51 protein-coding genes and 1 pseudogene (1 of these 52 running past the window's edge) are annotated in these 57,149 nt (G+C 59.7%); 22 read left to right on the top strand and 30 right to left on the bottom strand.

Features of this window, described 5'->3' with window-relative positions; translation table 11 throughout:
* Positions 1–136: 136 nt before the first annotated feature.
* The 9 genes and pseudogenes from CKO36_RS06745 to CKO36_RS06785 form a co-directional block, all read left to right on the top strand.
* Positions 137–436: pseudogene (locus CKO36_RS06745) on the top strand (peptidase C39 family protein); the annotation flags it as partial.
* A complete protein-coding gene (locus tag CKO36_RS06750) occupies positions 429–1,907 on the top strand; it encodes a RimK family protein (protein WP_200282347.1) in 1,479 nt (492 codons plus the stop codon). The pseudogene CKO36_RS06745 and the gene CKO36_RS06750, both read left to right, overlap by 8 nt.
* Positions 1,908–2,017: 110 nt before the next feature.
* Entirely contained in the window at positions 2,018–3,913 is a 1,896-nt protein-coding gene (locus tag CKO36_RS06755) for a methyl-accepting chemotaxis protein (RefSeq protein WP_200282350.1), read from the top strand.
* 307 nt (positions 3,914–4,220) lie between these two features.
* A complete protein-coding gene (rsxA, locus tag CKO36_RS06760; protein ID WP_200282353.1) occupies positions 4,221–4,802 on the top strand; it encodes an electron transport complex subunit RsxA in 582 nt (193 codons plus the stop codon).
* Positions 4,803–4,921: 119 nt separating this feature from the next.
* Positions 4,922–5,530, top strand: coding sequence for an electron transport complex subunit RsxB (gene rsxB / locus CKO36_RS06765; protein ID WP_200282356.1), 609 nt, complete (start codon positions 4,922–4,924; stop codon positions 5,528–5,530).
* A 23-nt stretch (positions 5,531–5,553) separates the two neighbouring features.
* Positions 5,554–7,179 carry an electron transport complex subunit RsxC gene (rsxC, locus tag CKO36_RS06770; protein ID WP_200282359.1) on the top strand — a complete coding sequence of 542 codons (1,626 nt, stop codon included), beginning with the start codon at positions 5,554–5,556 and terminating at the stop codon, positions 7,177–7,179.
* Positions 7,176–8,234: an electron transport complex subunit RsxD gene (gene rsxD / locus CKO36_RS06775; RefSeq protein ID WP_207161408.1), complete on the top strand. Its 1,059-nt coding sequence runs from the start codon at positions 7,176–7,178 to the stop codon at positions 8,232–8,234. Before rsxC ends, rsxD begins: the two co-directional genes overlap by 4 nt.
* 39 nt (positions 8,235–8,273) lie before the next feature.
* On the top strand, positions 8,274–9,020 hold the full coding sequence (gene rsxG, locus CKO36_RS06780; protein ID WP_200282362.1) for an electron transport complex subunit RsxG: 747 nt from the start codon (positions 8,274–8,276) through the stop codon (positions 9,018–9,020).
* On the top strand, positions 9,020–9,733 hold the full coding sequence (locus CKO36_RS06785) for an electron transport complex subunit E (protein WP_200282365.1): 714 nt from the start codon (positions 9,020–9,022) through the stop codon (positions 9,731–9,733). The genes rsxG and CKO36_RS06785 overlap by 1 nt, the downstream gene beginning before the upstream one ends.
* A gap of 10 nt (positions 9,734–9,743) precedes the next feature.
* Here the strand turns inward: CKO36_RS06785 and CKO36_RS06790 are convergent, their stop codons facing one another.
* The 3 genes from CKO36_RS06790 to CKO36_RS06800 all read right to left on the bottom strand — a co-directional run bounded on the left by CKO36_RS06790 (position 9,744) and on the right by CKO36_RS06800 (position 14,321).
* On the bottom strand, positions 9,744–12,053 hold the full coding sequence (locus CKO36_RS06790; protein WP_200282368.1) for a putative bifunctional diguanylate cyclase/phosphodiesterase: 2,310 nt from the start codon (positions 12,051–12,053) through the stop codon (positions 9,744–9,746).
* Positions 12,054–12,060: 7 nt separating this feature from the next.
* Positions 12,061–13,302 (bottom strand): FIST signal transduction protein, encoded by a 1,242-nt coding sequence (locus CKO36_RS06795; protein ID WP_200282371.1) that lies wholly within the window; start codon positions 13,300–13,302, stop codon positions 12,061–12,063.
* A gap of 125 nt (positions 13,303–13,427) precedes the next feature.
* Positions 13,428–14,321: a metallophosphoesterase family protein gene (locus CKO36_RS06800; RefSeq protein WP_200282375.1), complete on the bottom strand. Its 894-nt coding sequence runs from the start codon at positions 14,319–14,321 to the stop codon at positions 13,428–13,430.
* Positions 14,322–14,615: 294 nt separating this feature from the next.
* Between CKO36_RS06800 and CKO36_RS06805 the strand changes: the two genes are divergently transcribed.
* Entirely contained in the window at positions 14,616–15,347 is a 732-nt protein-coding gene (locus CKO36_RS06805; protein WP_242469437.1) for a hypothetical protein, read from the top strand.
* Positions 15,348–15,362: 15 nt separating this feature from the next.
* Here the strand turns inward: CKO36_RS06805 and CKO36_RS06810 are convergent, their stop codons facing one another.
* On the bottom strand, positions 15,363–16,124 hold the full coding sequence (locus CKO36_RS06810; protein ID WP_242469438.1) for a L,D-transpeptidase: 762 nt from the start codon (positions 16,122–16,124) through the stop codon (positions 15,363–15,365).
* Positions 16,125–16,891: 767 nt separating this feature from the next.
* Positions 16,892–17,482 (bottom strand): 1,6-anhydro-N-acetylmuramyl-L-alanine amidase AmpD, encoded by a 591-nt coding sequence (ampD, locus tag CKO36_RS06815; protein WP_200282378.1) that lies wholly within the window; start codon positions 17,480–17,482, stop codon positions 16,892–16,894.
* A 127-nt stretch (positions 17,483–17,609) separates the two neighbouring features.
* On the opposite strand from ampD, the gene nadC reads away from it, so the two are divergent.
* A complete protein-coding gene (gene nadC, locus CKO36_RS06820) occupies positions 17,610–18,497 on the top strand; it encodes a carboxylating nicotinate-nucleotide diphosphorylase (protein WP_200282380.1) in 888 nt (295 codons plus the stop codon).
* A gap of 45 nt (positions 18,498–18,542) precedes the next feature.
* Here nadC and CKO36_RS06825 read toward each other — a convergent pair whose 3' ends face one another.
* Genes CKO36_RS06825 through CKO36_RS06835 form a run of 3 tightly spaced genes read right to left on the bottom strand, consistent with a single transcriptional unit; the run spans position 18,543 to position 21,365 of the window.
* Complete coding sequence (locus CKO36_RS06825) at positions 18,543–18,902, bottom strand: chaperone modulator CbpM (RefSeq protein ID WP_200282383.1); 360 nt, start codon at positions 18,900–18,902, stop codon at positions 18,543–18,545.
* A gap of 2 nt (positions 18,903–18,904) precedes the next feature.
* A complete protein-coding gene (locus CKO36_RS06830; protein WP_200282402.1) occupies positions 18,905–19,846 on the bottom strand; it encodes a DnaJ C-terminal domain-containing protein in 942 nt (313 codons plus the stop codon).
* A gap of 46 nt (positions 19,847–19,892) precedes the next feature.
* The gene (locus tag CKO36_RS06835; protein WP_200282405.1) at positions 19,893–21,365 is read right to left on the bottom strand and encodes an AAA family ATPase; all 1,473 of its coding nucleotides are present in this window, start codon (positions 21,363–21,365) and stop codon (positions 19,893–19,895) included.
* Between the two features lie 268 nt (positions 21,366–21,633).
* Between CKO36_RS06835 and CKO36_RS06840 the strand changes: the two genes are divergently transcribed.
* Both CKO36_RS06840 and CKO36_RS06845 read left to right on the top strand, forming a co-directional pair.
* A complete protein-coding gene (locus CKO36_RS06840; RefSeq protein ID WP_200282407.1) occupies positions 21,634–23,250 on the top strand; it encodes an NADH-quinone oxidoreductase subunit L in 1,617 nt (538 codons plus the stop codon).
* Between the two features lie 61 nt (positions 23,251–23,311).
* Positions 23,312–25,993 carry a YbcC family protein gene (locus tag CKO36_RS06845; RefSeq protein ID WP_200282409.1) on the top strand — a complete coding sequence of 894 codons (2,682 nt, stop codon included), beginning with the start codon at positions 23,312–23,314 and terminating at the stop codon, positions 25,991–25,993.
* Positions 25,994–26,599: 606 nt separating this feature from the next.
* On the opposite strand, the gene CKO36_RS06850 is transcribed toward CKO36_RS06845, so the two are convergent.
* The gene (locus CKO36_RS06850) at positions 26,600–26,878 is read right to left on the bottom strand and encodes a hypothetical protein (RefSeq protein ID WP_200282410.1); all 279 of its coding nucleotides are present in this window, start codon (positions 26,876–26,878) and stop codon (positions 26,600–26,602) included.
* A 173-nt stretch (positions 26,879–27,051) separates the two neighbouring features.
* On the opposite strand from CKO36_RS06850, the gene CKO36_RS06855 reads away from it, so the two are divergent.
* Both CKO36_RS06855 and CKO36_RS06860 read left to right on the top strand, forming a co-directional pair.
* Positions 27,052–28,662 (top strand): methyl-accepting chemotaxis protein, encoded by a 1,611-nt coding sequence (locus CKO36_RS06855; protein WP_200282412.1) that lies wholly within the window; start codon positions 27,052–27,054, stop codon positions 28,660–28,662.
* A gap of 33 nt (positions 28,663–28,695) precedes the next feature.
* A complete protein-coding gene (locus tag CKO36_RS06860) occupies positions 28,696–30,315 on the top strand; it encodes a methyl-accepting chemotaxis protein (RefSeq protein WP_242469439.1) in 1,620 nt (539 codons plus the stop codon).
* Between the two features lie 89 nt (positions 30,316–30,404).
* Here the strand turns inward: CKO36_RS06860 and CKO36_RS06865 are convergent, their stop codons facing one another.
* The 6 genes from CKO36_RS06865 to CKO36_RS06890 form a co-directional block, all read right to left on the bottom strand.
* The gene (locus CKO36_RS06865) at positions 30,405–31,334 is read right to left on the bottom strand and encodes an exopolyphosphatase (RefSeq protein ID WP_200282414.1); all 930 of its coding nucleotides are present in this window, start codon (positions 31,332–31,334) and stop codon (positions 30,405–30,407) included.
* A gap of 42 nt (positions 31,335–31,376) precedes the next feature.
* A complete protein-coding gene (locus CKO36_RS06870) occupies positions 31,377–31,742 on the bottom strand; it encodes a cupin domain-containing protein (protein ID WP_200282416.1) in 366 nt (121 codons plus the stop codon).
* 75 nt (positions 31,743–31,817) lie between these two features.
* Positions 31,818–32,351, bottom strand: a complete 534-nt coding sequence (locus tag CKO36_RS06875) for a ferritin (protein ID WP_200282418.1) — start codon at positions 32,349–32,351, stop codon at positions 31,818–31,820.
* A 77-nt stretch (positions 32,352–32,428) separates the two neighbouring features.
* Positions 32,429–33,199, bottom strand: coding sequence for an ABC transporter permease (locus CKO36_RS06880; RefSeq protein WP_200282421.1), 771 nt, complete (start codon positions 33,197–33,199; stop codon positions 32,429–32,431).
* Positions 33,200–33,209: 10 nt separating this feature from the next.
* Positions 33,210–34,097, bottom strand: coding sequence for an ABC transporter ATP-binding protein (locus CKO36_RS06885; RefSeq protein WP_200282424.1), 888 nt, complete (start codon positions 34,095–34,097; stop codon positions 33,210–33,212).
* 89 nt (positions 34,098–34,186) lie between these two features.
* Positions 34,187–34,387, bottom strand: coding sequence for a YgaP family membrane protein (locus CKO36_RS06890; protein ID WP_200282427.1), 201 nt, complete (start codon positions 34,385–34,387; stop codon positions 34,187–34,189).
* 341 nt (positions 34,388–34,728) lie between these two features.
* Here CKO36_RS06890 and CKO36_RS06895 point away from each other — a divergent pair, with 341 nt between their 5' ends.
* Positions 34,729–35,856, top strand: a complete 1,128-nt coding sequence (locus tag CKO36_RS06895) for a S1C family serine protease (RefSeq protein ID WP_200282430.1) — start codon at positions 34,729–34,731, stop codon at positions 35,854–35,856.
* A gap of 69 nt (positions 35,857–35,925) precedes the next feature.
* Here CKO36_RS06895 and CKO36_RS06900 read toward each other — a convergent pair whose 3' ends face one another.
* The 11 genes from CKO36_RS06900 to CKO36_RS06950 all read right to left on the bottom strand — a co-directional run bounded on the left by CKO36_RS06900 (position 35,926) and on the right by CKO36_RS06950 (position 44,766).
* Positions 35,926–36,186, bottom strand: coding sequence for an FmdB family zinc ribbon protein (locus CKO36_RS06900; protein WP_200282433.1), 261 nt, complete (start codon positions 36,184–36,186; stop codon positions 35,926–35,928).
* A gap of 138 nt (positions 36,187–36,324) precedes the next feature.
* Positions 36,325–36,828 carry a hypothetical protein gene (locus CKO36_RS06905; protein ID WP_200282436.1) on the bottom strand — a complete coding sequence of 168 codons (504 nt, stop codon included), beginning with the start codon at positions 36,826–36,828 and terminating at the stop codon, positions 36,325–36,327.
* A 49-nt stretch (positions 36,829–36,877) separates the two neighbouring features.
* Positions 36,878–37,879 carry a tetratricopeptide repeat protein gene (locus CKO36_RS06910; RefSeq protein WP_200282439.1) on the bottom strand — a complete coding sequence of 334 codons (1,002 nt, stop codon included), beginning with the start codon at positions 37,877–37,879 and terminating at the stop codon, positions 36,878–36,880.
* A complete protein-coding gene (locus CKO36_RS06915) occupies positions 37,863–38,513 on the bottom strand; it encodes a hypothetical protein (protein WP_200282442.1) in 651 nt (216 codons plus the stop codon). Before CKO36_RS06915 ends, CKO36_RS06910 begins: the two co-directional genes overlap by 17 nt.
* 21 nt (positions 38,514–38,534) lie before the next feature.
* A complete protein-coding gene (ggt, locus tag CKO36_RS06920; RefSeq protein ID WP_242469440.1) occupies positions 38,535–40,331 on the bottom strand; it encodes a gamma-glutamyltransferase in 1,797 nt (598 codons plus the stop codon).
* The gene (locus tag CKO36_RS06925; protein ID WP_200282445.1) at positions 40,312–40,824 is read right to left on the bottom strand and encodes a hypothetical protein; all 513 of its coding nucleotides are present in this window, start codon (positions 40,822–40,824) and stop codon (positions 40,312–40,314) included. Before CKO36_RS06925 ends, ggt begins: the two co-directional genes overlap by 20 nt.
* A complete protein-coding gene (locus CKO36_RS06930; RefSeq protein ID WP_200282448.1) occupies positions 40,824–41,582 on the bottom strand; it encodes a MotA/TolQ/ExbB proton channel family protein in 759 nt (252 codons plus the stop codon). The genes CKO36_RS06925 and CKO36_RS06930 overlap by 1 nt, the downstream gene beginning before the upstream one ends.
* A 3-nt stretch (positions 41,583–41,585) precedes the next feature.
* Positions 41,586–42,038, bottom strand: coding sequence for a hypothetical protein (locus CKO36_RS06935; protein WP_200282451.1), 453 nt, complete (start codon positions 42,036–42,038; stop codon positions 41,586–41,588).
* On the bottom strand, positions 42,035–42,667 hold the full coding sequence (locus CKO36_RS06940; protein WP_242469441.1) for a hypothetical protein: 633 nt from the start codon (positions 42,665–42,667) through the stop codon (positions 42,035–42,037). The genes CKO36_RS06935 and CKO36_RS06940 overlap by 4 nt, the downstream gene beginning before the upstream one ends.
* 86 nt (positions 42,668–42,753) lie before the next feature.
* Positions 42,754–43,461, bottom strand: coding sequence for a hypothetical protein (locus CKO36_RS06945; RefSeq protein ID WP_200282454.1), 708 nt, complete (start codon positions 43,459–43,461; stop codon positions 42,754–42,756).
* Positions 43,462–43,503: 42 nt separating this feature from the next.
* Positions 43,504–44,766: a TerD family protein gene (locus CKO36_RS06950; protein ID WP_200282456.1), complete on the bottom strand. Its 1,263-nt coding sequence runs from the start codon at positions 44,764–44,766 to the stop codon at positions 43,504–43,506.
* A gap of 192 nt (positions 44,767–44,958) precedes the next feature.
* Between CKO36_RS06950 and CKO36_RS06955 the strand changes: the two genes are divergently transcribed.
* The 3 genes from CKO36_RS06955 (at position 44,959) to CKO36_RS06965 (ending at position 49,611) form a co-directional block, all read left to right on the top strand.
* Positions 44,959–48,543: a PAS domain S-box protein gene (locus tag CKO36_RS06955; protein ID WP_200282458.1), complete on the top strand. Its 3,585-nt coding sequence runs from the start codon at positions 44,959–44,961 to the stop codon at positions 48,541–48,543.
* Between the two features lie 163 nt (positions 48,544–48,706).
* On the top strand, positions 48,707–49,084 hold the full coding sequence (gene rsfS, locus CKO36_RS06960; protein WP_200282468.1) for a ribosome silencing factor: 378 nt from the start codon (positions 48,707–48,709) through the stop codon (positions 49,082–49,084).
* Complete coding sequence (locus CKO36_RS06965; RefSeq protein WP_200282471.1) at positions 49,027–49,611, top strand: dihydrofolate reductase; 585 nt, start codon at positions 49,027–49,029, stop codon at positions 49,609–49,611. Before rsfS ends, CKO36_RS06965 begins: the two co-directional genes overlap by 58 nt.
* Here the strand turns inward: CKO36_RS06965 and CKO36_RS06970 are convergent.
* Entirely contained in the window at positions 49,580–50,413 is an 834-nt protein-coding gene (locus CKO36_RS06970) for a symmetrical bis(5'-nucleosyl)-tetraphosphatase (protein ID WP_200282474.1), read from the bottom strand. The genes CKO36_RS06965 and CKO36_RS06970 overlap by 32 nt on opposite strands.
* A gap of 166 nt (positions 50,414–50,579) precedes the next feature.
* Here CKO36_RS06970 and CKO36_RS06975 point away from each other — a divergent pair, with 166 nt between their 5' ends.
* Complete coding sequence (locus tag CKO36_RS06975; protein WP_200282476.1) at positions 50,580–50,744, top strand: hypothetical protein; 165 nt, start codon at positions 50,580–50,582, stop codon at positions 50,742–50,744.
* Positions 50,745–50,786: 42 nt separating this feature from the next.
* Positions 50,787–51,743, top strand: a complete 957-nt coding sequence (locus CKO36_RS06980; RefSeq protein ID WP_200282480.1) for a Gfo/Idh/MocA family protein — start codon at positions 50,787–50,789, stop codon at positions 51,741–51,743.
* Here CKO36_RS06980 and pdxA read toward each other — a convergent pair.
* Genes pdxA through CKO36_RS06995 form a run of 3 tightly spaced genes read right to left on the bottom strand, consistent with a single transcriptional unit; the run spans position 51,740 to position 56,503 of the window.
* A complete protein-coding gene (gene pdxA, locus CKO36_RS06985; RefSeq protein WP_420826316.1) occupies positions 51,740–52,801 on the bottom strand; it encodes a 4-hydroxythreonine-4-phosphate dehydrogenase PdxA in 1,062 nt (353 codons plus the stop codon). The genes CKO36_RS06980 and pdxA overlap by 4 nt on opposite strands.
* On the bottom strand, positions 52,794–54,134 hold the full coding sequence (locus CKO36_RS06990; RefSeq protein WP_200282483.1) for a peptidylprolyl isomerase: 1,341 nt from the start codon (positions 54,132–54,134) through the stop codon (positions 52,794–52,796). Before CKO36_RS06990 ends, pdxA begins: the two co-directional genes overlap by 8 nt.
* A gap of 2 nt (positions 54,135–54,136) precedes the next feature.
* Positions 54,137–56,503: an LPS-assembly protein LptD gene (locus tag CKO36_RS06995; RefSeq protein ID WP_200282499.1), complete on the bottom strand. Its 2,367-nt coding sequence runs from the start codon at positions 56,501–56,503 to the stop codon at positions 54,137–54,139.
* A 226-nt stretch (positions 56,504–56,729) separates the two neighbouring features.
* Here CKO36_RS06995 and hemB point away from each other — a divergent pair, with 226 nt between their 5' ends.
* Positions 56,730–57,149, top strand: the 5' end (the start) of a protein-coding gene (gene hemB / locus CKO36_RS07000) for a porphobilinogen synthase (RefSeq protein WP_200282502.1). It continues 591 nt past the right edge of the window; the window shows 420 of its 1,011 coding nt (coding positions 1–420); the start codon lies at positions 56,730–56,732; the stop codon falls past the right edge of the window.

Genomic DNA, 57,149 nt, shown 5'->3' on the forward strand with positions numbered 1-57,149 from the left:
CGCCGGGATTGTACTCAGCCTGCGGGCGCTGAGCCAAACGACCGGGCGCTGGCAACAATTTTGGCAGCGAATTGATCAATTCGGTGCCGCCTGTTTCGGGTGATCACATTATTCAAAGGCCGCACCCCTTGATGAGCTGCTCGGACGTTTTGAGGCCGGCGCCATCCCGCTGGTGTTGATTAGCTCCTACCGGATCTACGAGGAGCGATTCCCCCATTGGGTCGTCGTGACCGGCTTCGATGATCATTTTGTCTATGTCAACGACCCCTATATCGACTACAAGAACGGCGAGACACCGTCGGATTCGATCAATATGCCAATTCAGAAGAGCGAGTTTTGTCGCATGGCCCGCTACGGACGGGCTGGACTCCAGGCGGTTGTGCTGATCACTTACGGCGACGACCAGCCGGAGCGCTCGGAGCGCCCACATGGCTGAGCACATTCTGCTGGTTGAGCAACCTTCCGACTGGAAGCCTGAGTTTCCGCACCTGTCGGTTGTTACCGCTCGCGACTATTTGGCGAGCGACGACTATTCGGCCGGTAAGCAGCTGCGTGTCATCAACCTGTGCCGCAGCTATCGCTATCTCAGCATCGGCTACTACTGCTCGCTGTTAGCCGAGGCGCGCGGTCACAAAGTCATCCCGACCGTGCGTACGATGCAGGATCTCTCCAGTCGCGACATCTACAACCTGTCAACCGAGGAGCTCAACGCCCAGGCGCAGAAATCGCTGGCCCGGTGCAAAGGGGGGCTGGTGCCGACGGCCTATGAGCTGACCATGTTCGTCGGTCACTGCGGGGTCAATGAGCTTGAGCCGCTCGCGCGCCGGATCTTCGAGACCTTCCGCTGCCCAATCCTGCGGGTCGAGTTTCGCTTGCAGGGCACCTGGCGCATTGGAGCCATCAAGACGTTGCCGATCAGTGGCCTCAGCGCCGAGCAGGAAGGCGCGTTCTTCGCGGCCCTGGAGCGCTATCTGTCGCAACCCTGGCGTCAGCCGCGCGCGCGGCTAACCTACAAGTACGATCTGGCCATCCTCCACAATCCGGACGAGGAACTGCCGCCATCAAACCCCAAGGCTCTGGAGCGCTTCGTGCGCGTTGGCAAGGCCCTCGGCGTCAATGTCGAGCTGATCCAGCGCCGGGACTATGGCCGCCTGGCCGAATACGATGCCCTCCTGATCCGCGAGACGACACAGATCGGCCACCACACCTTCCGCTTCGCAAAGAAAGCCGACCGCGAGGGGATGGCGGTGATCGACGACCCGGATTCGATCCTGCGCTGTACAAACAAGGTATATCTCGCCGAGCTGCTGGAGGCCAACCGGGTGCCCCGGCCCAAGACTCTGATCCTGCGCCGTGAAATCCTGCTCGACGCAGAGGCCGAAATCGCCTATCCGATTGTGGTCAAAATCCCGGAGGGTTCGTTCTCGCGCGGGGTCTTCAAGGCCGGTGATCACGTCGAGCTGCAACGCATCGCCGCCAAGCTCTTCAAGCAGTCCGACCTGATCCTTGCTCAGGAGTATCTTTACACCGAGTTCGACTGGCGAATCGGTATTCTCGGGCGGCAGCCCCTCTACGCCTGTAAGTATTTCATGAGCGAGTCCCACTGGCAGATCGTGCGCCACGACGGTGATGGCCACCACGAGGAAGGGCTATTCGAGACGGTTGCTATCGATACTGTGCCGGCAGCAGTGGTGCGTGTGGCACTCAAGGCGGCCAATCTGATTGGCAATGGCCTCTACGGTGTCGATGCCAAGGTCACCGGGCAGGGGCCGGTCGTCATTGAAGTCAACGACAACCCCAATCTTGATGCTGGGATCGAGGACAAAATTCTCGGTGACGACCTTTATCGCGCCATCATTGGCGAGCTGGTCGCGCGACTCGACCGGCGCCGCTGCGGCGCCCGGTGACGGCGTTTAAGAATCCTTGGTTCGGGTTTTCCGGCCGTCATACGCTTGTCAAAACACTGTGCTTTAGTGTCCGGTTTCAAAAGCACTGGAGACGCGAGAGGGCGTCACACATGAGTATTCGCAAAAGTGTCACCCTGTTCGCTGTACTGGTGACTCTGCTGGTGGCTTTGGCATTGATTGTGATCGGACACCTGAGCAATCAGCGCATTCTTGAACGGGTCGCCGCCGAGGTGATCGCCGGCAAGCAGCTGGTATGGAAGCAAGTCCTGAAGCGCGAGTTTGACCACATGCAGCTTGGCATCGCTGACTTTGAGCGTGACTTTGCTCTGCGCCAGGCGCTCAAGGCGCAGGATGTCGCAGCGATTGACGCGGCCAGTGCGGCTCTCACCGAACTCATTGCTCATCAGCACTACTTTGACCGGTATCAGATTCTCAATCTGGACGGACAACCGCTGAGTGCGGCCACCGTTGCTCACAAGTTGCCGGATGGAGCGGACACCCTGATTCGCACCAGTGGTGCGGACGGCAAACCCCATTCCGGCCTGGGACGCAACGCCCAGGGTGAACCTGTGGCGCTGGTTGCCTTTCAGTTTGAGGTTGGACGCAAGCCGGTTGGCTATGGACTCTTGGAAAAATCCCTGCAACCGCTGATAGAGGCCTTTCACGCCATTGACGGCTCAGAACTGGCAATTCTCGATGCCAAAGGCCGCGCGGTGGCCGCCACCCAGCCCGAACAATGGTCGGCGCTGGATGTGGATCTGCCGCCGCTGGACCAATCGCACTATGCGCGCTATCCCAGCGCGGACGGGGTCGTTGCCGTTTCGGTGCAGCCCATTCTGGGGCTTGATCAGCGCCCGCTCGGGCAGTTGCTCAGCCTGACTGATGCTTCCGCCAGTGCAGCCGCCCAGCGGCGCTTTGATCTCATCGCCTATACCAGTGTCGCGGTGATTTTGCTGCTCGCCACCCTGGGGCTTTACTGGTACATCAAGCGCAAACTGCACCCACTAAACAACGCGATTGCCACTGTCTCCGCCCTGGCTGAAGGCAATCTGGATGCGCCCTTTCCTGCCTGGCGCAATGATGAAGTGGGCCACTTCATGACCGCCTTGCAACGTATGGTCGAGCGCATCCGCGAGATCATTGCCCATTTGCACCAGGCCAGTCAGGCATTGGATCGTTCAGCTGGTGACATGGCCAACCTCTCTGAGCACAGCATGATTCGCTTTGAACGCCAGAATGCTGAAACCGGCACCGTCTCCAGTGCTACCCACCAGCTTGCAGAAACCGCGCGCGAGGTGGTGTCGCACAGCTCTCAGGCGGTTGCCGCCACCGGCGAGGCGCAGCAGCGCATTGACGAAAGCCGTCGGTTGCTGGAACGCACCACCTCGGTGATTCGCCAGCTGGCCACTGAGATCGATCAGGCGGCCGTCGTGGTATTAAGCCTGGCGGATCGCAGCGACGCCGTCACCCTGGTGCTTGATGTGATGCGTGGCCTGGCCCAGCAGACCAACTTGCTGGCGCTCAATGCGGCCATTGAGGCCGCGCGCGCCGGCGAACATGGACGCGGCTTCAGTGTGGTGGCTCAGGAAGTCCGCCAGCTTGCCAACTGTACCCAGGATTCCATCGGTGAGATCGAAGCCCTCATCGCCGCCCTGAATAACAGCTCCCAGGATGCGGTTCAGGTGATCCACTCCAATCGCGACCGCGCCCATCAGAGTATCGGGCACTATGATGAGGTTGTTGCCCATCTCGACGCTTTCTCCCAGTCCGTCAATCAGGTCATTGCGATGACCCACCAGATTTCAGCCGTTGCCAATCAACAAAACCAGATGGCAGCCGAGATTGCCACTGCGCTTGCTGAGATCAGTACCCTGGCGCAGGAAAACGCCGAAGCTGCCCGCCACGGCCTTGGCCACAGCGGCCAGCTGCGCCATCTGTCGCAGGCACTGAGCGACCGCATCCGCTATTTTCAACTTCAGACTGTTGGTTCAACGCTCTCCGGTTAGGCTCTTAAAGTTATTATGAATGATCTCTCGGGACTTGACACAACCCGAATCTCGATGCCGGAATCGAGGACAAGATCCTCGGTGACGGCGCAACGGATGACTGTAGCGCTGGTCGCAGTTATCATATCCTCTCAGTTTCCAGGGTTTCCGACAGTTGTCTAGCGAGGGAAAGATCGCTAGACTTCCGCGTTTGCGAATGCCACCACCTTGGCGGTCGCAGCGCATCGGGGGCTGATGCCCCGTTGCAGCGCTTTGTTTCAAGCCCACGCCACTTGCTCAGTTCGTCGCCCGAAAGGTCTCAGTTCCAATGACCGAATACGCCCTTATCCTGGTCAGCACCGTGCTGGTCAACAACTTCGTTTTGGTCAAATTTTTAGGCCTCTGCCCCTTTATGGGGGTCTCGAAAAAGCTCGAAACCGCCATTGGCATGGGCCTGGCAACCACCTTCGTGCTGACGCTGTCCTCGGTCACCTCCTGGCTGGTCAATGCCTATTTGCTCGAACCTTTGGGAATCGAGTATCTGCGCACCATCGCCTTTATTCTGGTGATTGCGGTGGTGGTGCAATTTACCGAGACGGTGATGCACAAGACCAGCCCGGTGCTCTATCAGGTGTTGGGTATCTTTCTGCCCCTGATCACCACCAACTGCGCCGTGCTCGGTGTGGCGCTGCTGAACTTGCAGGAAGAGCGCAGCTTTATGGAGGCAACGCTCTATGGCTTCGGCGCGGCGGTTGGTTTTTCGCTGGTGCTGGCGCTCTTTGCCTCAGTGCGCGAGCGAGTGGCGGTAGCGGATGTGCCGGAGCCCTTTCAGGGGGGCGCCATTGCCCTGATTACAGCCGGGTTGATGTCGCTGGCCTTTATGGGGTTTGCTGGTCTGGTGGCCAATTAAACTCAGCTGCACGAAGATTCCCGGTGCCCCAGGGCATCATTCGGAATCAATGCACCATTGAAGTGGCCCGACATCATCGCGGGCCGCTGATCACCCTGTCAGAATGAGGTTCGAGAACCATGTTGGTTGCCATCGGAGCCGTTGCCGTGTTGGCCCTTGTGTTTGGTTTACTGCTCGGCTACTCCGCCATCCGTTTCCACATCGACGGCGATCCCATCGCCGATCAGGCAGAGGCCCTGTTGCCGCAGAGTCAGTGCGGGCAATGTGGCTATCCCGGCTGCCGGCCCTATGCCGAGGCTGTGGCCACTGGTGAGGCGGACATTAATCTGTGCTCCCCAGGCGGGGAGGGCACTATGCTAGCGCTGGCCGATCTGCTCGGACGCGAGCCAGTGGCGCTCGGTGAAGTGGTGCCCAAGCCCAAGGCGTTGGCGGTAATCAAGGAGCAGGACTGCATCGGCTGCACCAAATGCCTGCAATCCTGCCCGGTGGATGCCATTGTCGGTGCGGCCAAGAGCCTGCACGCGGTGATCGCCAGCGAATGCACCAGTTGCGAGCTGTGTATTTCAGTCTGCCCGGTCGAGTGCATTCACATGGTTCCGATCGAGCAGAATTTGTCCAACTGGAAGTGGCCCTATCCCGAGCCCATGCCCGTCGCAGCCTCCACTCAGATCTCCGCCGATTGGCCGGACAGTTCCAACTCCGGTCCCGATCAGCGTCAGGCGGCCTAACGGTCGATGTAACAAGTTCCATCATGACTCAAAGCACCCAAACGTCCTCTCAGACTCCTACATCCTCACCCAAGCTGTGGAAATTCCATGGCGGTATTCACCTGCCCGATGAGAAAGCACTGTCCAATCAGGGGCCGGTGGTGGAGGCCAAGCTGCCCACGCAATTGGTCATTCCGCTGGCACAGCACATTGGCGCGCCGGCGCGGCCCTGCGTGCAGCCGGGCGAGCGCGTTTTCAAAGGGCAGATGATCGGTGAACCCCAGGGCTATGTCAGTGCGCCGGTGCATGCATCCAGCTCAGGTGTGGTCCGTGCCATTGAGCCGCATGCCATGCCGCATCCCTCCGGACTGCCGGCGCCCTGCGTCATCATCGACACCGATGGCGAAGATGCCTGGGCGCCGGACCGGCCCGAGCCAGTGGCGGATTTTCAGTCACTCGATGCCGAGGCCCTGCGCGCGCGGATTCGCATGGCCGGCATCGTGGGACTGGGTGGCGCCTCTTTTCCTTCCAGCGTCAAGCTCAATCCGGGACAGGATCAGCCCATTGATACCCTGGTGCTGAACGGTGCCGAGTGCGAACCCTATATTACCTGCGATGATCTCCTGATGCGTGAGCGCGCGAGCGAGGTTGTCACTGGCGCACGTATTCTGCTGCACCTGCTCGGCACTGGGCGCGTGCTGATCGGTATCGAGGACAACAAGCCCGAAGCCATTGCCGCCATGCGCCAGGCGGTGGCCGAGCAGCAGGCGCAGACCCCGGCCCAGCTGGAGGTGGTGGAGATCCCGACGCTGTATCCCAGCGGTGGGGAGAAGCAGCTGATTCGTATTCTGACCGGGCGTGAGGTGCCGACGCATGGCATCCCGGCGCAGATCGGTGTGGTGTGCCAGAACGTCGCCACGGTGGCAGCGGTGGCCGATGCTGTGCTGCGCGGTCAGCCATTGATCGAGCGCTATGTCACGGTGACTGGACGCGGTATTGCCCAACCGGGTAATTTCCGCGTGCGCGTGGGCACTCTGGCCAGCGAATTGATTGCTGCCAGCGGTGGTTACAGCGGCGAACTGGCCAAGCTGATCGCCGGTGGCCCGATGATGGGAATGACGCTCCAGGGTGACGCAGTGCCGATCACCAAGGCCATGAACTGCCTGTTGGCGCTGACGCCAGCAGAGTCGCCCGACCCCGGACCGGCCATGCCCTGCATTCGGTGCGGCCAGTGCGCCCAAGTCTGCCCCACCAGTCTGCTGCCGCAGCAGATGTACTGGCATGCGCGGGCCAAGGATCTCGATAAGGTGCAGGACTACAATCTGTTTGACTGCATTGAGTGTGGTTGCTGCGCCCATGTGTGCCCGGCGCATATTCCGCTGGTGCAGTATTACCGCTACGCCAAGAACGAAAGCTGGGCGCGCGAACGCGAGAAACAGGCCTCCGAGCATGCCAAGCGGCGCCACGAGGCGCGTGAGGCGCGACTGGAACGGCTGGAGCGCGAGCGCAAGGCGAAATTGCGCAAGAAAAAAGAAGCTATCACCCCGAAAACCAAGGCCGCGCCGGGTCAGTCAGCGGCCGTGGGTGGTGCTGAGCAGAGCAGTGTCAGCAGCGCTGCTGACACGAAGACCGACACGGCGAAGACCGATACGGCCGGGAGCGTCCAATGATCAGCGGTGCATTGACTTCTTCTCCGCACAGCGCGCGCCCCTACCGGGTCGATCAGGTCATGCTGCAAGTGTGCCTGGCGTTGATTCCCGGCACCCTGGCGTTGGTGTGGTTCTTCGGCTGGGGCGTGATCATCAATATGCTGCTGGCCAGCCTGTTCGCGCTGGGCGCCGAGGCGCTGGTGATGAAGCTGCGCGGACGCCCGGTGCTGCCGGTGATTGGTGATCTCAGTGCTCTGGTCACGGCGCTCTTGTTTGCCCTGACTATTCCGCCGACCTTGCCCTGGTGGCTGACACTGTTGGGCATTCTGTTTGCCATTGTCATCGTCAAACAGCTCTATGGCGGCATCGGTTACAACCCCTTCAACCCGGCCATGGCGGGCTATGTGTTTCTGCTGATCTCCTATCCGGTCGCCACCACCAGCTGGCTGCCGCCGGATGTGCCGAGTTTGCTGGAGGCGCGGGATCTGGTGCATCTGTCCTTTCTGGATTCCGCCCGGCTGATCTTCACCGGCGCGCTGCCGCCTGAGACCACCTGGGATGCGGTCAGCGGGGCCACGCCGCTTGATGAATTGCGCACCCGGCTTGATCAAAACATCCTGATGACCGAGATTCGCCAGAGTCCGCTGTGGGGCTTTGTCGGTGGTCAGGGGTGGGAGTGGGCCAGTCTGGGCTTTCTGCTTGGCGGGCTGTATTTGCTCTACATTCGCGTCATCAGTTGGCATATTCCGGTCAGTCTGCTGGGCAGTCTGGCGGTGCTGTCGGGGCTGTTCTGGGTCTTTGATCCCAGCCATTTTCCCGCGCCCTGGTTCCACCTGTTCTCAGGAGCGGCCATGCTCGGTGCCTTCTTTATCGCCACCGATCCGGTCAGTGCTGCCACCACCAAGCGTGGGCAGCTGGTCTTTGGGGCTTTAATCGGCGCAGTGGTCTTTGTGATCCGCACCTGGGGCGGTTATCCGGATGCCGTCGCCTTCGGCGTCTTGCTGCTGAATATTGCCGCCCCCATGATCGATCACTACACCCAGCCGCGCGTTTATGGCCATGGTAAAAAGACCTGACGCTGTCTGCATTGACGCTTGACCGGAGATAATGAGGCGATGAAAAAAAATCCTATTCTGACGGCCGGCTTTATCCTCGGCGCCTTTTCGGTGGCCGGTGTTGGTCTGGTGGCCGTCACCCATGCGATGACTGATCGGCAGATTGCGGACAATCAGCGCAATGCCATGCTGAGCAAGCTGGAGGCCATTGTTCCCGAAGGGCAACTCAAGAACGACCCATTGGCCGATCGCATTGCCGTCAGTGATCCTGAGCGGTTGGGTGGCGAAACCACTGAGGTGTTTCGCGTGCGCGATGGCGAGGAGCCGGTGGCGTTGATTTTGCAGCCTATCGTACCGGATGGCTATGCCGGTCCGATTCGGCTGTTAGTGTCCGTGCTGCCTGATGGCACCCTGGGTGGCGTGCGGGTGCTGGAGCATCACGAAACTCCCGGTTTGGGCGATAAGATCGACGAGAAAAAATCCAACTGGATTATTGAAGAATTTAATGGCAAATCCATCGGCAATCCCCCGGCGGAGCAGTGGCATGTGAAGCGCGACGGCGGTGTCTTTGACCAGTTTACCGGCGCCACCATCACCCCGCGCTCGATTGTTGGGGCGGTCTATGACACCCTGATGTATGTTGATCAGCAGGGACAGCGTCTGTACACCGAGCCAGCCATTGGCAGCGAAGACGCCGCTCCGGCTCCGGCGCAGTCACCGGTTCCGGAGGCCACGACAACCGATCAGGCGCGCATACAGCCGACGACGCACGGCGCGACGGCAGCGGCATCTAAGGAGGCTTCCTGATGGCGGATCAACGCTATGGCTCCATTATCAGAGACGGCCTGTGGAACAACAACCAGGCCCTGGTCGCCATGCTCGGGCTCTGCCCGCTGCTGGCTGTTACCACCACCGCCACCAATGGTCTGGGCATGGGGCTGGCCACTACGGCGGTGCTGGTGCTGTCGAATGCCACCGTGTCGCTGATTCGCAATCTGGTCAAACCCGAGGTGCGTCTGCCAGTCTTCGTGCTGGTCATTGCTTCTTTCGTGACTGCGGTCGAGCTGAGTATGCAGGCTTATCTGTACGACCTGTATCTGGTGCTGGGGCTGTTTATTCCCCTGATTGTTACCAACTGCGCCATCATCGGGCGTGCCGAGGCCTTTGCTTCCAAGGCACGGCTGGATCAGGCCATCGTGGATGGTTTGGCGATGGGGCTTGGTTTTACCCTGGTGCTCATGGTGCTGGGCGGCCTGCGCGAACTGCTGGGTCAGGGCACGCTGTTCTATCAGGCTGAGCTGCTGCTGGGCGAGGGGGCCGCCGGCTTTGGCTTGTCGCTGGGGGATAATTTCCATGGTGCCCTGCTGGTCATGCTGCCCCCGGGAGCCTTCATTGGCCTTGGCATGCTGATCGCGCTAAAAAACATCCTTGATAAGCGCATCGAACGGCGGCGGCAGGCACTGAGCGCGCGCCAGTCAACCGATGAAGGATTTGCCCCCTCAGCGGCCAGTGCTGGATAAAAAGCCCGCGCTACATCGGGGTACTGTGGAGGTCGAACGTCTGCATGAATTCATCCGTTGGCAGGGGCATGCTAAAAAAATACCCCTGATAAAGATCGCAGTGACGTGTGCGCAGAAACTGCAACTGCTCTTCAGTTTCGACGCCCTCGGCAACCACAGCAACCTTCAAATGGCGACAGACGGCCAAGATGGCCTCGACCAAGGCGACATCATTGGAATCGGTGCAAACATCCTGTATGAAGCTGCGGTCGATTTTTAACTCATCAATCGGGAGCTGTTTTAGGTAGGCCAAGGACGAGTAGCCGGTACCAAAGTCGTCGATTGACAGGCGCACACCAAGTGCTTTGAGATCTTGCATTTTTTCCACCGTGCCTTGAATATCCTCAATAACCACCCCCTCGGTGAGTTCCAGCGTTAAACACTCCGACGGGATGCCTGACTGATCCAGCGCCTGCTGTACTTGTGCGACGAAATGAGTCTGGAGAAATTGTCGTGGGCTGACGTTCACCGACAGGCTCAGCGCCCGGTTGTGGCGCTTGATTTGCGCCAGAAACCGGCAGGCCTCGTTGAGCACCCAGTGCCCGATGGGAAGAATCAGGCTGGTATCCTCGGCCACACTAATGAAGATCTTTGGCGGAATCATGCCTTTGCTTGGGTGGCGCCAGCGCAGCAAGGCTTCCATACCGAGCAGATGCCCTTGGGCGTCGACCTGCGGCTGATAGTAGAGCATCAGCTGATGGTCATCGATGGCATGCTTAAGCTCGCCCTCCAGGTTGAAGCGCGCCTCGGCGGCTTGTTGCATGGATTTCTCAAAAAAGCGCGTGCAATTGCGTCCACTTTCCTTGGCGTCGTAGAGCGCCGTGTCGGCCTCGCGCAACAGATCGTGAAAGCAAACCTCGTTGCCGCGCAGCAGGGTGATGCCAATGCTGATTTCCGAGTTGATCTCACCTTCGGGCAGCTCGAAAGGGACGGATAGCAAGCGGTGAATTTTCTCCGCAACCACCCGGGCATAATGTGAGGCTTCAACGGCATCTCTGGACAGTTTTGTGAGCAGAATGACGAACTCGTCTCCGCCAAAGCGGGCGATGGTGTCCTCAGCCCGCAGTGTGGAGTGCAGACGGGCAGCGAGCTTTTGCAGCAGGTGGTCGCCAACGTTATGACCGCGCGCGTCATTGATTTGCTTGAAACGGTCGATATCTAAAAACATCACCGCCCCGATGTGGCCGTGGCGCTGGGCAGCCGCTTGAGCCGTGGTCAGTCGATCAAGAAACAGGCGACGGTTGGGCAGATCGGTCAAGGGATCAAAATACGCCAGCCGATGGATGGCCGCTTCGCTGAGTTTCTGCTCGGTAATGTTCAGGCAACTGCCGGCGGCACGTCGCGGGCGCCCGGATGGGTCGGGATCAAAGCCCTTGGCGCGGTCAAGCAGCCAGATCCATGCGCCGGATTGATGGCGGATTCGATACTGGAGTTCGATTTTGTGGCGCTGACCATCTAGAACCGCGCTGGTGATGTGCTGTACGTTGGGAAGATCCTCGGGATGCAAGCGTTGACACCATTCCTCCATGGATGTGGGGGTGGTGTCTGGATCGCAGCCAAGAATGCGGGCAAAACGCTCGTCGCAGGCCACATGACCGGTCTCGAGGTTCATGTCGTAGAGCCCGACATCGGCACCCTCCAGCGCCAGATCCAGGCGCTCCTGGATGCGGCGCAGGTCCTTTTCCGTCTGTTGACGGGCTGAAAAATCGCGCTGGCGTTCAAGCAAACCGCTATAGACGCTGAGGGCTGCCTCGGCAATCTGGCGGTCGGCTGGGTTTAGCTGTTTGCGCTGGCCGCGGGGCTTGTTGCGCAGGCCCAGCAACAGACTCAGAGGTGAGTTGTGCAGCTCCACCCAGAACCCCTGTTCCAGGTTGGTGGCTTGCAGGATTGGGTGGTTACCCGGGAGCAGCGAGCCATTGGCGGGAAACTCAGTCAATACGGGGATTGAGCTGGCTGTTTTGATACCAATGGCTTGCGTGAGCTTAAAACGACACGGTTCTGGCGTGTCTGTGCGCTGCAACAGGGCCGCCGCATCAATGGCGAGTCGCTCGATAAACAGCATGAGCAACTGTTCGCCAAGCTGATCAGCGAACTCAGGGCTGTCCTGCAACGTCTGCGCAAAGGCGTAGATGCGTTGCACCACCAGTGCGAGCGTGCGGTCGCGCCGTGCATCACGCCGCGCTTGCACCAGGGCCTCCTGCAACTGCATGACCCGCGCGCCCAGTTCATCGCATTGCTGGCGATAGTAAGCGAGTGCCTCGGGGGTGGTATCAGCTGGCATGAGCTACTCAGTTTGCGGCGGTGCAGATCAGGAGCACGCCGGTCCAGTCGAGCGGGCGAGCGCGTCCCATGAAAGGCGCGATTTCAACGCCTGAATAAAAGCCCAGCAAGGGGCAGAGCGCACCAACCTGCTCGCGCACCGCAATGGATTCGTCTTCGTCAAGGCCAACAAAGGGCATCGAGCGACCGGCACAGTCGAAATAGAGGCCGAACAGTAGAGATTGTCCCTCAAGCGCAGCCAGCAGTGCATCAGTTTGGACTTGGGCGGATGTAATCATGCGCGTGGGTTCGTAGCTCATGATCTGGATGTGCGAACCGGCGTGGAAGTCGGCTTCAGTCAGGATGAGTGCGTCATCGGCTGGGTCGATGGCCATGACGAGCCGGTTGACGTATTGGGCGTCATTGAAGGGGATGTAAGGATCGCCGTGCTTTTTGCCAATGGTGATTGATGGCAGTGGTTGGCGGGCAAGCAGCTCTGCGCGCGAGACTCGAAGACGCTCTTCAACCACCCTGAGCGCTGGTTGGCCGTTGATTTCGAGTAATCTGGCACCGTCGATGCGCGTGATTTCAAGAAAATCACTGGCTGGCCGGCAGCCGTGCATGATGGTGTAGTGTCCGGCAATGCTGGCTGGCAGCACGATGGCAACCGCTGTGTGGCGCGCGACGCCTTCACCGTCGAACAGGTAGCTATCGGACATTTCCAGGTCGTTGAGCGTACCGGCGCCGAGGATGAGTGGCGTTTGTGGGCCCAGTGCTTCATGCAGACCATCGAGCAGGCGGCTGCACACATGCAGCTTGGGTGGCTGTTGGCAGTTATTGATGGAATCGTAAAACAGCAGCACGACGCGTTCTGGCTCCAGCGCCAGCGCCTGAAGTTGCTGGCCGAGCTGACAGCCGACGGTGGTTTCGTCTTGATCGAGGCCGTCGACGCGGATGATGGCGGCTGGCGCCAGGGCCTCAGCGAACAGCATCAGCCCGCATTCGTAGCCGCTGCTGTGTGCGCCTTGTGCACTGATGATGCCAGTGCCACTGCCGCCAAGGATCGGAATGTCACCCAGTTCAGTGCGCAAGCCTTCCAGCACCTCAGTGGGTTCGTGCAGTCCTCCCGCAAAGGCAAGCAACCAGGCCGGCGGTTGCTCCTGTCCCAAGCGCTCGCGTGCCTGGCGTGCTGCTGTGCGCGCGGCGGTGACTGCATCGGCGTGACGGGCTTGACCGACAGCGACGGAGTTTGCGGATAGATCCGAATTCATTAACAACGGCCTATGTCGAACTCGAACGCTGACTGAATCTGGTGACTCATAACGACTTATCGTGTTGAATTCTAGTGCGTTCCACCAGGTTCTGCAAGTGCGTTACCCAGTCTGGGATGTCTGCATCAGTGAGCAGGCGGGTCGATGCGCACAATCTGATCGACTGGAGCGACAGGGTCGTCCGGCTTGCTTGGCGGCGTCGCGTCCTCGGGAATGGCGCTGATCATCATTTCCTGGGTGCGATGATGCTCCAGATTGCGCACACAGACAGATAGTTGCTCACCATCCCAGCGCAGCTCGTTGAAGCTGGGCGGGGTAGAGCGCAGGCGCCGCGATAAGGTACCGGCGCCGATCATGCGCACGGGACCCTGTGCCGTTGGCTGCATGAGATCGAAAGCATCGTGAACATGACCGGAGAGCACAGCGAGTACCTGGCGCCTGGCCAGTTCGGTCAGCGCCTTCTGGCCGTTTCCGGTCAGCGCAGTGCCTCGGGTGCCGGCTTCGCGCAGCGGGTGGTGCGAACAGATCAGTGCTCGTGTTCCTTGAGGCAGGGCGTCAAGCTTGGCCAGGCAACGCTCAAGCGCTGCTTCGGTGATCCAGCCTTTGGACCAGTTCAGGCGTGGTTGCCAGCGAGCTACGGTTTTGAGCGGCACAATGGCCAGTCCGGGCAAGTCAATGTCCACCTCCACCTTATCCTCAATGGCCTGGATGCGCTGATAAGGATCGAAAAAGCGCTGGATGGGGTTGAAGTACGGCAAGTCATGATTGCCCACTTCGACGGTGACCGGTGCCTCCAGTGAGCGAATCCAGGTGCAGGCGGCATCGAACTCGCGTCGTCGGGCGCGCATGGTCAGATCGCCGGTGATGAGTACGGCATCCGGCTGCTGGGCGGCGATTTCCTGTTTCGCCCAGGCGAGTGCACGACGGTCCTCAAGGCCGAAATGGATGTCGCTCAGGTGGATCAGCTGGTATGGCTTGCGCAGCGGCACAGGGCTTAGGGTGGGGGCGGTATTGGACATCGTTTAAGAACAATCGCGGGACTTGGCTAAGATGTTGAACTGTTCAGGATAGATGTTGCTGGTGGCTGGATCTTTGCTTGCGTTGTCGATATAACACCAACCACCGGCGATCACGGCAAAAACCAGAGGACGTCAGCGAAAATTTTTTGGATTGAGTTCATGAGGTGACAAGTGTTGGTTTTTTGTGTGACTGCTGAGCGTGTTAAACGTCTGCCAAGCGCTTTGAGTATGCCAACCCAGGATCAGTCTTGCATCATTGGTTGCGTCGGTCGGGTTCGCACCGCTGGGATGCTTATGATGATCCTGCTGCTCGGTACCATCACAGTTGCTGTTTCTGCCGCGCCTTCCTCGTCCTCAATACAGACATTGGATACTGCTCAGACATCTGTTTCCTTTCCTCTGGCGCCAAAGTATGTGATCAATCCGAATGGTTCCGTTACCCTGCGCATCTGTTTTAACTGGTCATGTGCACGTCGTGAATTGATCAGTTTCACGGCTGCTGATTTGGCACAATTGAGGGCACACATGGCGATCTGCCCAGCGACCAGTTTGCACAATCGCTTACAGCAAGTACGTATCGGCATCTGGCAAATGGAATTGCTGGCTCAGAAACAGCAGCCATTTTTGGCCAATGATCGTGCCATCAATGACTTTGAGACTGGCATCAAAGGACGGATGGATTGTGTCGATAATGCCAGCAATACCACGACTTATCTGCATATTCTCCAGGATCTCGGAGCGCTGAACGGATGGATCCTGTCATCGCCCAAGGTGCGCAATCGCTTCGATGTCAACGGGGTGCATTGGACAGCCGTGATTATTGATAAGGAAAGCGGTCATCGCTGGAGCCTTGACTCCTGGTATCGTCCAAACGGCCATCTGCCCATGGTGATGCCTTTGCAGGCCTGGCTCAATGGGAAAAAAGCCTGGGAGCCGCCTTTCGACGACGTCAATGCCACGCCGCATTCAATCGAGGAACTCTGTCATACCCAGCCGTTTGATTCTTTAAAGTCTGGGCAGCCTTAAGCCGCGACTTTGGCTTCAGTCCGCATTAGCCGCTACCGCATGTGGATTATGGTTATCGCCCCCGTACTCCTTGGTTTCCGGCAGGATATACACAATTCCGCCCTTGCCGGAGAACTGATCCTGTATCACCTGCTTAAAAAAATCGACGGGAACATTGATGCAGCCAAATGAGATACGATTGTCACGTGGCGTTGTAGACGCCAGACGTTCCGCGCGACGATCCCGCGCCGTACCCTTGACGACGGCATGCATTGATAGGGATTGCTCATAGTCCAGCCAGAGTATCGCCTTGCCCTTGTGATTGTGGCCCATAGCGGACACAAAACGCCCGGCGGGTGTGGTGCGCTCCGCTGGCGGAATGCGGGACAGCGGCTTGTTGCCGATGCCAGGAGTGGAATAATCGCCGCTAGCCAGTCCCAGCAGTACCGGTGCCGCTTGGTTGAGCTGCCCCTTGGCATTAAACACATAAACCTTGGCGTTGATTTTATCAACAATTGCAAATGGCAGTTGATGATGATCTCCCGAGCTGACAATCCAGTGTGCCAAGTCTCTGGTTCGTTGTGAAGCACTCTCCGAGGCAAAATTCACCTGGTCGCGTCGCGCCTTACTCGTGCTAGGGTCCACGACATAGGCGAGGTTGGCATCTGCGGAATAGCTAGTATCAAGCATGGGATTGGGCTTATCGGCGCTCTGCCCTGATCGGATGCCCTGGCTCGGAACGCAACCGCTACCCAGCAGGCTAAGGCACAGAGCCATGCTCATCACATGTTGATACAACCGGGTTGAGAGCCAGTGTTGTATGATCTGAGGCATACCTTGCAGACGATTGGCGATGCAGTGGTCGGTAGTCATCAGGCGACACTGTGAGTCAATGTGCGGAGACATAGTATTTATCAAACCGATTGCGTCTAAGGGTCGAGTCCCGGAGCCCAAGGCTAACAAATTCAACCGTCTGTATAAAGTCCTTGTAGGTCTGCCAGAAGATCTGGGCGTTCGTGTTGAACCGACGCAAACGCTTTCATCTTGACAGTCAGGCGTGGAGGCTGGATATTGCCAAGCTCGCGACCAGGCCAATCTGTTGCGAGAAGACTGGTTGTTATGCGTTGACGCCCTTTCGCACTCTCAAGTAGCGTGAATTTACATTCCATTAAGATAGGTCACGAAAGATGAACAACACTAAAAGATCCGTTCTCGCCATCATGGCTGTGATCCTGGTTCTGGGGCTCGCGGCTTGCAGTACCACCAAGCATGAGCCGGCGCCCGAGGCTCCAGCACCGATGATGCCAAAAGCAGATCGTGGTTAATGCTTTTGTCCAGGCTGCGCGTCATGACATCATGAGCTTCCAGCGGCAATTGCCTAACGCAGATTAGGCCATGATTCCAACCGGCAACACGGGGACTGGAGTTTTTCCGGGAGATTGGATGCAAGCAGCCAGTTCATTAAGGCATCCGAGGTGTGATTAGCCGCCTCGGGTGCCAAGTCCCCTATCAATGCAGACGTTTGCGACTGAATTCTCCGCTCGCCTCTCCTTTTATCCCACCTTTTACCATCGGCGCGCATACAGGCTTCCCAGATACCGCTCCCAGTTGAAGCCGGAGCCTGGATCTGTTTTGCGTCCCGGCGCGATGTGCTGATGGCCAAGGATGCGCTCGGGGGTGATGGCGGGAAAGAGGCGTCTGATCGCCTGGGTGGTGGGGATCAGGCGTTCGTACTGAGCGTCGGTGAAAGGGCTGTTATCTGTGCCTTCCAGCTCGATGCCGATTGAGAAATCATTGCAATCAGTCCGTCCGTTGAAGGTGGAGACGCCGGCATGCCAGGCGCGTTGGTGCAGATCGACATATTGCACCAGTTCACCATTGCGACGAATTAGCAGGTGGGCGGAGACGCGCAGGTTTGCAATGGCGCGAAAATAGGGATGCTGCGCCGGATCGAGCTGGTTGAGGAATAACTGCTCAATCCAGGTGCCGCCGAACTCACCGGGTGGCAGGCTGATGCAGTGAATAACCAGCAGATCCACCAGGGTTTCCAGCGGACGTGCATCGCAGTTGGGCGAGGGGCAGTGGCGCGCAGTGGCGAGCCAGCCGGTGGCTGTGTCAGGGGCAGGCGCAGGCGTTGATCCGGTGGTAGCGTTCATGGTGGATGCTTGTGAGGTGCAAAAAACAGTTAAAACAGCCAATGCCACAGGAGTATAGTCGTGCGGGTCGTGAGCATAAATTGTTACCAATTCCTACCAACGATCATCAACTGAATTGAGAAGCCGGATGTTAGCCACTGATGCCCCCACGCCTGATCCCGATGTTCTTGCGCAATCCTTGCCCGCTGCGGAATGTATTGCTCAGCATGTGCAGACAGCCTTGGTCGAAGATCTCGGCAGCGGCGATATTACCGCCGCGCTCTTACCGGCTGGTCAGCGTGGGCGCGCGGAGCTGATTACGCGCGAGATGGCGGTGCTGAGCGGTCGGGCCTGGTTCGATGGGGTGTTTCGCGCCCTTGATCCGCACTATCAGGCCGATTGGCAGGTGCGCGATGGCGAGCGTCTGATGGCCGGGCAGCGCCTGTGTGTGATTGAGGGCGGGCTGCGTGAGTTGCTAAGCGGTGAGCGCACAGCGATGAATTTTCTGCAAGTGCTCTCCGGTACCGCAACTCGCGCGCGCCGCTATGCGGATGCGGTCGCGGGGCTGCCGACGCGGATTCTCGATACCCGCAAGACGCTGCCGGGTCTGCGCGCGGCGCAGAAATACGCTGTGCTGTGCGGTGGTTGTGACAATCACCGCATGGGGTTGTTTGATGCCATTCTGATTAAGGAAAACCACATTATGGCAGCAGGCTCCATTGCGGCAGCGGTGGCGGCCGCGCGGGCCACTGCGGCCGGGGTGCGAGTGGAAGTCGAGGTGGAAAATCTCGATGAATTGGAACAGGCGCTGACTGCTGGGGCGGAGCGGGTGTTGCTGGATAACTTTGGTCTGCATCTGTTGCGCGAAGCAGTGACCCTGACCGCCGGACGCGCCCGACTCGAGGCTTCCGGCGGTATTTCTCTGACAGCGTTGCGCGCCATTGCCGAGACGGGCGTGGATGATATTTCCGTCGGTGATCTGACCAAAAGTGTCGAGGCGGTGGATCTGTCGCTGCGCCTGAGTCCGAGCGGCTGACGATAACCATAACCGCAGGAACCGCAAGGTACCGCGCTCAGTCGGTCATGGCTCCACATCCGTCAGGCGTCCCAGATGCTGTTCCAGAAGGCGCACGCGGTTGCGTAAATACTCGACTTCGTCAAGCAGTTCCAGCGCCAGGGCAGCACCGGCGAGATTGAGCTCGAGATCCTGTTGCAGGCGCAGGGCGCGGCGGGCGCGCTGAATCTCCAGGCCGCTAAAGCACCAGTGTTCGGGTTGGGTGCCGTGCGGATGGAGCATGCCTTCGCCAACCATCAGCTTAATTTGAGACACGCTCAGGTTGCAGACCTCGGTCAATTCCGTGACGCTGACCACTGTGCCTTCGTCGAGCAGGATGCCTTCGATTCCGAAGGGTGCGTTCCCGCTGCTTGTTCTCTGTGTCATGATCAGGCTCCCAGCTTGGCTCTAGGATTGAAGGTGCCAAAGTGCTCGGCGAGCTGTCGATAGGCCTCCCGCGTCGGTTCGTCGCTCGCCGGCGGTGTGACGATTTCAAATTGTACAAAGGCATCGCCGGGTGTTTTGCCGGGTAGCCCCCGGCCTTTCAGGCGCAGGCGCTGATTGCTTTGTGAACCGGCCGGAATGCGCAGGCTGACGGTGCCGCCCAGGGTGGGCACTGGCACCGTGGCGCCAAGAGCCGCCTCCCAGGGTGTGATGGGCAGGGTGAGATAAATATCCTTGCCCTCAGCGCGAAACATGGGATGAGGGGCGAAGTCGATTTCCAGAAACAGATCGCCCCGGCCACCGCCGCCGGGGGAGCCCTGGCCGGCAAGGCGAATCTGCTGGCCCTGGGTGACTCCAGCAGGGATGCGCACGTTGAGCGTGCGACTGTTGGGTTCGACGCTGCCATCCAGGCGCCGCCGTGGATCATCAAGGCGAATCTGGCGGGTGGCGCCCTGATAGGCGTCTTCCAGTGAGATCTGAATACGAGTGGTCTGGTCCATGCCGCGCTGCCGTGGTTGAGGGCCTTCGCGGCGAAAACCGCGACCGAAGACGCTGGCGAAGAAGTCGCTGAACTGGTCGATATCCTCGGGCGAAAAATCCTGCTGAAAGCCGCCGAAACCGCCAGCGCCTCCCGGACCACCGGGCGGCGGACGGAAGTCCTGTCCGGCCTGCCAGCCGCTGCCCAGGGCGTCGTAGGCAGCGCGCTTGTCCGGATCCTTTAAGACCTCGTTGGCTTCGTTGACCTCCTTAAAGCGTTGTTCAGCCTGGGGTTCCTTGCTAACATCAGGATGGTATTTGCGCGCCAACTTGCGATAGGCGCTTTTGATTTGATCCTGTTTGGCATCGCGCGGCACCCCGAGGATTTTGTAGTAGTCCTTGTATTCCATTGCGCGTTACTGGGTCTGTGGTTGTCGGATTAAAAGTAGGAACGCATCAGGCCGGAACGGTGCGGTGTTGTGCCCAGGCCCGCAGCCGGGCGATCTGCACGTCCATCACCACCGACAGCGGCTGCGTGCGCTGGAGTTCGGTGGCGATGGCTTGGGTGCCCAGGCCGGCGCTGTCATCGGCACGGGCCGCATAGAGGGCTGAGACCACGGCCTGCTCAATACCGGCCCCCGAAAAGCCATCGGACAGGGCCGCGAGCTGGTCGAGATCGAAATCATCTGGGTCGAGGCCGCGTTTGGTCAGATGGATGCGCAAGATCTCGCGGCGTATGTTGGTGTTGGGCAGATCGACGAAGAAGATTTCATCGAAGCGGCCCTTGCGCACCAGCTCCGGTGGCAACAGCTTAATATCGTTGGAGGTGGCCACCAAAAAAATCGCCGCCTTGCGCTCAGCCATCCAGGTCAGCAGGGTGCCGATGATGCGCCGACCGGTGCCCTCGTCACTGTTGCCAACCGACAGGCCTTTTTCAATTTCATCCAGCCATAGCACGCAAGGTGCCATCACTTCGGCGGTTTTCAGCGATTCGCGCAGATTACGCTCGGTTTCACCAATGTATTTGTTGTACAGCGCGCCAAAATCAAGCCGCAACAGCGGTACGCCAAACAGCCCGGCTACTGCCTTGGCGGCCAGACTCTTGCCGCCCCCCTGCACGCCGAGCAGCATGATTCCACGCGGGCGCTCGGTGTGCGGCTCATCGGACAGGAAGGGCTCACGGCGCAGATCGATCCAGGCTTTCAGGTTTTCAAGCCCGGCCACCTCAGCGAAGCTGGCGGTGTCGTACTCAAACGAAATGCTGCCTTCCGGGCTGAGCAACTGGTGTTTGGCGCGGGTGATTTCCTCAACATCGGACTCGGTAATGGCGCCATCGCGATGAATGGCATTGCGCACCAGGCGGCGTGCGTCGGATTCGGTCACCCCGAGCAGGGTGCGCGACAGGCGATCCACTGCCTTGCGGTTGGCGCGAAAAGCCCGGCGCGGGCCGGCATGTTGCCAGCGCTGGGCTTCTTCACGGATCAGGGTCAGCAGGCGGCTGCGATTGGGCAAGCGCAGGCTGAAGCGGGCGCTCAGATGGCGAAATTCCGGTGGGCTTTCAAGCGCATGGCTGACCAATACCAGACGCCGGGCGACTTCACTGAAGTTGAGGGCAATTTCCTTTATCAGGCGCACATGCAGTGGATTGTCGAGAAAGGGATGAAAGTCAAGCAGCAGATAGATACCAGACTGCGAGCTGACCTTGATATAGCGCAGCATCTCGGCCGGCTCGGCCAGGTCCGCCTGGGGGCGGGCGTCATATTCGGCGCGGCGCAAGCCATCGGTCATGGTCCAGCAAAACAAGGGTAGGGCGAATTGAATCGCCAGCCGGCTGAACAGCTCAATGATGCGCTTTTCCTCCAGCGATTCAATCAGCAGCACCGGGGTTTCGGTGCGCAGAATCAGGTCGAGATCATGCAGATCAGTCATGGCTGTGCGGGTTGAATCGGCTGCTTGGTTAGCCTTTGCTCGGGAAATCAGAGTTTACATCATCGTGGCTGAAATGAGCGCATGGCGAAGGGCGTTGAACGGGCCGGGGTAGCAGGCCCGCCAGCGGCGCCCGTGGCCGCGTGCGCTGCGTATCATAGATAAAAATCTATCCTTTTTTTAGAAAAGACCGGCTTTTATTGAAGTCTAAATCGCGCCATACTCAATTCTGCAATCGGTTGTCAATGGGCGTCATTCCCTGGAGGTGTGTATGTCATTCTCACTGATGACGGCTGCGGCGCTGGCCGCTCCCTTGAGTCTCTGGACTTTGGTGGCGGTGCCGGATCGTCTGGCGCAGTCACTCGGCCATCGTCTGGCGGTGGTGACCAATGCCCTAGCCTGGGTGGCCTTTGGTCTGGCATTGACCACTCTGTTACTGCATGGATTCGGGCCGGCGGAGGCGCTGACGCTGCTATCGATCACTTTGCCGTTTGATGTTGGTGCTCTGGCTATCGGTGTCTATGTTGATGCGGTCACCGTCATCATGCTGACCCTGGTGGCGCTGGTGGGGGCGGTGGTTTCGACCTATTCGCTCAACTACATGGCCGGGGAGTCGCGCGAAGGCTATTTTCATAAGTGGCTCATGCTGACGTTGGCCTCCATTTTAACGGTGCTGGTGGCGAGCAATCTGCTGATGTTCTCCCTGGCCTGGATGGCGACCAGTCTGTGCTTGCATCAGCTGTTGCTGTTTTATCCCGAGCGTCCGGGAGCGATCCTGGCAGCGCATAAAAAGTTCGTGTTTAGCCGCATCGGCGATGCCAGTCTGTTCATTGCCAGCCTGCTGATTGGCGCGACCCTGCACACCATGGATCTGTCTGGTGTGTATGCCGCTTTGGCCTGTCACAGCGGTCCGCTGCCGGGCACTTTACAGACAGCGGCCTGGCTGATTGTGCTGGCAGCGGTGCTGAAGTGTGCGCAGTTTCCCTTTCATGGCTGGATCTTGCAGGTCATGGAAGCGCCAACGCCGGTGTCCGCGCTCTTGCATGCCGGCATTGTCAATGCGGGGGCTTTCCTGGTAATCCGCATGAGCCCGGTGATGTCGTTCTCCGGTGTGGCTCTGGATAGCCTGGCGGTGGTGGGTCTGGTCACGCTGGCAATCAGCTCGCTGGTGATGCTGACCCAGACCAGTATCAAGGTTTCGCTCGCCTGGTCCACCTCGGCGCAGATGGGCTTCATGCTGCTGGAGGCCGGTCTGGGACTCTACAGCTTGGCGCTGCTGCATCTGGTGGCGCACTCTCTGTATAAAGCGCACGCCTTTTTGGCTTCGGGCAGCGGTGTTGATGGTTTCCGTGCGCCGGTGCTGCCCTTCGGGCATGGCGCACCCCAACCCTGGCATTGGCTGGTGGCCTTTCAGGGGGCGATTTTGATGACGCTGATCGCCGGTTTTCTGTTCGGGATCGATCCGCGCGAACAGCCGGCGCTCATTGTGACCGGTGCCGTGGTCACCATTGCCTGCGCGCAACTCTTGTTGCAGGCACTGGTACTGGAAGACAACGCCAAGTTGCTGATCCGTGCGACCGCTATGGGGGCCTTTGTGTGCCTGGCCTATTTTACCCTGCATCGTGCTTTTGAGCAGGCGATTGCTGGAAGTGTACAACCGGCTGAGCCGGCCAGCGTTGCCTTTGAAAGTATGCTGGGGGTGGCCGTGGTGCTGGTTTTTGTTGGGCTGTTGCTGTTGCAGCATCTGTTCGGTCGCTTGCGCGGGCCGGTGCGTCAGGCTATTCAGGTGCATCTCTACAATGGGCTTTATGTGGATATTTTGGTGACGCGTTTGATTACCCGGCTGTGGCCGGCGCCCAAGCGGTCGGCCGCTGTACGCCTGGGGTGAACGCCGGCAGACAGCAAACTGTGAACTTCCAGTGTGAATGTCCAGCGTGAGGAGTGAGATCATGATGCAGACAGCTGTTGAAGCGGATAACGGGACAGCCGTGCCGGCAACGCCGGCGCAGCGTCGCGAGGCTGAGGTGAGCGTGGAACTGGAACAGCGCATCGCGGCAGCCTGTGAGCGCATTGCGCCGGTCTGGCCACTGGATCGCTTTGTGGCGGTGAATCCCTTTCATGGCCTGGTTGATCAGTCCTTTCAGCAGGCGGCCGCGACCCTGTGCCGGATTAGCGGAGCACGGCTCTATATGCCGCGTGCCTATTATCGCGAGCAGATGGACAATGGGCGCATCAGCGACGCCGATCTGCGTGCCGCAGCACAACACTGCGGCCATGCGCTGAGTCCGGCTGCGCTGCGCCAGGCGGTACTGACCGAGCCGGCGTCAGCAGCGGGCGTGCCCTTGCTGACCGCAGTGCTTGATGAGCAGGATGCCGATGACTGGTCGAGCTTTGTTGTGGAACGCATCAGTCACCATTGCGCGGCCTATTACGACATGGGGCAGGCGACCTGGAAACGGCCCTGGACCGGGCTGTCGCTCTATACTGCCTGGCGACGCTTTGCCGCGCTTGATTACAGCGCCACCATGATGGGTCAGCATGGCATGCGCGCGCGGGTCAAGGCATTGCCGGACTCGCCGCAGGTCTGTATCGCCTCGGCACTGCGCCGGCTGGGACTGCCGCCGCAGGCACAGCTTGATTACATGCATGCGGCGTTGCTCGACATCGGGGGCTGGGCTGCCTGGACGCGCCTGCTGCGCTGGGAGGCAGAGTTGGCTGGCGAAACCGATGACAGCCTGGTAGAGTTGCTGGCGATTCGTCTGGCTTGGGATCTGCTGGTGTTCGAGCACAAGGCCAGCCCGGAGTTAATCAACCGTTGGCGCGAGGTCTGTGAGCGGCTCGGGCGCGGTGAGGTCGCTAATCCGACGTTGAATGCTCAGGCGCCGAATGCCCCGACAAAGCGTTCGGACAGTGGGGATCTGGCGGCCAGTAATCAGGCAACCGGCGATCAGGAGAACGGCAATCAGGTGCCCGAGGCGCTGATCGATCATATCTTGCTGACCGCATTTGAGTTGGGCTATCAGCGCCGGCTGCTGGGAATGCTGACCCCCCAGGAACAGGCCACAGAGCGACCGGCGGTGGCGTCACGCCCGGCGGTGCAGGCGGCCTTTTGTATTGATGTGCGCTCGGAGGTCATCCGCCGTGCTTTCGAAACCATCTGCCCGCAGGCACAAACCCTGGGCTTTGCCGGGTTCTTTGGGTTGCCGATTGAGCATGTGCCGCTCGGAGCTGTGGCAGCGCGTGCGCATCTGCCGGTGTTGCTCAAACCGAGTTACCGGGTGTGCTCGACTCTGCAGGGAGCCGATGCCGAGGAGACCGCTCAGGCGCTGGCTACGCAGCGGCGGCGCAATGGGCTGAGCAAAACCTGGAAAGCCTTTAAAATGGGGGCTTCCTCCTGCTTTTCGTTCGTCGAGGCCGCTGGTCTGCTGCTCTACACGCCCAAGATTCTGGCCGACAGTTTTGGCTTCGCGCGGCCAGTGCCGGCGCCCGATGATATGCGGCTTGACCGCGAGCAGGCCGGGCGGGTTAGCCCGAGTCTGGACGCTCCGGTGCACAGTGCCTGTGCACATCAAGAGGCGGCTTTGGGTGAGGCAACGCACCTGAGCGGCATTCCAGCCGCTGACCGCCTTGGGCTGGCTGAATCGATGCTGCGGGGGCTGTCGCTGACCGAAGGCTTCGCGCGCTTGGTGTTACTGGTCGGGCATGGCAGCACAGTGGTGAATAATCCACAGGCTGCCGGGCTGGACTGTGGGGCCTGTGGCGGTCTCAGTGGCGAGGCCAGCGCCCGCATTGGTGCGGCGTTGCTGAATGATCCCGCTGTGCGCGCCGGGTTGGCCGAACGCGGCATTGAAATTCCAGCCGATACCCGCTTCCTAGGGGCTTTGCACGACACCTGTGTCGATCAGATTCGGCTGTTTGAGACCGACTATCTGCCAAGTGATTATGCTGAGGAACTGGCTGAGCTGGAGAGCTGGCTGGCGCAGGCCGGCGAGTTGACACGCTTGCAGCGTGCGGCACGACTGGGCTTGCAGGGGCAGTCGCGGCGGGCGATTAACGCCAGGATTCACAAGCGCAGTCGCGACTGGTCGCAGGTGCGCCCGGAATGGGCGCTGGCAGGCTGCGCGGCCTTTATTGCCGCCCCGCGTACCCGCACCCGCACACTCGATCTCGGTGGGCGGACCTTTTTGCATGATTATGACTGGCAAGCTGATGACAACTTTGCTGTGCTGGAGCTGATCATGACCGCGCCCATGGTGGTGGCCGGCTGGATCAATCTGCAATACTATGGTTCGACCACCGATAATCGCCGCTTTGGCAGTGGTAACAAGGTGCTGCACAATGTTGTGGGTGGTGCCATCGGTGTGCTGGAAGGCAACACGGGCGATCTGCGCGTTGGCCTGCCGCTGCAATCCCTGCACGACGGCCAGCGCTGGGTGCATGAGCCGCTGCGGTTGTCAGTATTTCTGGAAGCGCCCCAAGAGCCGATTGATGCCATCATTGCGCGCCAAGCGTTGGTGCGGCAGATGCTTGACAACGGCTGGCTGCATCTGTTCCGGATTGATGCCGAGGGCATGATCACCCAGCGCCTACACAATCTTGGCTGGCAGGCACCTGTGGCCCATGCAGCCTAATTAAAGCCTGGCACTTCACGTCCGAAGTTTGCCAGGAAGTTTGCATCATCAATAGATCGGTGGTGTTGCAAAATTGTGCATGATCTTCTCAACTCGCTCCAGATGGTGCGCCGCACCCGGGCGAGGCTTTCGCAGAAGGTGGCGTGAGATGTGAAGTACCAAGCGCGCCGGATACAATTGAGGTCGACAGAGGACGCAACGGTGGAATCGTAGGGCGTTTTGGTCGACATCAGACGATACCGCCCGCGACCCTCTGCCTTCAACCCATCCGACTCCGCCTCCATCACCCGGAGCGTCACCTTGCCCTTCCGCAAAGACTCAAAAATGGCCAAAGTCGAGTTCTGTACATTGTGTCTTTTGCTGAGAAGGGGCTATAGTACAGGCTTACTTGCGAGAAAAGGGCGATGTATCCTCGGCTAAGCTTAAATCGCCCGTCTCAGCCGGGGTTGCATTATTTTGTGTTCACTTAAGGTATTGTGACCACTGCATGCCAAGTTGTTGTGGATGGGTGCAACCTGCCGAGCGCGCCTGCGGTGGCCAGCCGTTGGGCTGAGTCCCCACTAGCCCCAGTCCAAGTCAGTCAAGTAGCGCCCATTGGTTTAAACGTCATGGAAAGACCTTGATGCAATCGCACAAACGAGGACGGCAACCATGTTGACGCTCAACGCCCCCCAGCTCACCGGTCAGGCTCCAGAACTGTTTGAAAGCTTCCAGGCACTGATTCGTGGTGTTGAAGGCGCCCTGGTCTCTGGAACAGCCGCCCATAAAGTCAAACAAGGCGTGTTGAACAGCTTGCTGAGCTTGGGTTGCAAAACGATTGAGGCGTTCTTTGCAGCCAGCGGTGACGGAAACCGAAGAGAGAGCTTGAGCATGGATAACAGACACGTGCTCAAGCGCCTAACTCCCCGTTCACGGTTCACGGACGTATTCGGAATATATTGGGTGAACTCAAGTTTCACCGATTCGTATTGCAGGTGTTGTGGACGCGCTCGGCAGGTTGTGCAAGATGTGGATGGTCTCTCAATATCTGCGAAAACACAATAAATTTAGAGTGCTTTATGGAAAAAATTAACAATTTGCCAATATGGCTTCGTATCGTAATTGCGATGTGGCTAATCATGGTGCCGGCCTGGACAGGCATGATTATGTGGGCAGCCAATGAACAGCGCCAAACAGCCATTCGTCAAGCCGATGCTTTTACTGAAACCCTGCATGAAATTACCATGGCGGGGATGACAGCGATGATGATCACTGGGGTTGTCCATAAACGTGCCGAGTTTCTTGATCAAATCATTGAATTACGTAATTTGCACGATTTGCGCGTCTTGCGAGGTAAAAATGTTGCCGGACAGTATGGTCCAGGCGAAGAAGATGAACACCCAAGGGATGCGGTTGAACGTCGGGTGTTGGAAACGGGTGAGCCTTATTACCACATTGAAGGAGATATGCTACGCACGGTGGCTCCAGTCTTTAGTTCAACTGATTATCTTGGTAAAAATTGCATGATGTGCCACAACCTCGCTCCGGAAGGTTCGGTGTTGGGCGCTGTCGCCATGGAAATCGATCTGACGGAAGTCAATAATTCTGTAGAGACTTTCCGTCTGAGTATTTTTCTTGCGGCGGCAATATTAAGTTTGCCAGTATTGCTGTTTTTGTACTTTTTTACTCGTTCCTTTGTCAGTCATCCATTGGCAAATATGACGAAAAGTTTGCAAGGCCTGGCGGATGGCGATGGTGATTTAACCCAACGCGTGCCGATAAAAGGTCAAGACGAAGTGGGGCGTGCAGCGCTGGCTTTTAATCGCATGATGGATAATATTCGCAACATGCTGGCCTTGGTTATTGATGCGGCAAAGCACATGAATCGTTCGGCTACAGAACTGAACGCCATCACCGAACGCACTGATGCCGGCATTATCCGCCAGCGGGCCGAGATTGACCAATTGGCCACTGCTATGAACCAAATGAGTTCTGCAGCGCAGGAAGTCGCCAATAATGCGCAAATCAGTGCTGACGCCACCCATGAGACGCAAGCCAAGACGGAAACCAGCACCCATGTGGTTGCAACCACAACGCAGCAAATCGAAGAACTGGCTCGCAAGGTGCAAAGTGCCGCAGAAGTGATCCGCGAGTTGGACAAAGGCAGTGAAGACATCGGTCAGGTGTTGGATGTGATTCGCAACATTGCCGAGCAAACCAACTTGCTGGCGCTCAATGCGGCCATTGAGGCTGCACGGGCCGGCGAGGCTGGGCGCGGTTTTGCGGTGGTGGCCGATGAAGTGCGCTCGCTGGCCACTCGCACGCAACAGTCAACGGAAGAAATTCAAACGATGATTCAGCGGCTGCAGCAGGCTAGCGCACGTTCGGTTCAGGCGATGATGGAGAGTCAGGAACAGGCGAACATCAGTATCGGTTTGGTATCTGAAACCGAACAAGCCCTCAACGCCATTGCGCAATCGGTGAATACGATTAACGATATCAACACCCAACTTGCAAGTGCAGCTGAGGAGCAAAGTGCGGTCACTGAAGAGATGAATCGCAATGTTACCCGTATTTCCGATGTTGCTGAGGAGAACGTGGACGAAGCGAACAAAACCAGGGAAGCCGCCGAGCAATTAAGCGGTTTGGCCAAAGTGCTGGATGCAATTGTGTTGAAGTTTAAGGTCTAACTGCGCACGAACCGCACGACTCACGGAATTAATATGCTGGGAAAATTTAATGATCTACCGATCTGGGTGCGGCTGATCGCAGCTTTGTGGCTGATTATGCTGCCTACTTGGTCAGGTATGATCTTCTGGGCGTCTCACGAGCAACGTGATACGGCCATTCAGGAAGCTGAGGCTTTCTCCGAAACCCTGCACGAGATCACCATGGCGGGTCTGACCACCCTGATGATCACTGGCATGATCCATAAGCGTGCAGAATTTCTCGACCAGATTGTTGAATTGCGCAATCTCAACGATCTGCGCGTGTTGCGCGGTGAGCCGGTGGCTAGACAATACGGGCCAGGCACCGAGGCTGAGCATCCGCATGACAGCATTGAGCGCAAGGTACTGCAAACGGGACAAGCCTACTCCGAGGTGTCCAAAGATGGCGAACGGTTGCGTAAAGTGATGCCGGTCATCAGCAGTACGGATTACCTCGGTAAGAATTGCACCCAATGTCACACCGCTGAGCCCGCTGGTGCCATCTTGGGGGCCGTGTCGATGGACATCAGTCTCAATGATGTCAATCGCCACGTTGAGCGTTTTCGCTTGGAGATGTTCGGTGCAGGTGTGCTGTTCAGTTTGCCGGTGTTGCTGATGATGTATTTCTTCATCAAGTATTTTGTCACCGACCCGCTGCATAAAATGACCCAGGGGCTTCAAGGCATTGCTCAGGGCAATGGCGATCTGACGCATCGGTTGCACGTGCGTGCACAGGACGAAATTGGGCGGGCGTCCTCAGCCTTCAACGCCATGATGGACAATTTCCGCGAACTCATCGCTCGAGTGCTGGAAGCGAGCCGTGATCTGTCCGGTGCTGCGACAGATTTATCGAGCATTACTGACCGCACCAATGCGGGGGTTAACCATCAGCGCAACGAAGTCGATCAGCTGGCCACGGCGATGAATGAGATGAGCGCCACTGCCCAGGAAGTTGCACGCGGTGCCCAGGAAGGGGCGCAGGCCACGAGTGAAGCCAAGTCAGCGGCCGAGAATGGCACCCAGGTTGTCTCGGGTACCATGGCCAAAATCGAGCAGCTGGCCGCCGAGGTGCAACGTGCGGCTGATGTGATCACCGAGCTTGGTCAGGACAGTCAGCAGATTGGCTCTGTGCTGGATGTGATTCGCGGAATTGCCGAGCAGACCAACCTGCTGGCGCTCAATGCAGCCATTGAGGCCGCCCGTGCCGGCGAGGCGGGACGTGGGTTTGCGGTGGTGGCTGATGAAGTGCGCTCCCTGGCCAACCGCACCCAGAGTTCCACTCAAGAGATTCAGTCCATGATTGAGCGCTTGCAGCAGGTCTCCAACCGAGCGGTTGAAGTGATGCAGCACAGCCAGCAGCATGCACAGTCCAGCCTGGAAAGCTCTGCTGAGGCGAACAAGTCGCTGGGAGCCATCACCGATTCAGCCACGATTATCAATGATGTCAATACTCAGCTGGCGAGTTCCGCTGAGGAACAGAGTACTGTGGCCGAGGAGATGAACCGGAATGTGACCCGCATTTCGGATGCCGCCGAGGGCAATGCCCGCTCGGCGGCTGAAACCAAGGAAGCCTCCGAGCACCTGACGGCACTGGCGGCGGAACTCACGTCCTTGGTTGAGCGGTTTAAGACCTAAGGTGTGAGGGGCCTGCGCCGGGGTGCGCAGGCCATGGCTCCCCATGTCTCACTCAGGCGCTGTTCAGCGCCGCAGGGCAGGGCTCAGGCTCAGCCGTCGGCTGTAATGCGGTGGATGAGGGTTTGTAAAACCTCCTCAGCGCGGTCGTTGGCAACCTGGCAGGTGCCGGCCGCCTGATGGCCGCCGCCGCCAAATTCGAGCATGAGTTCGCCGATGTTGGTCTTGGAACCGCGATCAAAAATCGACTTGCCGGTGGCGAAGACGGTGTTCTGCTTCTTGAGTCCCCACAGCACATGAATCGAGATGTTGCACTGGGGAAAGAGCGCATAAATCATGAAGCGATTGCCAGCCCAGATGTCATCTTCCGCACGCAGATCCAGCACCACCAGATTGTCATGCACTGTGGCGCAGCGCTGGATCTGTTCTTTGAATTTCCCTTCCTGCTCAAAGTAGAGATCCACACGCTCCTTTACATCGGGCAGGGCCAGAATGTCGTCGATGCCGTGGTTCTTGCAGTAGTCGATCAGATCCATCATCAACGCATAGTTGGAAATGCGGAACTCGCGGAAGCGACCCAGGCCGGTGCGCGCATCCATCAGGAAGTTCAGTAATACCCAGTCGGTGGGATGTAGCACCTCATCGCGGTCAAACTGCGCGGCATCGCCTTTGTCCACCGCCGCCATCATCTCATCCCATTCCACCGGAAAGGCATCATGACCGCCATAATGGCGCCACACCACCCGGGCGGCCGAGGGTGCATCCGGATCAATGATGTGGTTGTCATACTGCTTGTTGCGCAGCGTCTCCGAGAGGTGATGGTCGAAGGCGAGATGAACGCCCTCCACATAGGGCAGATTGGTGGTAATGTCCTGCTTGGTGATCTGGATGCTACCGTCCTGCATGTCCTTGGGGTGAACAAACTTAATGTCACCGATCAGGTTGAGATGTTTGAGTAACACCGCGCAGACCAGACCATCGAAATCGCTGCGAGTGACAAGGCGAAACGGCTGTTGGGACATGGAATTCCTCCGGCTAACAAAAAACGGCTGGGATACTTGGCCCTATGATACCGAGTTACGCTCGCGCCGGTGCGTCGCAGTGCCGAAAAAGGCCAGTGCAGTGATGCTTTCCTCAACCTCAAAAAAGGCATGATCGCAGGAGGCACGCACATACATCAGGGTGCCTGGCTTGACTGGTTGCTCGTCTTCCTCGACGCGCAGCCGACCGCGTCCCTTAAGAATCAGATAGACCTCATCCTCCTCATGGGCCGAGGCCATGTCCTTCGAGCCGGCAGGCACATGGTAGAGCGAACAACTCAGCGACGGGGTGCGTAAAAATTCGCGCATTGACAGCACATCATCGGGAATCAGCTGCTCAATGTCGGCGAGGTGGAAAATCTCCCAGTCTCCGGTTTGTACGCGGTGCATGGTCCTGTCCTGGTTCTGGTGGATGATGAAGAGTGAAGGAAAATCGGCGGCATTGAGGCTCGCGGAGCCTCAACCTTAACGCGTATTGCCGATCCAGCCCAGGGTTGGATCATAGGAGGGCAGTGCGCGTGCGCCAAGTTCCTGGTCGATCATCAGCAGTCCCTGACCTTCACCCTTGACGATTTTCAGGCGGTCGAGAATATCCTTGACGTTGGCTTCCTCTTCGACCTGTTCCTTCACAAACCAGTCAAGAAAGGCTCCGGCGGCATGGTCACTGTGCTTGCGACACAGGGTGACCAGCTCATTGATGCCCTTGGAGACTTCCAGCTCGTGACGATAGGTGTCTTCCATCAGCGCGGTTGGGCTATCCCAATCCTGCGGCGGCTCGGCAATGGCGGCCAGGCGGGCGCGCCCGTCACGGTCGGTCAGGAAGTCGAAAAAGCGTGAGACATGGGTGAGTTCTTCCATGGCCTGCACGCGCATCCAGTGGCTGAAACCGCGCAGTCCCTGATGGTCGGCCCAGGCGGCCATGGACAGGTACAGGTAGGAGGAAAAAATTTCCTTGTTGATGTGTTGGTTGAATTTCTGTTCCAGGTCTTGTTCGATCATGGAAGTGGCTTCCTGTGGTGAGAGTCGGTTGTACGGTGCGTTCATCCGGAGTGGGGCCAGCGGTGCGGTAATCCAAGCTATTCCCAGCGGAACAGCCGCGCGGCCAGTGCCATAAGCACGAAACCGATACCGAGCAGCAGGCCGATGTGCGGCAGTACGTCAATCAGGCCGGCTCCGTCGATCATGATCGCACGCGCGCCTTCGACCAGATAGGTGAGCGGAATGATGCGCGAGGCGGCCTGAGCTGCGGCACTGGTGCCGTCCATTGAGAACCAGACGCCGGAGAGCAGCAGCATGGGCCAGGACAGCAGGTTGAGCAGGCCGTCGGCAAGTTCTTCAGTTTTCAGCCGGGCGGCGACTGTGAGCCCGAGACTGATCATGCACAGGGCGCCGGCGCAGTAGAGCATGATGAGTGCCAGATAAGAGCCACGCATAGGCGGATCGAGCAGCAGGTTAGCCCCGGCATAGACCAGAGCGCTGGCGCCCAGCACGACGATGACCCGCGACAGCACCTGGGCGATCAGAAATTCTATCGGGCGCAACGGGGTGGCCTGCAGCCGGCGCAGGACGCCGTTTTTGCGGTAGCGCACCACCACCCAGCCGACGCCCCACAGGCTGGAGAACATCACATTCATCGCCAGCACCCCGGGCAGCGCCCAGTCGGCATAGCTCAGTGCCAGGCCATCGGCCAGATGGCGCTCGGGCACGGGTTGATGGGGTCCGTCGAAAATGAAGGCAAAGGACAGAATCATCATCACCGGCATGATGAGGTTCCAGACCAGTCCGGCGGAGTCGCGATAAAACTCGCGATTGCGTGCGATAAAGATGGCGTAGATGCGTGCCCACATGGCGGCGATTTCAGTTGCGCAGACGATGGCCGGTGAGTTTCAGGAACAGATCCTCAAGATTGGGTGTTTCAACCCGCAGCGCAGTCAGGGTGGCGCCAGCGCGGTCAAGTGCATCGAGCATTGGCGGCACCTCGGCGGTGGGGATTTCAATCTCGCCATTGCGCACCAGGGCTGCCGATGGCAGTGGGGTGGCGCCGGGCCAGGCGGTTTCGGGCAGGCGGATGATGGCGCGCGGAAACTGCTCGCGCACCAGCGTTTGCGGCTGGCCCTCGGCAATCAGTTGGCCTTGATCAATAATGATGATCTGATCGCACAGGCGTTCGGCTTCTTCCATGTAATGCGTGGTGAGCACGATGGTTTTGCCGCGCCGGCGCACGGTTTCAATCAGGCCCCAGAAATTGCGCCGTGACTGTGGGTCGAGGCCGGTGGTGGGCTCATCGAGAAACACCAGATCGGGGTCATTGACCAGAGCAATGGCCAGCAGCAGGCGCTGGCGCTGGCCACCCGAGAGTTTGCGCGTGTCGCGCGTGAGAATGTCGCTCAGGTGGCAGAGTTCGATGAGTTCATCGCGATCCGCGCGACGGTGGTAGAGACTCGCGAACATGGCGAGTGACTCACCGACGGTCTGGAAGTCCTGTAACGCGGTGGCCTGGAACTGAATGCCAGTGCGCTCACGATAGCTCGGATCAAGCGGCTGGCCGTCGAACAGCACCGCGCCGCTGGTTGGGGCAAGAATGCCTTCCAGCATTTCCAGGGTGGTGGTTTTGCCAGCACCATTGGGACCGAGCAGTCCAAAGCACTGGCCGCGCTGCACGCGGAAAGACAGGCCGGCAACGGCTTGCACGCCGGGGTAATGCTTGACCAGATTGCGCGCTTCGAGCAGGGAGTCGTCGGGCATGCCAGGGATGATCAGGAGGTGAGGGAACCCAGAGCGCGTCCTGGCGCTCTGGGTCTGTCCCGGCGTGTGAAGCCGGGCGGGAGGCGATATTAGTTAGTGTCGCCTTTGGTCGTGTCGATTTTCAGGGGTACATAGGCTAGGCAGGTACGCATGTAGCCGGTACCAACGGCGACCAAGCCCAACACTGACAGGAGAATACTGCCCGTGAAGATGCCGGCCAGCACCAGCAGACCACCAACGGCGAAGCGAATATTGCGGTCTTGATTACCAACATTTTTTGGAAGATTCATTCGGTCTCTCCTAAGTGATTTCGTGTGTAGTGGTTGAGCAGGGAGGTGATGATAGCAAAGAATTGCCAGGCATAGGGTGTCGGTTGCGTGGCCTTGGTTGTCATCGTCCGTGACTTAGTGACACGTTCGATCAGGTGCTCAATCAAGCCCATTTCGGTTTAATCGGGCTGGTGCCGTTGTGATTCAAGTCCGTGCCCTGGTGATCGGGCCGCAGGGCGGGTCGCAACCGATCAGCACAGGAGTCAGTATACTGGGTAGCGGTTGCTGCTGTCCTTGCGTTCTGACAATAGGCGTTCCCGTTAGTTTGAAATATTGATCTACCCGCGAACCGGCCTCTGATTATGCATGGATTTTCTCTGTCACGCTGGCTGTTTTGGGCGGCCATTGCGTTTTTGCTGTTTCTCTCCGCTCGGCCCTGGCTGGAGCACTGGCTGATTGGCTTGAATGCCGAGTCGCGCGTGGTGACGGCGCGCGGCAATCTGGCCGCTGATGAATTGGCCACCATCGAAATTTTCGAGCGTGTCAGCCCCTCGGTTGTCTACATCTCGACTGTCTCCGAGGTGGCGCTGCCCTGGACGCGCAATCTCGCGGAGGTGCGTCGTGGTACCGGCTCCGGTTTTGTGTGGGACGATCAGGGGCATGTGGTCACCAATTACCATGTGATCGCCGGTACCGCGCGAGCTCAGGTGCGACTGGCGGATCAGCGCACCTATGCTGCCAATCTGATTGGTGCCAGTCAGGAGCATGATCTGGCCGTGCTGCGCATTGAGGTGCCCATCGCCGCTCCGCAGCCGGTGCTGATCGGAACCAGCGAGGATCTGCGCGTTGGCCAATCTGTCTTTGCCATTGGCAATCCGTTTGGACTCGACTACAGCCTGACCACCGGCGTGGTCTCGGCGCTGGATCGCACCATCCTCTCCGAGGACGGAACCGAAATCCGTCGGCTGATTCAGACCGACGCGGCCATCAATCCCGGCAATTCGGGCGGCCCGCTGATTGACAGTGCCGGGCGCTTGATTGGTGTGAACACGGCTATTTTCAGCCCCACCGGCGGCTTCTCCGGCATTGGTTTTTCAGTGCCGGTGGACACCGTTAATCGGGTGGTCCCGCAGCTGATTGCCTACGGACGTTACATCCGTCCGCGCCTGGGGATTTTTGCCGACGATGATGCCAGCCGGGCGGTACTGAAACAACTGGGCGTGAGTGGAGTGCTGGTGCTGCGTATTGAGTCCGGCTCACCGGCTGATCGCGCTGGATTGCGCGCGACCCGTTTAACCTCCGGGGGTGGGATCATCCCTGGCGACATCATACAGTCCGTCAACGGGCGGGAAGTCACCGATATGGGGGATCTGATCGAAATTCTGGAGGATTATCAGATCGGTGAAGTGGTGCAGCTCAGTGTCTGGCGTAGTGGTCAGTCGCTGCAAATGCCGGTGACTCTGGGCGGACAGTTGCCGCGTCTGGATTGAAGCCTGTCCGACAACGCGCCGCCAAGTGGCGGTGCGTTGATGTCATGTCAATGCTGAGCAAAACGGCGGTTAAATCCCGCACATGCCATTGGGGCAGCAGCCGCCGGTTCCGCAGGCCGGCGCAGGGGCGATGCCACTGCCCAGGCTGTTGCTGGACACGAGATTGCCACCGTTGGCCAGGCGATAGACAGGCTCGTCGGCTGAGGTGTCTCCGCACGGGATCTTGGCCTGGGCGCACAGCTCACCCCAGGTGGAGAGTGTTTCGCTCATGCGGTGGCTGACCTCGACCACCTGGCCGTTGGCGTCGCAGCGATAATCATAGGTTGGCATGCTTGGTACCTCGCAAAATTGGGATCATGGAATATCAGGCGTTCCTAATGTGCCTGATTATAGCGAAACTCAAGCCCATGCAAACCCATACAAACGCATGCCAAGCGGCGTCTTGGCGTACAGGACTGATTCCAGGGTTCATCCAGCAGCTATGGCAAACCAGCCAAAATGCCAGGCGGGATATTCCCAGGGCAGTCGCTGTGGGCGCGCGAACAAACAGAGTGTCAGTCCGGCTGGAAAGCTGAGCCAGGCGGCCAGGAGGAGGCTTGGTTCCGAGCTATCTGCGGGCGGCAGCACCCAACGCAAGGCGTGATGATGATCCAGTGCCAGGCCAATGGCCGCCGCCGCGATCAGTGCCAGCACTAGATTCTGCACCAGGGTGTCGGTGGTGAGGCGACGCTGTGCGATGGGCCACAGTACCAGAAACCAAAGGCTCCACAGGGCTTGGTGGGGGACGCTCAGCGGGCTGGGTTCCGACTGCCAGAAGGCTCGGACGACGGCGTGCCAGAAAGGCGAGAGCAGGAGACTGGCGACCACCAGCGTCAGGCTGATGCGAAGCCACGGAGCTTCCTGGTTTCGGGGGCGGAGTGCGCCCCATCCCAAAACCAGACTCCAGGCGCCAAGCAGCACGGTGTTCAACATGATGTCATTTTGGTGTCAGCCCTGATTTCAGTTTGGTGTCAATTTGGCATCAGTCTGGTGATGGAGGCAGGCGCGCGAGCCAGACGCGCGCCTGCTCGGCAATGCGAGCTTCACAGAGCGCCGGTCCCTGGCCGTGTGCGTGCGCCGCTTGGGTGAGTTGGGCACGGGCCTGCTCTGGATCGCCGGCCCACAGGTAGCCCAGCCCGGTCATGAGTGCCACCGCCGGGCTGTCCGCCTGCGCCTGGCGGGCAAAATGATCAGCAATGTCGCGGAATTGACTGCGATCCTGAGCCAGTGCTGGTAAGGCCCCCAGTTGCTCGATCAGCTCACGGGTGCGCTCCAGGCAGCGTGAGGCAGTGCTGTTCGGCTGCGCGAGTAATGCCCCAAGTACGCGCAGATATAATTGGCGTGCATCCCAAAAGCCCGGATCCTCGCCAATCGCGCGCCCAAGCTGGGCTTCGGCCTCTTGCAGTGCGCCGGCCTGCGCGGCGGCATAGCCCAGGATAAAGGTGGCGTCAGCACGCGCGGGTGCCGGCAGATCCGGCACCTGCAACGCGGCTCGCGCAAACGCGGCGGCGGTCACCTCATCCTCCTGGCGCAAAGCGATGCGCGCTCGTTCCAACCGGGCGCGAAAGCGCAGCAACGGCTCCTCAGATTCCATCAGGGATTGCAACAGACGCACTTTACGTTCAGGGCTATTGGCCAGCGCCGCCAGTTGAAACTGACGCTGCGCGGCGGCGGGTACCTGTTCCCACAGATTGCGATAGCGCATGAAACCGGTGTCACCCGCCGCGCGCAGTGACGGATCCTCAATCCTGGGTGCCAGGGCACCATGACCTTCGTTGGCAAGTTGCGACCACAGGGCTTGCCATTGCGCCAGAGCCGGTTGCAGTCCGGTGTCCTGGCTGAGCTGTGCGGAGGCGGTGCTGGAGCCGCCATTACCACCAGCGCCGGTCGAGAGTTGCAGAATCAGCCACCCCAGCAGCAGCAAGGCGCTACCAGCCGCCAGCGCGCGTCGGGTGCTGTCGAAACGGCTACCAATAGCTGACATAGTGGGTGAATTGTGCCGGATCGCGCCCAATCAGCAGCGGTTGGTCAGGATCTTGCGCAAACCAGCGAAAGCGCAAGCCGTGCTCACGCAACTTCGGGTAGAGCGCAGCAAACAGATTCATGCCGTCCGGCCACACCAGAAAGACCGCTGCGCTGTGCTGCTGTTTGGCCTGCCTCAGTTCATCCAGCAGCAAGGCAAGATCTTGGCGAGCCAAAGCGCGGCCGCGTTGTTCCGGCGTCTGCTCTGTATGGGGGACGGGATCGAGAAAAAACTGTAGCCGGAAACTGTCGATATCACGAGTGACCAGCGGCTCGGGTTGCCATTGGTAGCGTCCCTGCCAGGTATGACCGCTGCGCGCTTGAGGGTGGGCGGCCAGCTCATCCAGCACGGCGTCCTGGTCCCAGGGCAGGACATGATCCGCTCGCACGAAATAAAAGCGTGAGAAGGGCGGAAACAGCTCGCGCCTGGGTTCATCAAAACGCGGCTCGGACGGCACCGGAGCCAGTGGATGGGTGGCTTGGCTGGATTGCGGACGGCCACCGATCAGCGCGAACAGGGTCACGATCAGAATCACCGCCAGCAAATTGGTAGCAATGTCGAGAAAGGCGCTGTCGGTGGCGGCATGGGGTTCCATGACTGCTGGGATTGGTCCAGATCAGTCATCACGGTGTGCGGGTTGGCTGAACACCCGCGCGGTCCCCAGACCGCGCGGATCACTGGCTGCACTGACCTGATGGCGTACCCGATCCCAATACACCACTTGCATGTTGCCGAATTGGTGCGGATCGACCGTCTTGAGCCGATGTCCCATGGCCCGCAGCGCGGCCTGTTCGGCACTGTCGAAGGCCTCCGGCTCGTACTGGATGACATCGGGCAGATACTGATGATGAAAGCGCGGCGCGGCCACCCAGTCTTTAGGGGTGCCGCCGTCAGTGAGCGCCAGAATGGCATTCAGCACCATGGTAATGATGCGACTGCCTCCGGGGGTGCCGAGGATCGCGACCCCCTGATCGGACTCGACCAGGGTCGGGCTCATGCTGGAGAGCATGCGCTTGCCCGGTGCGATGGCATTGGCCTCACCGCCGACCAGACCATACACATTGGCCGTCCCGGGCTGGGTGGCAAAATCGTCCATTTCGTCGTTTAGCAGCACACCGGTGCCGGGCGGGACGAAGCCGGAGCCGAAGGGATAATTGATGCTAAGCGTTGCCGCCACCCGGTTGCCGTCTGCATCGAGAATGGAAAAATGCGTGGTGTCTTGGCCTTCCGGCGCGTGGTCGGCGTCGGTCACCGGCTGGCTTGGTGTGGCCCGCTGCGGGTCGATGTCGCGGGCGAGTCCGGCGGCATAATAGGGATGGGTCAGGCGGGCCAGCGGGATGGTGACATGGTCCGGGTCGCCGAGGAAGGCCGCGCGGTCACGATAGGCACGGCGCATGCTCTCAACGATGCGATGTACGCGCGCCGGGCGCTCCAAGGCCGCGAGATCGACCTCGGCGAGCATTTGCAACATCTGCGCCAGCCCGACGCCGCCCGCAGAGGGGGGTGGCGCGCTACGAATGGTCCAGTCGTGGTATCGGAATACGATGGGCGCACGCTCGACGATGCGGTACTCATGCAGATCCTCCAGTGTCCAGAGGCCGCCAGCCGCACGCACACCTGCAACCAGTTGTTCGGCCAGCGTGCCGCTGTAAAAGCCATCGCGACCGCGTGCGGCGAGACGCTCCAGGGTGTCTGCCAGCTTGGGCTGGGTCAGCCGATGCCCCTCGGGCGGCACCTGATTATCAAGCAAAAACTGCTTGGCCGCTGCGGGTGAGGCGCGCAACACGGCCAAGCGCCACTGGGCCAGACGCCGGTAACGCGCATCAACCGCAAAACCTTCCCGAGCTAGATCAATGGCCGGCGCTAAGCTGGTGCTAAGCGGCAGGCGGCCATAGTGGGCGGCGAGATGATCCAGTGCCGCCGGCACGCCGGGGATACCGGCTGCCAGCGGGCCGTTCAGCGACAGATCAGGCTCAAGCGTGCCGGCGTCATTCAGGTACAGATCACGATCGGCTGCAAGTGGGGCGCGTTCGCGCGCATCGACACAGACCGCGCGCTTTTCCTCAGCTCGCTGCAACAGCCAGAAACCGCCGCCACCGAGTCCTGAACTGTAGGGCTCCACCACTGCCAGAGTGGCCGCAACGGCAATGGCGGCATCGAACGCATTGCCACCAGCTTTGAGGATCTGCTCCCCGGCGGCCGTGGCTGCCGGATGGGCACTGGCGATGGCGGCGGCGGGCGGGGTGGTGTTGGGGGTGATGTTAGTGGTGTTGGCGTTGTTCTGGGCGTAGCCTGGAATCGCCAGCATGAGGGTGCCTAGCAGCAGCAGGCTGATGCGAACAGGTCGCGGCCAAAGACGTCGCTCATGTGCGATGAGTGTTTGATCGGGAATATTATTCGTTGCGGGTGTCATGATGCGGTTGTACTCCAGCGCCGCGCCAGCGTTCGAGCAATGCGCTGGCGCTGGCGGGATCATCAGATAACGGGTGGTAATTGAGTCGCAAGACTCCTGCTGAGGTTGGCTTGTCGCCGCGCAGCAGGCTGTTGTGGCGTGCGAAGGCTTGCTCAAAACGATGCCGAGTTGCGAAGCACTGCCCGCTATGGGCAAACACCAGGCTGCGCACACCGGTTCCTGCTGTGGCCAGTGCGTCAAAGAGCGCGGGTATTTGCTGTGGGCCGTAGGTTTGTGGTGCGCGCTCAGGATCCGGGTCGAGATAGAGTGCCAGTTGCGCGTCCTGTTGGCACAGGATCAGATGATCCATCGCCAGCGGTCGCCCGGCGCGCTGTGTCTGAGTGTCGCGCAAGACAAAGACGACAATCAGGATACCAATTACGGCCAGGACAATGTCCAGAAAGGGCATAAAGGCAAACGCGGGCGGGGATGCCTCCGCTGGCCAGGAGCGCATCAGGGCCTGGCCTGTTGTGGCTGCGCCTGAGTGAGCAGGCTTTGATAATAGTGCATGTCAAGCCATTGGGCACGGGCGCGCAGCGCAATCCAGTACAGCATGGTGGGAATCACCAGCACCAGACCGACAAAGGTGGTGTCGAAGGCGAAGCTCAGGCCGCCCAGAACGCTTCCCAGACCGGCGCCCAGGGCGGCCTCCGGGCTGACGCTTTGCTCAAGCCCGCCAATGGCCTGGGTAATGCCCACCACGGTGCCGATAAAGCCCAGTAGCGGCAGTACCCAGATGGCGAAGCCGATGGGGGCGAAGTTGTGCTGATGCTGCTGCGCTCGCACCAGCAGGAGATAGTCGCTGATGGCGGTGCTGTGCTCCGGTGTGGAGCGTACCGCCTCCGCCTCCTGGTCTTGGAGTATCCAGGCGCTGGCGCCGGCTTCCTGGGAGTCGCGACCGCTGAGGCTATCCAGCCATGGCTGCCAGGGACGGGGCGGGATGCTTTGAGTTGCGAAACGGCGGTGTAGTTGGCTGCGCTCGACTTGCAGCCCCAGGGCTTGCAGGGCGGCGTAAAGGGTGATGGTGGTGAAAATCGCCAGCATCAGCTGACAGAAGCCGTTGTTTAGATAGCGGCTGATGGTGCTGCTCTCCAGCAGCGGGGCCAGCCAGTCGCTCAGGGAGAGGGTGGTTAGCCAGAGCGCGACTGTGACCGAAGCGGCGACGCTGAGTGGAACCAGAATCTGACGCGCAGAAAACAGCGGTGCCGGCATGGCTTATTCGGGCCTGGGCACCGCGTTGAGTTGTTGGCGTAAACGCTCAAGCTGGGTTTTCAGCTCGGTACGGGTGTGGTCAAGCTCGACCAGACGGTCGCTGAGCTGGCGATACAGGGCTTCCTGGCGCTGGCGTTCGTCCAGGGTTGTGGCCCGGTCAGCCTGGTCGAGGGCGCGTTCGGCGTTGCCGAGCAGGCGGTCGCGCATCTCCCCGAGCGATTGCCAGAGGGCTTCTGCCGCATGCAGGGCGCTGACCAGCTGGGCCTGATCGGGGCTGGATACCTGATCGGAGCTGGATAAGGGAGGCGCGGCGGCTGCGGGAGTTGAGCCGGTGCTGGCTGTTGTTGAGTCAGTACCGGCCGTCAAGCCGGGGCGTGGAGCCAGCAGGCCCCAGCCCAGTGTCACGAACAGGACAGCCAGCAACCGGGTCGCGCCGGAGGGCACCGCTGCGCTCATTGTGGAATGGCGGTTTGCTGTTGTGCGGCTTCAGCGGTTTCGACGATCTTTTGCATATTGGCATTCAAATTCGACAGGTTGCTACTGACTTTGCGCAGACCGGCAATGGCTTTATCCGCCTGGCCGAGTTCGTAATAGGCCAGCACGATGTCGCGGTCGGATTCGATGGATTGAATCAGTGCAGTCGAATTGGCGCGCTCGGTGCTGATCTGATTGCGCAGTTCGCGCGCGGTATTGAGCTTTTCCTGCCAGGCCTGGGCAATGGGCAGGAAGGCGGGGTTGGATTCAGATTTTTGCAGGGTTTCCTGACGGCGCTGTTCCCAGAGTTCCATCACCGCGTCGAGTTCCTGCCAGATTTCGCTGTCCTCGGCCATGCTTTCATGCACCTTCTGCACCGAAGCCAGCATGGCATCCAGTACCTCGGCGCCTTTTTCGACCGAATCGCGGCTGGCATCAATACTGGCTTCGAGATCGGTCAGGTTGACTTGTAATTCCTGGGCGACTGTATTGACACGGTTAAAGAGGTTTCCCATATCGGCGGCGGTTTCAGCGCTGGCCGCGTCATTGAAAAACAGGATGGTCAGCAGAATGGCCAGGGCCGTGGAGAGCAGAGAGCCTGGAGATGTCATGGCAGCGATCCTCACAAGTGGTGATGGCGGAGTCGGGACAAGCGGATTAAGCAGATGGCAATGGACTCGGAACAAGCAGGCTGGATTCAATTGGAAATGGGAACCGATGATTCGAGACTGGCGCTGGTTTTTTCTTCCACCACGCTCATGGCGGAGGTGATGTCATGCAAGCCGCTGACCACGGAGCGGGCTGCCTCAATGGCTTCCAGCACCTTGCCGATTTTCATCTCCTGAAGAATGACCCGATGCTGGCGCATGATGGTTGAGAGCTTTTCCTGCGCCAGAGTGCGGCTTTGGTTGAGTTGTTCATCAACGATGTCGTATTCCTGAATGGCACGCTCCAGCTGCGCGATGCTGTGATCACGATTCGGGTATTCCGGTGGTTGGCGCTCGTACCAACTCTTGAGCACAATGGTGCCCTCCTTGGCGCGATTCAGTGCATCGGCAAAGTCGCTGTTGAGATCCAGCTGATCGAGCACGCTGTAGACTTCATCGCGCAGGGTGAAGAACAGGCTGTCAACCTCGGCTTCCTTCTCGTCCTCGGAGGTCAGGCGCGCGACTGTTTCGAGCTTTTCCATGGCGGTTTGGATGCGCGCGCCCAGCTGGGCGTTGGACGAGCGGATATTGCTCATCTCGTTTTCGAGCACCACAGTGGCGCTGGTGCGGTTGGGATTGCGCGAACTGTAGCCGCTGTCCTGGGCTGGCACTGAGGCTGCTGCCAATAACGCACCCATGCCCACGATCAGAGCAGCGATGAGCGCCGGGGTAGATAAGGCTCGCCATCTTTGGATCATGTTGCTGGGCTCCACTTCAGGCTAGTTCAAGCGTAATGGCTGTCAGGGCGCGCAGGCAGCGATATTTTCGCGATAGCCGCTGCGCAGGCGCTCGGCTTTATTACGCAGATAGGCCATGTCGCGGGAAATATTGGTGAGATCGGATTCCAGATTACGAGCATGATCGGCCTCACGCAATAGCCGCTGCAGCACCACGGGACGCGATTCCCCCTCAAGCTGTTGTTCGATGCGGGTGATCATGCGCCCGGCACAGGTGTTGAGCATGACGGCCCGGTCCATCCATTCATCAATGGCAAACTGTTCAAGCAGACTGATTTCCGTCTGGTTGTTGCTCAAAAAATCCGCCGGGCATTCGGTGTCGGCCTGCTTGAGCGCGCGGCGCAGCTGGCCAAGGCGCTGGTTGCTGAGATCAATCTGCTCCAGGATGCGGACGTAATTTTCACCCAGGCGGTGATATTGCTCCATCACCTCGCTGTCTTCAAGCGCGCAGCGCGCCGGAGGTGGCGGCGTCGCGGGTGGACTGGCCTTGGGGGCACTGTTCTTGGGAGCATTGGCGTTGGACGCATCGGCGGGTGCGGCGCTGTGTTGCTGCAGGAAAAACCAGCTGCCGGCTCCCAGTCCACTCAGCAGCAGCACGCCCAGTACCAACCAGAGAGCTCCCCGTGATCGACGCGGCGCCAGCGTGCTGTCTGGCTCAGGCCGTGATCCGGAACCTGATGGTGGCGAAACCGGCGGCACAGGTGTAGGCGCCGGCGCGGGCGGAGAGGCTGGCGCTGGCGCGGATGCTGTGTCATCGGCGACGGCCACACCGAAGTGCTCCGCCAGCGGCTTGAGTCCGCCCTGAAACCCCTGGCCAACGGCACGCAATTTCCACTGGTGACGGTGGCGATAGAGTTCGGCAAACATCAGCGCCTGTTCATCGCCGGCCTCTGTCAGCTCAAAAACCAGCTGTTTTCTTGTTGCGGTAGCCGTCGCGATCAGACGGGTATCGGGGGCATGGCGCAAGTTACCGGAGTCAACCGTTGCGGCGATCACACAGCGCTCGATCTGCGCCGGCAGTCGATCCAGCTCAAAGGTCAACTCAGCCTGTCCCGGTTTGGTCAGATCCAAGCGGATCGCCCCGTCGGAGGACTGCGGCTGGTTGTAAAACAGAAACCAGCGGTCATCCGGAACCTGACCCTGGGCACCCAGGGCAAAGCAGACCGCATCGAGTGCGATCTGCGCCTGATTCCAGAGCAGTTGAACCTGTACCTGACCGGTGTCCGTAAGAACCGCGTTTGCACCTTTGCGCAGTAGGCTTGGCATGATGGGGTGGCAATCCCTTTTAGGAGGCTGTGGTAGATCATTATTGTAGCCAATTGCTGCACCAGCGGCGAGATGCGCAGCACGGCGGGGTCGCGTGAAACAGGTCTGAACTCAGCTGCTATGCTTTCTTGTAACTATAGTGCCCAATTCATCCGCCATGCAGCCTGTGCTGCCTTCAGGAGGCGAAATGCCATGTCTGGCGACCAGCACAAAACCAAACAGGAGCTGATTGATGAGCTGAACCAGGCCCGGCAGCGGATCGCTGAGCTAGAAATGCTCGACTGTCTCAGTGGGCGCAGGGATGAATGTCCTATGGTGGATGGGCTGCGCTGGTGTTCTCCTTTGATTCAGATAACCGAGGATGTCTTGGGGGTGCTGGATACTGCCTACGTCTACCAGCACGTCAATCCGATTTGCGAACGCTTCTGGGGGCGGCCCAAGGAAGCCATTGTGGGTTGCTCGGTGCCCGATCTCTTTGGCGAGACGTTTTTTGTTTCCAGTCAGCTCAAAGCGCGCCTCGATCGCTGCCTGGCCGGGGAAGTGGTCAGGTATTCCGACTGGTTCGAGTCTCCGGCTCTGGGGTGGCGCCACATGGATGTGACCTATCAGCCGTTGCGTGATCAGGAGGGGCGGATTTTTGGTCTGGTAAGTCTGGCTCGCGACATGACCGAGCAGGCGCTGGCTGAGGAACAATTGCAGCAACAAAAGAACCTGCTGCAGCAAACCGGCACTCTGGCCAAGGTCGGCGGCTGGGAGTTTGACATCCGCACCCAGGCGTTGACCTGGACCGAGCAGATCTTCGCCATCCATGAGCTGCCGCTTGGCCAGATGCCCAGTCTTGAGGCGGCGATCGACTTCTATCATCCCGAGGATCGGCCTAAGGTCGCAGCGGTGGTTCAGGCTGCGATGGAGCAAGGCGAACCCTACGATATCGAACTGCGGTTTATCACTGCCAAGGGCAACAAATTATGGGCCCACTCCATTGGTCAGCCGATTGTGCAAGATGGTGAAGTGGTTAAACTCACGGGTGCCTTTCAGGATATTACTGCGCGGAAACAGGCTGAGCTTGCAAGTCAATGCGCCAAGGAACAGCTTGAACAAGCGGTGTTGTCAGCGCAGGTTGGTCTATGGGACTGGGATCTCAGAACCAAGAAGGCCCGCTTTTCCAGCGAGTGGAAACGACAGATTGGCTACACGGATGATGAGATTGGCGATACCTTCGAGGATTGGCAAAGCCGGGTCCATCCGGAGGATCTGGCCAAAACCCTCGCTCACATTCAGCATATCATCAATACGGTGGGTGAGCGCTATGAACTCGTGTTCCGCTTTCGCCACAAAGACGGTCACTATCTCTGGATTTTGGCTCAAGGCGGGGTCCATCGGGATCCTACAGGAGAGCCCGTTCGCATTATTGGTTCACATATCGATATCACCTATCAGAAGCAGCTTGAACAAGAACGGCACCGCCTGGAGGCGATCGTCGAGTCCACGCCGGACTTTGTCGGCATTAACGATCTCAACGGTCAGTCGCTCTATCTCAATCCAGCCGGGCGGCGCTTGGTGGGATTGACGGATCAGGCGGAGATCAGCCAAATCCGTATCCCTGATTATCTGTGGCCTGAAGACCGCAGCAGCGGCGAGGCCAGCATCGCTGAGGTGTTCAAGAACGGTTGCCTGTCACGCGAGATTCGCTTCCGGCATTTTCTTACCGGTCAGTGCATTGAAATGCACTGTGAAATCTTCCGCATCGACGATCCGGTGACGGAACAACCGCTCTTTATCGGCACCGTCAGCCGCGATATCACCGAACGCAATCGCATCAATGCCAGCCTGCGGCAGAGCGAACAGAAGTTCCGCTCCATGGTGGAATTCGCCCCCTTGGGTGTGGCGATTGTTGACACCTGTGGTGTGTTGAAAAGCGTCAATCAGGCACTGGCTAGGATCCTTGGCTACCCGGTGACTGAACTCATCGGCATGAACTTTGAGTCCTTCACCCATCCTGAGGATCTGCAACGGGAATGGGCGTTGATCAAGCAGTTGCAGGAGGACCGCATTCCCTCCTATTCTATCGAGAAGCGCTATCTGTGTAAAGACAAGACGCTGTGCTGGGTCAATGTGACCAATACCCTGATCCGCGATCAAGCGACCGGCGAACGTGTGGGTCTGGGCTTTATCGAAGACATTACCGAGCGCATGCAGGCCCGCGAGCGGTTGGAAAAGAGCCAATTCATTCTCAAGCAAGCCGAAAAGCTCGCCGGTGTGGGCAGTTGGGAATGGGACATACCTCAACGGGTGTTTCATGTGTCCGACAACTGGTGCGCCATTCATGGCTGGGATCATTCAAGCTTGCGTGTGGATGAACTTTTTATGATCGCGCATCCGGAGGATCAGGTCGCCATTGAGCAGGCTTGGAGCCAAGTGCTCAAGCACGGCCAGGACTATAAAATCGACCATCGCATTCTGCGCCAGGACAGCGGCGAGGTGCGACATCTCAGCGCTAGAGGCAAGCCCGTACTGGATGCCTCCGGCCAGGTGGTGCGGATGTATGGCGCGGCCTTGGACGTGACCGAACATAAGCAAGCTGAGGAGGCGCTGTGGCAAGCGAAAGAGCAGGCTGAGGCGGCCAATCAGTCGAAGTCCATATTCCTGGCCAACATGAGCCATGAGCTGCGCACGCCACTCAATGGCGTACTGGGCATGCTGCAAGTGCTCGACGATGTTGAACTGGAGCCGCAGCTGGCCGAAGCCGTAAGCACCGCTATGGCCTCCTCGCGGATTCTGCTCACGGTGATCAACGACATTCTCGACTTTTCGAAAATCGAAGCTGGTAAACTGTCCATTGAGCATGAGCCTTTCGAGCTCGCAGCCCTGCTGCAATCAGTACTCGTGGCCTTCACCTATCAGGCCGCCTCTAAAGGTGTGACCCTGCGATCCGATTTGGCCCCGGATCTGCCCACGCGGGTGCTTGGCGACGCGGCCCGGCTGCGTCAGGTGTTGTTCAATCTGCTTGGCAATGCGATCAAATTCACCGATCAGGGCGAGGTGCGCCTGAAGCTTGGTGCGCATAACGAACAGGGAGACGAGCTGGCGCCGGCCCGCATGCGTTTGGCCTTCATGATTACCGACACCGGCATCGGTATTCCCGCAGACCGGCTTGCCGACATCTTCGAGTCCTTTAGTCAGGTGGATAGTTCAAACACTCGACGTTTTCATGGGGCTGGACTGGGTCTGGCGATTGTCAAACGCCTGGTTGATCTGATGGGCGGTCGGGTGACAATCACCAGCACGCTGGGCCAGGGCACCGAGGTTCGCTTTGACATCGCCGTGGATGCTGCGGTTGGCGATGAGCCGGTGGCTCGCGAGCCGATCCCGAGGCCAGCGCAGGCTGGGCAGGCACCGACCAGGGCCATGCAGATTCTGGTGGTCGATGACGAACCCACCAACACCAAGGTTTTGGGCCTGATGCTCAAGAAGTTGGGCCATCAGGTGCAGACGGCTGCGAACGGCTACCAGGCCCTGGACCAGCTCAGCCGTCAGTCGTTCGATCTGGTGTTCATGGATGCATCCATGCCCGAGATGGATGGCGTCGAGGCCACCCGCCGCATTCGGAGCAATCAGGACGGCAACCTGGATCCCGGAGTTGCCATCGTTGCCCTGACCGCGCATGCCATGAAAGGAGACCGGGAAAAGTATCTCGCCGCTGGCATGGACGATTATCTGCCCAAACCCATTGACGCCAAGGCACTGCGCGCGCTGCTGGATCAGTGGGGCAGGTGATCGCGCCGCGCAGACATCATCAAGCAGGGTTTGTATGATGTATCTTTAAACATTGGACGCAATAGGGCGTCATCAGACCTGCATGGCACGGTGTGGCCGTGTCAAGCAAGTGCGGATTAATTCACCTGGTCAGTGTTGACTGGGTTTTTTTGGAACAGAATGCATGCAGCTCGACAGACAGCTTATTCAATTGAAAGCCTTGGTACTGGACACTCTTGATGATATGAAAGCGCGCGATATTCAGGTGATGGATGTGCGCGATAAAACCTCAGTGACAGATATGATGATTGTCGCATCCGGCACCTCGGATCGGCATGTGAAGGCGATCGCCGAGACCGTCGCCTATCGTGCCAAAGAGGCGGGGGAAGCGCCGCTGGGGATCGAAGGGGCCACCGAGGGTGAATGGGCGCTGGTGGATTTGAACGGCATTGTGCTGCATGTGATGCTGCCGAAGGTGCGGGATTTCTACAATCTGGAGCGGCTATGGTCGGCGCCGACGCTGGTGAGTTCGCAGCCGATGGCGCAGATGGCAGCGGGTTGACCCGCGAGGTGAGTACGCATATCAGTCTGATCGCGGCGCTGGCCCGCAACCGGGTGATCGGGCGTGACAATGCCTTACCCTGGCATTTACCCGCCGATCTGGCGCATTTCAAAGCGCTGACGCTGGGTAAGCCTATGCTGATGGGACGGCGTACCTTTGAGTCATTGCCAGGGCTATTGCCGGGGCGAGAGCATCTGGTGATTTCGGGTGATGCGAACTTTGGTCCGGCAGGCGTGACCCTGGTGCGCAGTTTTCAAGCCGCCTTGGCGGCTGTCGCGGGCGAGGCGGAGCTGATGGTAATCGGTGGCGCTTCGCTGTATCGCGCGTTGCTGCCACAAGCCGACCGCATGTACCTCACCTGGGTGGAGGCCGAGGTGGCGGGGGATGTGTGTTTTCCGGCCTGGAATCCCGCCGATTGGCAGGAAACGGCCTGCACCTTGCGCCAGACCGACGCGCGTCATGCGTTTGATCTCCGCTTTGTCACCCTGGAGCGCCTCAGCCCGGTTCGGCATACCCCGGGCAGCTGAGGGCGATGCGCTCAAAAGACTTCTTGCGGCGCACGCGAACCGCCGTCAGTTCACCGCCCCACAGGCAGCCGCTGTCCAGGCCCCAGAGATTGTCTGCTTCGTGATAACCGAGCATGGACCAGTGGCCGAAGATGATGCGCTCATCACGGCTGCGGCGTCCGGGCACCTGAAACCAGGGCAGGACGCCTTCCGCCTGAGTGCCGGGTGAGTCTTTTTCCTTCAGTAGCAAGGTGCCTTCGCTGTCGCAGTAACGCATTCGGGTCAGGGCGTTGACGATGAAGCGCAGGCGGTCCATGCCGCGCAGGTCGTCGCGCCAGCGGCTTGGCTCGTTGCCATAGAGCCCTTGCAGAAACTCCTGATGTCCCGGATCGCGCAGGGCGCTTTCCACCTCGCCTGCCAGGGCCGCCGCCTGGGTGCAGTCCCATTGGGGCGGCAGGCCAGCGTGAACCAGAGCCACTTGTTTTTTCTTCGAGTAATGCAACAGGGGGCGATGGCGCAGCCAGTCGAGCAGTTCGTTGCGATCCGGGGCTTGCAGGATTGCATTTAGCGTGCTGGTGTGGGCGTGCTGCTGATTCCCAGCAGCCAACGCCAGCAGATGCAGATCGTGGTTGCCCAGCACGACCACCGAGCATTCCCCCAGAGATTTGAAAAAACGCAGCACCTCAAGCGATTTGGGGCCGCGATTGACCAGATCTCCGACGGACCACAGGCGGTCGTTGCTGGGGTCGAACGCGAGCTGCTCCAGCAGGCGCGCGAGTTCATCGTAACAGCCTTGGATGTCGCCAATTGCGTAAGTCGCCATGAGTACAGAGTCTTGTGTCTGGGGGTGTCAGTGAGTCGAGGCGCGCGGTGGCATCATGGCGCCTCATTCATGCGCGCGATCAATCGATGCAGATTTTGCTCTTACATAAATTTCAGGGTGTTGTAAACTAAGAATACAGGATATTTTTGGTTTGGCGTCTAAGCTCATGTTATATAAGAGTCGAAACAAGATTGATCTGTTTTCGTTCCTGATGATTTTCGTCGCGGCGGGGTTGTCGCTGACCCTGGCGTATCAGGTGCATCTATTTTACGGCAAGAGCGAGCAGCCAGTCGTCGGGGAGTTCTTTGCCTGGCCCGAGGTCGCGCGATAATGCAGACGCAGATTTAGTTTCAGATTGAGTGGGTGGGTGGCAATGCTTCATGTTGCGGTGATTGGTGTGGGTTATCTGGGGCGCTTTCATGCGCTGATCTACTCCAGGCTGCCTGGCGTGGAGCTGGTGGGGGTGGTAGATACCAACGCCGGGCGCGCGGCCGAGGTGGCGGCCGAGGCGAGAACCCGGGCCTGGGACAGTGCGGCAGCCTTGCTTGATCCGGATGCGGCAGTCAAGCTCGATGCGGTCAGCATTGTGGTGCCGACCAGCGCCCATTTGGAGGTGACACGGGCTTTTTTGGCTCAGGGCATTCATGTGCTGCTGGAAAAGCCCATCGCCGTCACCGTGGCTGAGGGCGCGGAATTGGTCGCATTGGCCGAGCAGCACGGGGCCGTGCTGCAAATCGGACATCTGGAGCGCTTTAATGCCGGGGTGATGGCCTTGGCCGAGCGGATCCGGGCGCCACGCTATATCGAGACGCAACGGCTGGGGGCCTTTGTAGAACGCGCGACTGATGTCGATGTGGTAACGGATCTGATGATTCATGACATCGATATTGTTCTGGCACTGATTGACAGCGAGCTGAGCGAGGTCCGTGCGCTGGGCACACCGGTGCTGACCGAGCATGTCGATATCGCCAGTGCGCGGCTGGAGTTTGCCAATGGTGCCGTGGCCAATGTGGTGGCCAGTCGCGTCTCGGACAAGAAGGTGCGGCGCATTCGGGTGTTTCAGCCGTGCAATTATTTGTCGCTCGATTTTGTCGATCAGCGCCTGGATGTTGCCACTCGCGAGTTGGTTGAGGGCCAGGCGCGCCCGAGCATTGTGCGCGAGCGGGTGGCGCTGGAGGCTGTGCAGCCGCTGGATGCCGAGATTGCTGCTTTTGTGGAAGCGGTTGTGCAGCAACGCCCCCCGCTGGTTGATGGGCGGGTGGGGCTGAGAGCGTTGGAGGTAGCCTTGCAGGTGCGCGAGCGCATGGCGGCGCTGGAGATGGCGAGTTAGCCGCGCGGCAGACTGTTCATCTGGCGGCGTTGCTCAGCCATGGCGATGGCGGTGGTGATGGCCGCCTCCAGGCTGCCTGAATCGGCGCGACCCGTGCCGGCGAGGTCCAGCGCGGTGCCATGATCGACCGAGGTGCGAATAATTGGCAGCCCGAGGGTGATGTTCACCGCGCAGCCAAATCCCACATGCTTGAGCACTGGCAGGCCCTGGTCGTGATAGAGCGCCAGCACGGCATCGGCCTGGGCAAGCCGCTCGGGGATAAAGACGGTATCCGCTGGCAGCGGCCCGCAGAGATCGAGCCCCTCGTGCCGCAGGGCGTGAAGCAGCGGCAGCATCAGCCGTTGTTCTTCATCGCCGAGATGTCCGCCTTCGCCAGCGTGCGGGTTCAAACCGCAGACCAGAATGTGCGGCGCGGTGATGCCAAAATCCTGCCGCAGGGCGCGGTCCAGTGTTGTGATCACGCGCCTGAGCAGAGCTTCGCTCAGCGCCTCAGGAACCGCCCGCAGCGGCAGATGGGTGGTCGCTAGGGCGACACGCAAGCCTGGCGCAGCAAGCAGCATCACCGGATCTCCACCACAGCGCGCGGCGAGGAATTCCGTATGCCCGGAGAAGGCGATACCGGCATCGTTGATGACCCCCTTATGCACCGGCGCAGTGACCATGGCCGCAAAGCGTCCCTCCCGACAGCCATCGCAGGCACGCGCCAGGGTATCGAGCACATAAGCGGCATTAGCGGTCTCCAGCTGACCGGCCTGGACTGTGGCGCTGAGTGGGGTGCTTTGCAGGAGTTGGAGCTGACCCGCCGCCTGCGGCTGTGCCGGACGACTGGCATCGAAGGGAATCAGGTGCAGTGGTTGCCCGAGCGCAGCGGCGCGTGCGCGCAGCAGATCACCATCAGCGATTACTACCAGCTCAGCCGGATGCGCACGCTGGGCGATACTGATGCAGAGATCAGGACCGATGCCAGCCGGCTCGCCAGCCGTCAGCGCCAGGCGCGGAATGCGATCAGTGGTTTGGGTGGTCATGCCGTTGGTGTTGTGCGGAGGCCGCTCAATCATCCAGATTCTCAAGACGGATTTCGACAAAGGCCTCATCGCGCAGGCGGCGCAGCCACAGATCAGTGGCGTCTTCGGCTTTGCTGGCGCGAATGGCTTCTGCGGCCTTCATGCGCAGCAGATCGTCCTTGGTGTCCTGCTTGCGCCGCTCCTGCACTTGCACGATGTGCCAGCCGAAGGGGCTTTGAAAAGGTGGGCTGATGTCATTCGGCGCCAGGCTATCCATAACTTTCTCGAATTCAGGCACGGTGTCACCGGGGCTGATCCAGCCCAGATCGCCACCTTTAAGGGCCGAGGCGGTATCGTCGGAGCTGGCGCGTGCCAGGGTCGCGAAAGAGTCGCCGCCGAGAATGCGGGTGCGCAGGCGCGACAGCTTGCGCTCGGCATCAGCATCTGAGACCAGTTCATTGGTGCGGATCAGGATATGCCGGGCGTGGGTTTGCGTGATGGGGGCGGGAGCATCGCCTTTGATGTCGCTGACCTTAATCAGATGGAAGCCGCTGGGACTGCGAATGGGATCGGAGACCTCGCCCTTGTTGAGCTGGCGCGCGGGTCCAGCGGCCAGGCTGGGCACCTCGGTCATGGAGAACCACCCCAGGTCACCGCCGTTGGCCGCGTTGCGCCCGTCGGAGTGCGCGGCGGCGAGCTTGGCAAAGCTGGCGCCACCGCGTAGTTGCTTGAGCAGGGATTGGGCTTCCTGCTCGGCGCTGCGGACATCCTCTGGCGTCGGCTCGTCGGGTAGGGCGATGAGAATATGCTGCAAGCGCACCTCGCGCCGCTCCAGCAGGGAGTCGGATTCAGTGGCCAGGAAGCGGTCGATTTCCGGCTCGCTGACGCGGATGTTTTTGTTGACCTCCTGCGCTTGCAGACGCGAGGTGAGGATCTGCATCCGGGTGTCCTCGCGAAAGTCGTCAAAGTCGATGCCGCTGGATTCGAGCGTGAGTTGCAACTCATCAAGGGCGATGCCATTGCGCGCAGCGATGTTCTCCAGCGCTTGGTTCAGGGTGGCTTCATCCACCTCAATGCCAAGCATTTTCGCACGCTGAATTTGCAGGCGTTTCAGGATCAGGCGTTCGAGCACCTGTTGCTCCAACTCCGGGCGGGGCGGGATCGGCGCGCCGCTTTGTTCGAGTTGTGGGCGCAGCAGCTCGATTTCGGCATTGAGTTCGCTTTGCACGATAACATCGTCATTGACCACCGCCACAATGGCGTCCAGTGGCTGAACTGTGGCGGCCAAGGTTAGGGAATGGCTGCCCAAGAGGGTGAGCAGGCCGCACAGGAGTGCCAGCAGAGCGTTGACGCGGCGTTGCGGGAGCGAAAAGCGTGGGTGAAGCATGTTCAGTTGACCTGATAGCCGTTGATTTCACGAGCCAGGAAGCTGTCAATCGAGCTGCCAATACTGCCGAGTCCGGCCAGTTCGAGCTGCACCATCACGGAGTTACTGCCACTGGTATCCGGACTGTTTTTGAAGTGGCGTCCCACCAGGCGCAGGCGCCAGCAGCATTGGCCGAATTCAACACCGGCGACGGCTTCCATGGTGCGCTCGTGCTGCATGGAATAGAGCCAGCGTCCCACCAGTTCGGCACGTCCCTGGATGAGGGGCCAGCGGAAGGACAGATCGGTATCTTCGTAGCTGTTCTCGTCATTGGTACCCTGATCAAAGCGATAGGCCAGATTGAGCAGACGATGATCCTGGGCGGGGCGGTAGTCAAGCTGCAGGGTGCGTTTTTGCCAGTTGGAGTCGCCAGGTTCGGTGTCCGCATCCCATTGCACGCTGGCGCGTCCGTGCCAGTTTTTGAACAGGCGTGCGGCCAGTTCGGCGGCGAACGGCGAGCTGGGGGTGGTTTCTGCTGAGCCGTCGATCTGCACCCGACGGTCGGCGAAATAAACAATATGACCAAGGCTGGCGCGGAACAGTTCGGCGCCGCTGGCAGTGGCGAGGGTGCGCGAGGTCAGGCCCAGGGTGAGCTGATTGGCATCGCCGATGCGGTCGCGACCCGTGAAGCGGTTGGTGCGAAACAGATTGGTGAAGCTGAAACTCAGCTCCGAGCTGTCGAACACCGGCGTCTCGCTCTGATCCTCGTAGGGCGTGTAGAGATAAAACAGACGTGGTTCGAGTGTTTGCAGGGTCTGGGTGCCGAACCACTGGGTGGGGCGCTCGAAGACCAGCCCGCCATCGAGATCAAAGCTGGGGATGAGGTGCGAGGGGTCTTCCGGCAGCTCCGGCTCCTGATTGTTGAGCTGATAGCGGCTGAAATGCACACCGAGGCTGGGCGTGAGATGGCCGAAGCTGCGCCGCCAAGGCCAGCTGATGCGCGGCGACAGGGTCAGGCGCTGCCCATCGACCAGATGATTGTGGTCGAAATAGTCATATTCCGCTTGCAACTCGGCCTCCAGACCGGGGCCGAAGCGAAATTGCCGCGTGCTGAGTAACAGCTGCGGCAGGCGACCATAGGGGCGCGCCTCGGGTTCCACCTCCGGGTCGATGGTCTGGAAGGCTTCCATGCGCCCGAGCAGAGTCCAGCCGTCGCCAAAGTAACTGAGGTCACCGCGCTGGACCAGCCGCCGGGTACTGGTGACTTCCAGACGGGTGCCCAGGTCTTCGAGATAGTCGTCATCCGAGACCAGGCTGTAGTCAATGTGGGTGCCCCAGCGGTCCCAAAAGCGCCCGTTTTGCTCGATATGCAGGGCGCCGCGAGTGCGATTGCCCTGGTCGTAGGCGCTGTCGTTGGGGATGACCTCGCCGCTGATGATGCCCTGATCCTGGCGGGTCAGATAGCGCAACTCGCCCCCCAACATGAAGCCGCGCTTGCTCATGATGCGCGGATACAGAGTGGCGTCGAGGTTGGGGGCCAGGTTCAGATAGTAGGGCTGGGTGATGTCGAGGCCGTTTTCATCCGAGTTACCGATGCTGGGCATCAAAAAGCCGCTTTTGCGCCGATCATCAATCGGGAAGCTTAGATAGGGACTGTAGAGCACCGGCACGCCTTTGATGCGCAGCTGCGCATGACGGGCCGTGCCCCGACCGCTCGCTTGGTCAAGATCCAATGTGCGGGCGTGCAGGGACCAGGCATCGCGACCGGGCGGGCAGGCGCTGTAGCGCACTTCGGTCAGTTGCATCTGCTGCGGCGAGCGGATCTCGACCTGCTCGGCCTGGCCGCGCAGATTGGCTTGGCCGCTGAAACGGTAGGCGGCGTGGGCGATGCGGCCCTGATCGGTGTCGAGGTTGATCTGGGCTTCATCGCCAATGACGCGCAGACCGGGGTAAGCGAGGTAAGTCTCGCCGATGGCGGTCACCTGACCGGTTTGGCGCTCCAGATGCAGGCGGTCGGTGTCGATTTCCTGCGTGCCACGCACGAGTTGCACGCCACCGATGAGTTCGATGACATCGCGGTCCTGATGAAAGATCACACCGCCGGCCTCGACATCAATGGGCGTACGTGGCCCGGGCGCGGGGGCTTCCTGCCAGGGGCCGAGTTGGGGCGGGCGCGGTCCACAGTAGTTCCAATCGAGTCCTTGATTGATACGCTCGGCCCGGGCGGCGCTGCTGCTCTGGACCGGGTCAGCCGCAACGCCCGCTATGGATTCCAGCGCCAACAGGACGGCGGTGGCGACCAGACCAAGGCGCGGAGCGGACCAGGCGAGAATGCGCAACCCAAGCCGGGTATTAGCAAACGGCGTGTGCAAGAGTCTTGTTCTGGTCATGAGTCATCATTTAACATTCGCGCCTGTTGCGCTGCGACAAAAATCGCATAAACGGGGGGTTGCAGCAAATCGGCGTACGCTCTCGCGGTTGGAAGCCGACTCCCGGTTCCGGTATCTTAACCGAGGAAGCCGAGATTTCCGCCCCCTAAAGCGCTGTGCCGAGCTATACCGATAGCCGTTACGAGTGTCCATTGCTGTTTAACCCGACCGAGCCTTGTTTGCTGCCATGTCTGATATGTCCCCGATCCGCGCCCCTTATCCTGTGACCCGCATGCGTCGTATGCGCCGCGATGACTTCTCCCGGCGCATGATGCGCGAAACCGTCCTGACACCGGATGACTTTATTTATCCAGTCTTTGTGATCGAAGGTCAGGGCGCACGCGAAGCTGTACCCTCCATGCCGGGGGTTGAACGACTCAGTATTGATCTGCTGGTGGAGGAGGCACGCGCGATCAGCGCGCTGGGCATTCCCGCCATGGCGCTGTTTCCGGTCACGCCCACGGAGGCCAAGTCGCTCGACGCCTGCGAGGCCTACAATCCGGACGGGATCGCACAGCGTGCCGTGCGCGCGCTCAAGGATGCCGTGCCCGAGTTGGGCATCATGACCGACGTCGCCCTCGATCCCTTCACCACCCACGGCCAGGAT

The organism is Rhabdochromatium marinum, from assembly GCF_016583795.1.
In the GTDB taxonomy this organism is placed as follows: Bacteria; Pseudomonadota; Gammaproteobacteria; order Chromatiales; family Chromatiaceae; genus Rhabdochromatium; species Rhabdochromatium marinum.

Coding starts and splice junctions, on each gene's coding strand:
- CKO36_RS06750 (WP_200282347.1), top strand. CDS start 429: ATGGCTGAGCACATTCTGCTGGTTGAGCAACCTTCCGACTGGAAGCCT.
- CKO36_RS06755 (WP_200282350.1), top strand. CDS start 2,018: ATGAGTATTCGCAAAAGTGTCACCCTGTTCGCTGTACTGGTGACTCTG.
- rsxA (WP_200282353.1), top strand. CDS start 4,221: ATGACCGAATACGCCCTTATCCTGGTCAGCACCGTGCTGGTCAACAAC.
- rsxB (WP_200282356.1), top strand. CDS start 4,922: ATGTTGGTTGCCATCGGAGCCGTTGCCGTGTTGGCCCTTGTGTTTGGT.
- rsxC (WP_200282359.1), top strand. CDS start 5,554: ATGACTCAAAGCACCCAAACGTCCTCTCAGACTCCTACATCCTCACCC.
- rsxD (WP_207161408.1), top strand. CDS start 7,176: ATGATCAGCGGTGCATTGACTTCTTCTCCGCACAGCGCGCGCCCCTAC.
- rsxG (WP_200282362.1), top strand. CDS start 8,274: ATGAAAAAAAATCCTATTCTGACGGCCGGCTTTATCCTCGGCGCCTTT.
- CKO36_RS06785 (WP_200282365.1), top strand. CDS start 9,020: ATGGCGGATCAACGCTATGGCTCCATTATCAGAGACGGCCTGTGGAAC.
- CKO36_RS06790 (WP_200282368.1), bottom strand. CDS start 12,053: ATGCCAGCTGATACCACCCCCGAGGCACTCGCTTACTATCGCCAGCAA.
- CKO36_RS06795 (WP_200282371.1), bottom strand. CDS start 13,302: ATGAATTCGGATCTATCCGCAAACTCCGTCGCTGTCGGTCAAGCCCGT.
- CKO36_RS06800 (WP_200282375.1), bottom strand. CDS start 14,321: ATGTCCAATACCGCCCCCACCCTAAGCCCTGTGCCGCTGCGCAAGCCA.
- CKO36_RS06805 (WP_242469437.1), top strand. CDS start 14,616: ATGATGATCCTGCTGCTCGGTACCATCACAGTTGCTGTTTCTGCCGCG.
- ampD (WP_200282378.1), bottom strand. CDS start 17,482: ATGAACGCTACCACCGGATCAACGCCTGCGCCTGCCCCTGACACAGCC.
- nadC (WP_200282380.1), top strand. CDS start 17,610: ATGTTAGCCACTGATGCCCCCACGCCTGATCCCGATGTTCTTGCGCAA.
- CKO36_RS06825 (WP_200282383.1), bottom strand. CDS start 18,902: ATGACACAGAGAACAAGCAGCGGGAACGCACCCTTCGGAATCGAAGGC.
- CKO36_RS06830 (WP_200282402.1), bottom strand. CDS start 19,846: ATGGAATACAAGGACTACTACAAAATCCTCGGGGTGCCGCGCGATGCC.
- CKO36_RS06835 (WP_200282405.1), bottom strand. CDS start 21,365: ATGACTGATCTGCATGATCTCGACCTGATTCTGCGCACCGAAACCCCG.
- CKO36_RS06840 (WP_200282407.1), top strand. CDS start 21,634: ATGTCATTCTCACTGATGACGGCTGCGGCGCTGGCCGCTCCCTTGAGT.
- CKO36_RS06845 (WP_200282409.1), top strand. CDS start 23,312: ATGATGCAGACAGCTGTTGAAGCGGATAACGGGACAGCCGTGCCGGCA.
- CKO36_RS06855 (WP_200282412.1), top strand. CDS start 27,052: ATGGAAAAAATTAACAATTTGCCAATATGGCTTCGTATCGTAATTGCG.
- CKO36_RS06860 (WP_242469439.1), top strand. CDS start 28,696: ATGCTGGGAAAATTTAATGATCTACCGATCTGGGTGCGGCTGATCGCA.
- CKO36_RS06865 (WP_200282414.1), bottom strand. CDS start 31,334: ATGTCCCAACAGCCGTTTCGCCTTGTCACTCGCAGCGATTTCGATGGT.
- CKO36_RS06870 (WP_200282416.1), bottom strand. CDS start 31,742: ATGCACCGCGTACAAACCGGAGACTGGGAGATTTTCCACCTCGCCGAC.
- CKO36_RS06875 (WP_200282418.1), bottom strand. CDS start 32,351: ATGATCGAACAAGACCTGGAACAGAAATTCAACCAACACATCAACAAG.
- CKO36_RS06880 (WP_200282421.1), bottom strand. CDS start 33,199: ATGTGGGCACGCATCTACGCCATCTTTATCGCACGCAATCGCGAGTTT.
- CKO36_RS06885 (WP_200282424.1), bottom strand. CDS start 34,097: ATGCCCGACGACTCCCTGCTCGAAGCGCGCAATCTGGTCAAGCATTAC.
- CKO36_RS06890 (WP_200282427.1), bottom strand. CDS start 34,387: ATGAATCTTCCAAAAAATGTTGGTAATCAAGACCGCAATATTCGCTTC.
- CKO36_RS06895 (WP_200282430.1), top strand. CDS start 34,729: ATGCATGGATTTTCTCTGTCACGCTGGCTGTTTTGGGCGGCCATTGCG.
- CKO36_RS06900 (WP_200282433.1), bottom strand. CDS start 36,186: ATGCCAACCTATGATTATCGCTGCGACGCCAACGGCCAGGTGGTCGAG.
- CKO36_RS06905 (WP_200282436.1), bottom strand. CDS start 36,828: ATGTTGAACACCGTGCTGCTTGGCGCCTGGAGTCTGGTTTTGGGATGG.
- CKO36_RS06910 (WP_200282439.1), bottom strand. CDS start 37,879: ATGTCAGCTATTGGTAGCCGTTTCGACAGCACCCGACGCGCGCTGGCG.
- CKO36_RS06915 (WP_200282442.1), bottom strand. CDS start 38,513: ATGGAACCCCATGCCGCCACCGACAGCGCCTTTCTCGACATTGCTACC.
- ggt (WP_242469440.1), bottom strand. CDS start 40,331: ATGACACCCGCAACGAATAATATTCCCGATCAAACACTCATCGCACAT.
- CKO36_RS06925 (WP_200282445.1), bottom strand. CDS start 40,824: ATGCGCTCCTGGCCAGCGGAGGCATCCCCGCCCGCGTTTGCCTTTATG.
- CKO36_RS06930 (WP_200282448.1), bottom strand. CDS start 41,582: ATGCCGGCACCGCTGTTTTCTGCGCGTCAGATTCTGGTTCCACTCAGC.
- CKO36_RS06935 (WP_200282451.1), bottom strand. CDS start 42,038: ATGAGCGCAGCGGTGCCCTCCGGCGCGACCCGGTTGCTGGCTGTCCTG.
- CKO36_RS06940 (WP_242469441.1), bottom strand. CDS start 42,667: ATGACATCTCCAGGCTCTCTGCTCTCCACGGCCCTGGCCATTCTGCTG.
- CKO36_RS06945 (WP_200282454.1), bottom strand. CDS start 43,461: ATGATCCAAAGATGGCGAGCCTTATCTACCCCGGCGCTCATCGCTGCT.
- CKO36_RS06950 (WP_200282456.1), bottom strand. CDS start 44,766: ATGCCAAGCCTACTGCGCAAAGGTGCAAACGCGGTTCTTACGGACACC.
- CKO36_RS06955 (WP_200282458.1), top strand. CDS start 44,959: ATGTCTGGCGACCAGCACAAAACCAAACAGGAGCTGATTGATGAGCTG.
- rsfS (WP_200282468.1), top strand. CDS start 48,707: ATGCAGCTCGACAGACAGCTTATTCAATTGAAAGCCTTGGTACTGGAC.
- CKO36_RS06965 (WP_200282471.1), top strand. CDS start 49,027: ATGGTCGGCGCCGACGCTGGTGAGTTCGCAGCCGATGGCGCAGATGGC.
- CKO36_RS06970 (WP_200282474.1), bottom strand. CDS start 50,413: ATGGCGACTTACGCAATTGGCGACATCCAAGGCTGTTACGATGAACTC.
- CKO36_RS06975 (WP_200282476.1), top strand. CDS start 50,580: ATGTTATATAAGAGTCGAAACAAGATTGATCTGTTTTCGTTCCTGATG.
- CKO36_RS06980 (WP_200282480.1), top strand. CDS start 50,787: ATGCTTCATGTTGCGGTGATTGGTGTGGGTTATCTGGGGCGCTTTCAT.
- pdxA (WP_420826316.1), bottom strand. CDS start 52,801: ATGATTGAGCGGCCTCCGCACAACACCAACGGCATGACCACCCAAACC.
- CKO36_RS06990 (WP_200282483.1), bottom strand. CDS start 54,134: ATGCTTCACCCACGCTTTTCGCTCCCGCAACGCCGCGTCAACGCTCTG.
- CKO36_RS06995 (WP_200282499.1), bottom strand. CDS start 56,503: ATGACCAGAACAAGACTCTTGCACACGCCGTTTGCTAATACCCGGCTT.